Here is a 54,922-nt window from a genome sequence, read left to right on the forward strand (position 1 = left end):
CCTGGTGGACGCCGTCGACCCGGACTCCGGAGCATCCCTGCGTCTTCGCGCCAACGAACTCGAACTCCGGGACGCCGAACGCCGGCTGAGGAACCTGACCCAGCCGGACGGCAGCCCCGATGCCCTCGCCGGCACCGTGGTCGGCACTGCCCTTCGGGAGGATCAACCGCCCTCCGGTACCGCCGCAGATCAGACCGCCGGAGACCAGACCGCCGGTGGCGATACAGCGGAGATGCTCCCGCGCCGGTCGCGGCCCAGCGGGCTCATCGCCGCCGCATCCGTCGTGGGGGTTCTGCTGGCGGCCGGAGGGTTCGCCCTCGGTCGCGTGCAGCCGCTGGAAAGTCCTCCCGCGCCGGTCGAGACGAACGCCAGGGCGGTCCCCGGCCCCGCGCCCGGCCTCGCGGCGCTCGACAGCGTCCAAACCCCCGACGCTGTGCCGCCCGTCTTGCTCGGCTCCGGTATCGCACCATCCTCGATCCGATCGTTCGGCAACTTCGGGTCCACGTCCCAGGACGCCCTCACCTACATCGCCCGCAGCGTGTCCGGCTTGGTGTGCCTCGCGGTGGTTCTGCCCGATCACACCAACAGCCTGACCTGCGTCTCCGAGTCGCGCTTCTCCGCCGAGGGTCTCCGCCTGCGGCTGAGTACTGCCGAGACGGTGCCGGCCCCCGGCGACGAGGGCGTCGCCGAGCCGGTGTACTACGAGTACTACTGGGCGAAAGACGGATCGCTGAGCATGTCGTCCAACAGCCGCACCTTCGCCGTCGGCGACGGCACCTGAGCGCGCGTCGCTACCGGGGAATTCATTGCCCGGTGCTGCGTTGACACCATCATGGAACCGAGCGATTCGACAGCCCCGACCTACGACTGGCTCTCACTGCAGAAACAGGCCCACCGCGAATTCGGGGTGCGTCTCGGCAAGGTCACGGACTGGGACGCTCCCACTCCCGACACGGAGTGGAGCGTGCGCGACCTGGTCAGCCACGTGGTGGAGGAGCAACAGTGGGTGCCGCATCTTCTCACCGGCAGTTCCGTCGCGGACGCACAGCGTCGCATCCAGCCGCTCGGTGACGACCTGCGTGCGGAGTGGAGGCTGTACTCCCTCGCAGCCACCACGGCCTGGGACGCCGCGGCACCGGATGCACCGGTGAGCCTCTCCTTCGACACCGTCGCTGCCCACGAGTACCTGCGAGAGCAGGTGAGCGATGTCACGATCCATTCCTGGGACCTGGCGCGGGCGGTCGGCGCCGACGAGTCTCTCGACGACGATCTCGTCGCCGCGGTCTGGACGGTCTTCGAACCGCAACGCGACACCCTCTCGGCGAGCGGCCTGTTCGCCGCACCGGTGCCACTGCCCGCCGATGCCTCCCTGCAGGTTCGCCTGCTCGCCCTCACCGGACGCGACGCCCGCTGAGCGGCTAGAACCCGGCGGCGGAGTGCGGGACGTAGTGCTCGGTCAGCACCGCGAGCTCCGCATCCGTGAGGTCGAGCTCGACCGCGGCGACCGCGTCATCGAGATGCGAGAGCTTGGTCGCTCCCACGATCGGCGAGGAGACCGCCGGCTGCTGGGCAACCCACGCGAGCGCCACCTGAGCGCGCGGCACCCCGCGGGCCTCAGCGACGGATGCGACGGCATCGGCGACCAGGCGGTCGGAGTCCTCGGACTGGATATACAGCGTCTTTCCGAACTCATCGGTCTCCGAGCGAGAGGATGAGGCGTCCCAGTCCCGGGTGAGCTTGCCGCGGGCGAGCGGGCTCCACGGCAGCACTCCGACGCCCTGGTCGAGGCAGTAGGGATGCATCTCCCGCTCCTCTTCGCGATTGATGAGGTTGTAGTGGTCCTGCATCGATACGAAGCGGGTCCAGCCGTTCAGATCCGCGGCGTGCTGGGCGGTGGCGAACTGCCAGGCGAACATCGAAGACGCCCCGATGTAGCGGGCCTTGCCCGATTTGACGACGTCGTGCAGTGCCTCCATCGTCTCTTCGATCGGAACCCGGGGGTCCCAGCGATGAATCTGATAGAGGTCGACGTAGTCCGTGCCGAGGCGACGGAGGCTCGCGTCGATCTGCTCCATGATGTGCCCGCGGGACAGCCCTCCCCCGTTGGGACCGGGTCGCATCACCCCGTGCACCTTGGTGGCGATCACGATCTCTTCTCGAGTCGCGAAGTCCTGGAGGGCGCGCCCCACGATCTCCTCGCTCGACCCGTTCGAATACACATTGGCCGTGTCGAAGGTGGTGATGCCCAGTTCGAGAGCACGGCGGATGAACGGTCGGCTCTGTTCCTCCGGCAGGCTCCACGCATGGTTGCCGCGATCCGGCTCGCCGTAGCTCATGCAGCCGAGTGTGACGGCCGAGATCTCGAGGCCGCTGTTTCCGAGAGAGGTGTATTCCATGGTCCCAGTCTGCTCCTCGGATCTCTCCCTCGCGAAACGGCTGCACCCGGCAATAGCATGGGCGCATGGTGGCCCATGAGTCGAAGCCGATCATGCATTTCGCGACTCCCGCGAACTGGGAGGCCTGGCTGCAGGCAGAGGGATCGGATTTGCCGGGCGTGCGCCTCAAACTGCGCAAGAAAGGGTCCACGATGCCGGGGATCGTGTACGCCGAGGCCTTGGACGTGGCCCTCTGCCACGGCTGGATCGACGGGCAGAGCAATGCCTTCGACACCGACTTCTATCTGGTCTCCTTCACCCATCGTCGCGCCAAGAGCATGTGGTCGCAGGTCAATCGCGATCACGTCGCCCGCCTGGTGGCCGAGGGTCGGATGCGGCCCGCCGGCCTCGCCGAGGTGGAGCGCGCCCGCGCAGACGGCCGCTGGGATGCCGCCTATCGCCAGAAGGATGCCGAAGTCCCCGAAGACCTGCGGTCGGCTCTCGCGGCGAATCCCGCCGCGGCCGCAGCCTTCGCCGCGCTCTCCGCACAGAACCGCTTCGCGATCCTCTTCCGCATCGGCGCGGTGAAGCGCGCGGCCACGAGAGCGGCGAAGATCGAGAACTTCGTCTCGATGCTGGCCCGCGGCGAGACACCCTGATCGCACCGTCCTCGGAAAGCGGAGGCGGGGCGGGTCAGGTGGTGACGGGGGTGCGTGTTCTGCCGGGCATTCGCAGGGCATAGGCAGAGGCTCCGGCGAAGAAGACGGCGCCGACCGCGAAGGCCACCGGGTAGGAGACGGTGTCGGCGAGAAAACCGGCGACGAGCGGGCCGATGATCGCTCCGAAATCGGAGAACATCGAGAACACGGCGACCGGTCGCCCCCCAGCAGCACCGGCGGCATCCCCGACCGCCGCGGCCGGGGCCGTGCCCATGAAGGCCGCCGCCACGCCATAGAGGCACAGAAGGGCCGTGAGGGCGATGAAGCTGGTGACGAACGGAACGGCGGCAATAGTCACGGCAGCCACCGCGAAGGACCCGACGATCGCGGGCTTGCGGCCGACCACATCGATGAACCGCGCAGCCGGCGCGAGGGCGAGGGTCTGCGCGACCGCGGAGAAGGCGAAGGCGATGCCCGTCCAGGCGCTCGGCCCCCGAAGCACCTCGACGATCAGCACGGGCACCAGCGAATTGCGCACACCGAAAGAGGTCCAGCCCTGGGCGAAGTTCGCGACACAGGCAGCGCGGAACCCGCGGTCGCGCAACACCTCCCGGAAGGGGATGCTGACCGCCGACCCGGAGTCTGTGGTGACGGCCACCGTGCGGGGCTTCAGCAACAGCACGCCGACGATTCCCGCCACGGCCAGGGTGCCGGCATAGAAGAAGAACGGGGCGGTGAGAGAGATCGTCGCGAGCAGTCCGCCGAGGGCCGGGCCGGTCATCCCCCCGATGAGGAATCCGCCCTGATAGAACCCGATCGAGCGCGCCCGCATGGCCGTGGAGGTCGATCCGATCAACAGGGTCATCGCCGACACGGTGAACATCGCAGAACCGATGCCGCCGATGCCCCGAAGGATCAGCAGCTGTGGATAGTTCTGGGCGATGCCGACGAGCCCGCTGGAGAGCGCGACGATCCCGATCCCGATCGAGAGGATCGCCCTCTCCCCCGCCCAGTCGATCAACCGGCCGCAGAAGGGGCTGGAGACGAATCGCATCAGCGCGAAGGCGGAGACGACGGCGCCCACCTCCGCATTGCCCACGCCGAAGCTGCGCACGTAGACGGGCAACACGGGCACTACGACGCCGAAGCCCACCATCACGAAGAAGGCGATGACCCCGAGCACGATCACGTCGCGCGAGAGTCGGGGCTTCCGAACCGGATCGACGCTCACGAGGCGAGGATGTAGGCGAGCGGATGCATTACCCCAGCGTATTGCGACGGACAACGGGTTGAACCCACGGCCACCGCGTGTACCGTCGTGGCCATGAAGGCAAACAAGCAACTCTCCGACAACATGCAGGCCGTTCTCGTCGACCTCATCGAGCTCCACATCCAGGGCAAGCAGGCCCACTGGAACGTCGTGGGCACCAACTTCCGCGACACCCACCTCATCCTCGACGAGATCATCGAGGCGGCCCGTGGCCTCTCCGACGAAGTCGCCGAGCGGATGCGCGCACTTCACGCCCTTCCCGACGGCCGCTCCGAGACCGTGAGCGCCACGACGACGCTGCCGAAGTTCCCGGAAGACCAGGTCGACACTTCAGAGGTCGTCAGCCTCATCACCGAGCGCCTCGACGCCGCGGCCGAGACCTGCCGCCGGGTGCACGACGAGGTGGACGAGGCGGATCCCACCACCGCAGACATCCTGCACAAGGTCATCGAGACTCTGGAGCAGTACGCCTGGATGGTGAGCGCCGAGAGCCTCAAGCCGCGCAAACGCGACGCGAAGACCGGCCTCTAACCCTGCTCAGAGTTCGGCGGCGAGCAGGGCCACGGTGACGGAACCGCCCTTGGTCTCCTGCTCGCCGACGCGCTCGAAGCCGAGGCGGGCGTGGAACGCGAGAGACTCCGGATTCGGCGGGTCGAGGTTCACCTCGCAGGTCACCTCACGCATGCCTTCGTCTCGTGCGAGTGCGAAGACGGCCGCGTAGAGCGCTCGGCCGATGCCCGAGCCGCGCCGCGATCCGTCGATCACGATGCGGTCGACATAGAGGTAGTCCGAGCTCCGTGAGTCGAAGAAGCGGTAGTTCTCGCTGGAGTAGTCCGCGCGAGGACGCATGCCGATCACGAATCCGATGAGGGTGTCGCCATCGCGGGCCGCGAGGGTGAATCCGGCGGCATCGAGCAGGGCTGCCATCTCTGTCTCGGAGGTGATGGGCACTGCCGGCGATGCCGCGTCGTTCAACTCCACCAGTCGGGGGATGTCGGCGGCGGAGAGGGAGTCGAAGCTCGTGTCGTCTGGGGTCACTCCCCCAGTCTGCCGTGCCGCTTCTCGGTGCGTCGATTTCCGCCCGTGGTCTACTTCTCTGCTGGCACGAAGATCCACAGCGCGATGTAGATCAGAAACTGGGGGCCGGGAAGCAGGCAGGACAGGAGGAACACCAGCCGCACCACCGTCGCGCTCCAGCCGTAGCGGTTGGCGATCGCCGCACACACTCCCGCGATGACGCGGCCCGATCTCGGTCTCTTCAATTCAGCCATGACCCCAGCTTGCCCGTTACGGCAGCGTGGCGCGATGGGGTTATCCCCCGCAATCGGCCGAGCTGGTGATGTAATCGGCAGATGCATCGCTATCACACCACCATTCGACTCGTCATCATGCTCGTCGCCGGGGTCGTCGCGACCATCGTGACGGCTGCTTTCGGCGAATGGGCCTACGCGCCGACGCTGGGGTGGTGCGTCGCAGCGCTGGTGTATTCGTCCATGGTCTGGGTGGGCGTAGCGCGACTCGATCCCACTGAGACCCGCGAGCGGGCGAGTCGGGAGGAGCCGGCACGGGGGATCGCCGACCTGCTCGTGATCCTGCTCAGCGTCGCGAGCCTGTTCTCGGTCGCCTTCGTGCTCGTCCAGGCAGCTCAGGCGAGCGGTGTCGCCAAGGGGCTGCTCGCCTCTCTCGCGCTGGTGAGCGTCGCGTTGTCGTGGATCCTCCTCCACACCCTGTACACGCTTCGCTACGCCAGCCAGTACTACACGGCCGACAAGGGCATCGACTTCAACCAGGACCGACCGCCGCAGTACACCGACTTCGCCTACGTCTCCTTCACCCTCGGCATGACCTACCAGGTCTCGGACACCGACATCACGAACCACACGGTTCGCTCGACCGTGCTGCGCCACACCCTGCTGTCTTTCGTGTTCGGGTCGGTGATCCTCGCCACGACCATCAACCTGGTGGCGGGACTGTCCCACTGAGTTCCCGGAGCGGCCCGGCGTCGGGCCTCCGGCGGTCGCCGCGGCCTCAGGTGGTAACGAAGTCGATCAGCTGTTCCACCCGGCCGAGCACCACCGGTTCCAGGTCCGCGTAGTTGCGCACCTGCCCGAGGATTCGTTGCCAGGCGCGGGCGATGTCCGCCTGGTCCTCGTGCGGCCATCCGAGGGCCGCGCAGATGCCGTGCTTCCACTCCAGCGAACGAGGGATCTCCGGCCAGGCCGTCAGACCGAGCCGAGCCGGCTTCACCGCCTGCCAGACGTCGACGAAGGGATGCCCCACGACGAGCACATGCGCACCGAAGGGACCACGAGCCACGGCCTCCGCGATTCGACTCTCCTTCGACCCGGCCACGAGATGGTCGACGAGTACACCGATGCGGCGGTCCGGGCCTGGCGCGAAATCCCGCACGATGGCGTCGAGGTCGTCTATTCCCTCGAGGTATTCCACGACCACTCCCTCCACCCGCAGGTCAGCGCCCCAGACCTTCTCGACGAGTTCCGCGTCGTGCCGACCCTCCACGAAGATGCGGCTCGGGAGAGCGACCCGCGCCTTCTGGTCCGCGACGGCGAACGAGCCGGAGGCCGTCCGCGCTGTGCCCTTCGCTGCGGCGACCGGCGCGGTGAGCACCACCGGCTCCCCCTCGAGAAGAAACCCGCCCCCGAGGGGGAAGAGCCGCACGCCACCGCGATAGTCCTCGAGATGCACCAGCTTGTTCTCGACCCGAAGGACCGCGCCACAGAAGCCGGTGTCCGCCCACTCGATCACGAGATCACGCTCGGCGGGGATCTCCCTGATCACTCGTCGTTTTGATCCGCGCCAATCGCCGGCAAGGGCATCCTCGCCGTATTCGCCGAAGCTCATTCCTGGTCGCTCACGGGAGGTGCGAGCTCGAGGAACTTCTCGTGCACCTGGGCGGAGGGAAACGGCCCGTCACCATCCGAATTGGTCTGCGGCTCGTCGAATTCCACCCACCACATGCGTCCCCCGCCGCTGCGACCCCAGACGCCTGCAAGGGCGGATCCGCCGGAGCGCACGATGACGCCGCTCGGCTCGTCGGGCCAGGGCGCGAGTTCACCGCTGCCGGCGGCGCGAACGACCACCTGTGCCCCGATGCCGAAGTCGTCAGACATCGAGGGTGCCGATCTCGACGATTTCGCCGACCTAGCCGTCAACGCGCTTGAGCACGTGGAATGGGATGGCGAGGGAGACCGCGACGCTCGCGATGCCGGCGAAGAAGAGGATGCCGTGGGGAGCATCCGGCTCGAAGGCGTAGCCCATGAGCAGCATGCCGAGCAGGAAGAGCGCCAGCGCGATGACGAAAGCGATGATTTTCACGAAGGGTCCTCCTGGTGGATCGACAGCGGTGGATCCAGTCTACGGATCCACCGCTGGGGAGACGGCGCGTGCCGCCGGCGAATGACTACTTCGCCGGGCCCTGGGCCTCGATCGACACGTCATTCCACTCGTCCCAGAGCGCGATCCGACCGGCGTAGTCCGCCTTGGCGGTGCCGAGCGGCGACTCACCGAAGAAGATCCGCAGCGGCGGACGGTCGGCATCCACGACCTTGAGGATGGCGCCGCGAGTGGCGACCGGATCCCCGGGGCTCGCGAATCGCTGCTTGCGCGCGGCGTCCACCGCTTCGTGGAGGTCGGCATAATCCGCGAGCGGTTCGGAACGCGTGGAAGAGGATCCGCTCCAGTCCGTGGAGAAACCGCCCGGCTCCACCAGGGTCACGAAGACACCGAATCCGGCGACCTCCTGGGCGAGTGCCTGGGAGAAGCCCTCGAGCGCCCACTTGGAGGCGTGATAGATACCGACGAGCGGGAATGCGGTGATGCCGCCGATCGACGAGACCTGGATGATGTGGCCGCTGCCCTGCGCCCGGAGGAAGGGGAGCGCGGCCTGAGTCACCCATAGGGCACCGAAGAGGTTGGTCTCCATCTGGGCCCGAGCCTCGTCTTCGGTGATCTCCTCGATGAATCCGAAATGACCGAAGCCGGCATTGTTGATCACGACATCGAGGCGCCCGAACTTCTCGTGAGCCAGGGCGACCGCGGAAGTCGCGGCATCCTTGTCGGTGACGTCGAGGGCGATCGGCAGGATGGCATCGCCATACTTTTCGACGAGGTCGTCCAGGCTGTCGGTGTTGCGGGCCGTGGCGGCGACGCGGTCGCCGCGGTCGAGGGCCGCGATCGCCCATTCGCGGCCGAAACCGCGCGAGGTACCGGTGATGAACCACACTTTTTCAGACATGTTCTCTCCTGTTTCTGGAGTGGGGGGTGCCACAGACAACAGCACCCTGCCGGTTCGATATTCCCTGGGACTGCGAGATTCGCTAGGGCTGTGAACTGCCCGCGCCCACGGTGGAGAGCGGCTCCGCGACATCCTCGAGGGACTGCCGTTCGGCGTTTGTGCCGAAGATGAGCGCGACGATCCCCCCGAAGATCATGATGCCGGCACCGAGCAGATAGCCGCCGGTGAGCGGACCGCGATCCTTGCCGTCTCCAATCAGGGCACCGTAGACGACCGGTCCGAGAGCCCCGGCGAGCTGGCCGAGGGAGAAGAAATAGGAGATCGCCCGGCTGCGCAGCTCGAGCGGGAAGGTCTCGCTCACGGTCAGGTAGGCCGAAGACGCCCCCGCAGACGCGAAGAAGAACGACACGCACCAGAAGATCGTCTGCGTAGTGGCGTTGAGCACCCCCGCGCTGAACAGGAAGGCGGATACCGCGAGCACCGCACCGGCGAGGGCGTAGGTGAGGAAGATCATCTTGCGCCTGCCCCACGTGTCGAAGAGATGTCCGAGCAGGAGCGGTCCGGCCAGGTTGCCGATGGCGAAGGGGAAGAAGTACAGCGCCGTCGAGCCGACCGGCACCTGATAGAAGTTCTGCAGCACGAGCGAGTAGGTGAAGAAGATCGCGTTGTACAGGAACGACTGGGTGACCATCATCACCGCTCCGGTGAAGGTGCGCTTGGGGTACTTGACGAACAGCACCTTCATCATCGCGACGAATCCGACGCGACCGTGCGACTTCACGGTGATCGCCTTGCTCTCGTCGACCTCCGTGAGGTCGCCACCCTCGTGGCGCACCCGTTCCTCGATGTCGTCCACGGTCTTCTCCGCCTCGTCCTCGCGTCCGTGACTCATCAGCCACCGCGGACTCTCCGGGATGTGCCGGCGAAGGTAGATGATCACCAGTCCGAGCACGGGACCGATGAAGAAGCCGATGCGCCAGCCCCAGTTCTCGCTGACCAGGGCCGGATTGAGAAGGAACAGGTTGGCTGCTGCCCCGAGTGCCGCTCCGCCCCAGTAGGTGCCGTTGATGGCGATATCCACCCGTCCGCGGTAGTGGGAGGGAATGAGCTCGTCGATGGCGGAGTTGATGGCCGCATACTCCCCGCCGATGCCGAGTCCGGCGACGAAGCGGAAGGCGAACAGGAACCACATGTTGGGTGAGAAGCCGGCGATCCCGCTGCCGATCAGGTAGATCAGCAGGGTGAGGATGAACATCCGTCGACGGCCGATGCGGTCCGATAGCCAGCCGAAGAACAGGGCCCCCACGACCTGGCCGACGAGATAGACGGATCCGGCCGCGCCCACCTCCACGGCACTCATGTGGAGGTCTTTGGCGAATCCCGCGGAGGCCACGATCTGGATCTCGAGCCCGTCGAGGATCCAGGCGACCCCGAGGCCCACGACCACCGACCAGTGGAACCGGGTCCAGGGAAGCCGGTCGAGGCGAGCCGGAACGAGGCTGCTGACTTCTTTTGACGTGTCTTCCGGTCGCGTGCGCGCCACGATTATCTCCCTCTGCCGCGTTCGTCGGCGAGCGCGCCCTGTCAACCTATGCCCGGGGGGCAATTTGGTCAGCGGGCTTGAAATCGGAGCCCGATAGGAGGAGGGCTAGCGCGAGCTGAGCACCGAGAGCACGTTTCCGGCCGGGTCGAGAAACCAGGCGATGTCGGGTCCGTTGCCCCGCATGATGCCCTTGCTGTCGCTCGGCATCTGCTCGTCCGGGTAGATCTTCGTGGTGACTCCCCTGGCATTGAGGTCATCGACGGCGGCCTCGACGTCGTCGGCGGGAAAGTTGAGGATGGTGTAGCTCGCGGGCGTATGGTCGGGCTTCGAATAGATGAGAACCATCGCCCCGCTTCCGAGGGTGAGCTCGAGAAAGCCCATGTCGTTGGTCGTGACGTCGAGACCGAGCGTCTCCCCGTAGAAGGTGCGTGCCGCATCGATGTCATCGACCGAGAAGCCGCTGAATGCGCCGGTGGTGCTGAACATGGTGCCCTCCTGTTGGCTCTGTTGACCAGCCTGATTGCCGGTCCTGCCCTGCCAACACTGGCACGGTGGGCACCGAAGCTGCCAGTCTTTCCACGCCGGAGATCACGGTCTCCACCATCACCTCGAAACTGCGGTCCGGGTCGTCGGGCAGGCCGAAGCCACCGCCGAGCTCGAGCACCACGAAACCGTGCAGCGCGGAATGCAGCATGCTGATGGCGTCGATCATCCGCTGCGGGGCAGATCGAACGCCCGAAGCACCGACGGCATCCCGCCCCGAACTCTCGGTCGTGGCCCGCGTCAGCGTCAGGGTGAGGGACTCGACCGAGTCGACGGCGATAGCGCGGCGACGGTCGGCGAGCGAACCGACGTGCCTGTAGAGGCTCGGAACGGCGACCCCGACCTCAACTGCGACAGAGGCAAGCGTGAGGTCGGCGAACCCCGCGAGACCCTGACGGTCGACCAGCTCGATGCCGGCGGCGATCACTCTCGCCCGGGTGAGCCCGACCCGAGGTATGAGCCCAGGCCCGGTCGCCGGTGCGGAGGCCAGCGTGGAATTCGAGCGTCGCGGGAACCGTGACATCCGGGCGCTGCGCGTGCGGATAGTGTCCGGCACGCAAACCCCTTTTCGACGTGCTCGGCTACTGCCCCTCGTCGCTTGTGCTCGCTGAGCTGTCCCCCGCCGTCAGGTCGCCCGTGCTCTGGGCCGTCGACCCATCGACTATCGCCAACTGGCGGTCGATATCGGAAAGCGGATCGGCCGAGGGGCTGGCCGCGGGCGACGGATGCCCCGACGACGTCATCGGGCTCGGGACCGGAGTCTGCTGCACCGCGGCGCCGGGGCGAGCGCCGCAGGCGGTGAGGCCGAGCACGAGAGCGAGACCGGCGGCGGGGATGGACCATCGGGAGAGCATCACGTGAGTGCGGCCTTCACCGATGCGACATCCGCCCGCGCCTTCTTCGCGGCGGCGGTCGCGGTCTTGACCGAGACTCTTGTGGCGGCGAGGATCTCGTGATCGCCGTTGAACTGCGCGGGGGTCACCGAGAGCGCGAACGCGGAGACGCCGGAGACGGACTGCTGGGCGGTGCGGATCTGGGCGGCGAGATCCGCCATCGTGGCGTCGATCGCGGGGGTGTCCTTTGAGGCGAGCGGGCCGGCGATGGCGGCGGCGAGAGTCGCCTGGGCTGACTGGAGGGCCGGGATCGCGGCGTCCTCGAGGCCGGACGCGGCGGCGGCATACAGGGATTGCGGAATCGCGACGGCGAAGACCCGGTACCCGGTGAAGATCGAGTGATAGTCGGCAGTGGCCACCGAGAGGTCGGTGTCCGCCGCGATCTTCGCCGCGAGGGTGACCATCGCTGCGCGATCGCCATTGAGAGTCCCGAGCACCTGGTCTTTGTCGGTCGCGCTCAGGTAGGTATTCGCGGTGACGCGGGGAACGGCCCTGTCCAGGGCGCTGATCCGCGCGGCGGTCGCGGCGGCACCGAGGGCCTGAACCGCCGACAGGGTGCGTGGCGCCCCCGTCGACCGGGCAGCGGGGACGGAGCCGGTGGGCGCTGAACCGGTGGGCGCTGAACCGATGGGCGCTGAGGCGAGGGCTGCACTGCACGACCCGAGGAGGAGGGCTGCAGTGACGGTGGTTCCGAGGATGGATGCTGCGAGTGATGGTTTCATGATGGTGACTCTGCACGCCGATTGTTCGGCGCAGATGCCGCCAATGTTCGGAGCAGGTAAGGCGAACCGGTCACGCCAGCGGACGGAGGAATCCCGTCGTCACCAGTTCGCGGACGCTCGGCAACACCTCCGCTGACAGTGCGGCCTCGTCCACCTCGAGCAGTTGCGCGATGGCCGCGATGATCGCCCGAAGGCTGAGCTCGCCGTCGCAGGCCCCGACCAGGGCCGCGAGCCCCGTATCGAGGGGCACCGAACGCCCGAATCCCCCGCCCTGACGAAGGGTCATGACGGTGGGATCGGCGTCGCCCGGCCAGTAGTGGCGATCCTCCGTGACATCCGGAGCCAGCTCCAGATGCTCGCGGCCGAGCTGTTCGTCGCTGAGGGCGGACTGCCAGTCCGAGGCGGCGAGGGTCTCGGCGATATGCACTCCGAGGCCACCCTCGATGGGGCTGTCGAGTCGCTCCAGACGACGCAGCCCGCGCGTGCTCGCCCTCAGGGTGACGTAGCCGAAGCCCACGGCGGTCACGCCCCGCCGCTCGAAGTCGTCGAGCCATGCCCCGTACAACCGGTCGAACTCGGCACCGGGGCGGGTGCCGCCATCCCGGATCCAGGTCTCGGAGTAGAGCGCCGAATCCTGAACCTCCCGCTCGACCACCCAGGCGTCTAGGCCGGTGGCGGAGACCCATTCGCCGGCACAATCGAGGCCGTCGACACCGTCGCGATACTCCCAATTGCCGAGGAGCTGGGCGATGCCTCCCGGCTCGAGATGGGCGCTCAGTCCGGCGATGACCGAGGCGACGAGCGCGTCACCGACCATGCCCCCGTCGCGGTATTCATAAGAGGGGACGCCGTCCGTGCGAGGGGTGATCACGAACGGCGGATTCGACACGATCTGGCCGAACCGCTCCCCCGCCACCGGCTCGAACAGGCTGCCGAGCCGGAACTCGATGTTGTGGATGCCGTTCAGCTCGGCGTTGAGAGCCGCGATCTCGAGCGCGCGGGGCGAGATGTCCGTCGCGACCACGCGGGTGGCGTGACGTGCCGCGTGCATGGCCTGGATGCCGCAGCCGGTGCCGAGGTCGAGGGCGGTGTCCACGGGCCCACCGACCATGAGTCCGCTGAGGGTGAGAGACGCCCCGCCGACCCCGAGCACGTGATCCTCCCGCAGCGCCCCACCGACGGTCAGCTCACCGAGATCGCTGGCGATCCACCAGCTGCCGACGCCGTGGGCGTCGACGAAGCTGTAGGGGCGCAGGTCGAGCACCGCGCGAACCCCGTCGCCATCGACCGACACGAGGCCGAGGGCGAGAGCCCCGTCGAGGCCGAGCGAGGGCAGTGCCACAGCGAGCTGCCCGGCGGTCACCGGCATCCCGAGAACGAAGATGCGGGCGAGCACGCCGGCGGCCGTCTCTCCGGCGGGTCCGGCGAGAGCCCGGGATGCGGGAACGCGCTGGCCGCGGTGCAGGGCGGCATCCGCCCGGGTGCCCCACAGCCGGGTGAGGGAGTCGACGCTGAAGCGGGCGGCGAGAAGATCGGATCGGAGTCGTTCCATCGGTTCGGAGTGCACTCCGCAAGTCAACTGCATGCGGGTTGATTTCGCGCGACGGCGGAGTATCACTGAAAGCATGACGAATTTCGGATACACCCTCATGACCGAACAGAGCGGGCCGAAGCAGCTCGTGAACTACGCGGTGCAGGCCGAACGCGTCGGCTTCGACTTCGAGGTGTCGAGTGATCACTACTCGCCCTGGCTCACCTCGCAGGGCCACGCGCCCTACGCCTGGTCCGTGCTCGGTGCCGTGGCTCAGGCCACCGAGAGGGTCGAGCTCGCCACCTACGTGACCTGCCCCACGCTGCGGTACCACCCGGCGGTCATCGCCCAGAAGGCCGCGACGATGCAGCTTCTGGCCGACGGCCGGTTCATCCTGGGTCTCGGCGCCGGCGAGAACCTCAACGAGCACGTGATCGGCGAGGGCTGGCCGCCGGTCGCCCAGCGCCAGGACATGCTTGCCGAGGCCATCACGATCATCCGCGAGCTGCACACCGGCGAGCTGGTCACCTGGCAAGGGGAGTACTTCCGCATCGATTCTGCCCGCATCTGGGACCTGCCCGATGGGGGCGTGCCGATCGGTGTCGCGGTCTCCGGGGAGAAGTCGATCGCCCGCTTCGCTCCGCTCGGTGACCACCTGATCACCACCGAGCCCGAAGCGGAACTGCTCACTTCGTGGGCGAAGGTGCATGAGGGCCCGTCCCGGTCGATCGGCCAGATCCCGATCTGCTGGGGTCCGGACAAGGATGCCGCCATCGAGATGGCCCACGACCAGTTTCGCTGGTTCGGGGGCGGCTGGTCCGTCAACGCCGACCTGCCGACACCGGCCGGTTTCGAGGGGGCGAGCCAGTTCGTGCGACCGGAGGACGTGGCCGACAGCATCCCGTGCGGTCCCGACCTCGACGAGATCGCGGACGCCATTCGTGAGTACGCCGCAGCCGGCTTCACCAATGTGGCGCTCGTGCAGGTCGGCGACGAGAACCAGCAGCGCTTTCTCGACGAGGCCGCCGGCCCGCTGTTGGAGAAGCTGCGGCGCTGACGACCCTGCAGCAGGCGATACGGTGGACTGAGCGGTGTCCAGACCCGCACAACGAGGAGTTTCCATGGCCCAGACAACCGCGATCCTGTACACGATCCTCGGCGCGATCACGTTCTTCGGCGGCGCCGGCTTTCTCATCGCTCTGATCGCGATGTCGAAGTCCTCGTCGCGCGACTGACCCGCTACCCGCGTGCGGGGCGTCGATAGTAGACGCGCGCACCGTAGGCGGCCGGTACGGCCAGGGCGGCGACACCGACCATGAGCACCGCCGTCGTCGACGGTGGTGCGGCGAAGGACGCCAGCAGCACCAGGGCAACGCCGATCCCCGCCTTCAGCAGGGGGCTCAGGCGCGCTCCGGTCGGCTCATCCGGAGCTCGATCCAGGGTGAGTTCGAGCAGTGCGATCGCAACGAGGGTGATGCCGAGGGACCGGAGCACCAGTGCGGACGCGGACTCCTCCCCCGAGAGCACTGCTTCGCTGATCCCGACTCCCACGATCACCATGCCGATGAGCATCGCAATGTGCAGGTACACCCACACGAGGGCGATCACGAAATCCGGTCTGGTCGGCCGCCGGGCCACGAAGTCGAAGTAGACCCACCAGAGTCCGAAGCCGATGGCCAGTCCGAGGATCGCGTCGGCGATGGTGGGCACAGAGACATCCGTCGCCTCGTTCGCGGTGGCGACCCCCTGGATCACGCTCGCCACCACCTCTCCGAGCACGATGAGGGTGAGCAGGCCGAATCGCTCCGGGAACTTGTCGCGGCTGATGCCGGGCAGTCCGAACTGGAACCGGGCGGTGACGGCGGGCGCGGCGATGTCGACGAGCACGGCGAGACCCCACAGGGCCAGGCGCCAGGCCTCGTCCACCGCGAGGCTCACCCCGATCAGGGCGAACGACGCGACATATCCCGCCGTGAATCCGGCGGCCGCGCGGCGGAATCGCGGCTCGTGCCGACCCGCGCGCAGCCACATGAGGATATTGAGGCCGCGGGCGAGCAGGAAGGATGCCGCGAAGCCGAGATAGTTGTGCCCGAGCCCGTCCTCTCCCCAGACGGCGAGGCCCGCGACGGTGAGGATGCCGAGGAAGGTGAACAGCCGGTTCTCGAGGCCGTGGGACTCGAACCTCTCCGTGTAGTAGGTGAACCCGTTCCAGACCCAGAAGACGGCGACGAACTGCAGGATGAACCGCAGCAATCCCTCGGAGTGCGCGCTGCCCTCGAGGTCGTGGGCCAGCACGGAGATGATGACCACGAACACGAGGTCGAAGAAGAGTTCGACCCAGCCGACCGGGCGATGGGCATCCGCGTCGTCACGAAGGATCGCACGCTGCCAGGCCCCACGCTGGTTCGACTCGGGTGACTGCACGATGTGTCCGTGTGCTCGTGCCGGTGATCAGCCGTCGACCGTGGGGGCGAGCCGTCCCACCACGCGCAGCGGGCCGCACCGCGGGGGCGCGCCGGTCTGGCCCCCGAAGACACCGTCGGCATTACGGCGGACCGGCCTCGAGGGGGTGGCGGCCATTCTCGCTTTGGGTGATCCCTGCCGAGCCGAAGCGGCGGGTACAGTGAGCGCGACCGGGGCGAGCATGGCTTCATCGTAAACGACCCGCGTCACGCTCCGGTAGGCGCGAACCGAATGGCACCGTCGGCGGATTACGCTGGAATCAACCATCGGCACCGCTGAGGAGCCGCTGCCCGGAGGAGGCCATGAAACCGCTCAACGAAACCGACATCCGTCGCAGCATCGTCAACGCCTCCAAGGGTGATATCGAGCGGATGCCCCTCCCGGGCCTGCACGAAGTGCTCTGGGGTGAGCGGGAGTATCTGGGCTGGCGCGACCACGGTGCCCCGCTGCGCGGCTATCTCGTGCACTGGGCGGACGACCGCCCCGTGGGCATCGTGCTCCGGGCCTCCGGGGCGAGCATGCGACCCGGCATCTCCGCCATGTGCTCGCTCTGCCGCACCCCGCAACCCTCAGACCAGGTGACGTTGTTCTCCGCCGCCCGAGCGGGACAGTCCGGACGCGACGGCAACACGGTGGGAACCTACATCTGCGCCGACCTGGCCTGTTCGCTCATCATCCGGATCATGCCGCCGGCCTCCCCGATGCAGCCGGATCCCGCCGAGGTCGTCGCCAGACGCGCGGAGGGCCTCCTCACGCGGGTGCAGAACTTCACCGCCGACATCATGAAGACGGTCTGACGCCCACCGGCTTTCTGCCCCACCCGGTGGCACCGTCCGCGCCGAACGAGCCGGAGCGAACCCACGCGGGCATCGAGTCGTGAAGCGCACGAGGACGACGAAGGCCCGGGACGCGCTCGGTCTCGAGCGACATCCCGGGCCTCCGGTCGAACTCAGCCGTTCGGCTTGTTCGCAGCCTTGGTCTTCTTGTCGGCGCGCTTCTCTTTGAGGGACTTCGACGCCGCCGTCTTCGAGGTTGACTTTTTCGGTGACTTGTCGGCCATGGTGAGCTCCCTCGGATCGGGAGCCCGAATGGCTCCCCGTGTGCCTTGAGAATACGCCGTCTTTCGGGACGTCGCACGTGCATTGCCGAGGTAGAGGTAGAGGGCATTGTGCTCGCCGCCCCTGTGCACGACCATGGAGGGCACCGCGGCTGCAGCGCCGTTCACCGAATAAAGAGACATCGAAGGACTGCCGTGCCAACACCCACCGACATCGCGAACGGCGCCCCCGTCTGGCTCGACCTGCAGAGCTCGGACACCGCTCGGTCGATCGAGTTCTACGCCGGCCTTCTCGGCTGGACCCAGGAGACCGCCGGCCCGGAGTTCAACGACTATGTCACTTTTTCCAAGAACGGCCACCGGGTCGCCGGCATGGTCGCGAACGGGGGCGGCACGCCCGACCTGTGGACCGTGTACCTCAAGACGGCGGATGCCGATGCGACGGGCGCTGCGATCGTCGAGCACGGCGGGCAGGTGTTCTTCAGTCACGCGGTGCCCGGGCTGGGGACGATGGTCGGTCTCGCCGATCCCTCCGGTGCACAACTCGGGGCCTGGCAACCCGGCGGTCACTCCGGCTTCGACCTCGTGAACGAGGCCGGGGCCCCGGTTTGGCAGGAGCTGCACGCCACCGACTACGACGGCGCCCTCGAGTTCTACCGGCACGCCTTCGGCTGGACCACCACGGTGATGAGCGACACCGCAGACTTCCGCATGTCGACCTTCAGCGCCGGAGGCGATCCCCTCGCCGGCATCTTCGACGCCAGCGGCTATCTCGCGGCAGGGCAGACGGCCCGCTGGATGCCTTACTTCGGAGTGGAGGACGCGGATGCCGCGGCATCCCTCGTCGCCGGCCTCGGAGGCACCCAGCTCGACCCGGTCACCGACTCGCCCTTCGGACGGATGACCCACCTCGAGGATTCGACCGGGGCCCCGCTCACGATCATCCAGGTGCAGTGAAGCTGCCCGCGCTCCGCTTCAGGCGCGGCGCGCGCCCAGACGGAGCAGAAGCTGGCCGATGGCGCGCCAGCCGAGCAGGAAGATCGCCAACACCACCGTCGTGACGATCACGAATCCGATCTGCACACCCTGTCCGGCCACCGCGCGCAAGAGCATTCCGACGATCACCGTCGCGGCCCAGATCGTGAGCCCGGACCAGCGGAGGGCGAGCGGCGTTCGCCAGGCGCGGGCGCCGATCCATCCGATCACCAGCCCCGCGAGGAACGGCCACAGCGTCACCAGCGTGCCCAGTGGGCCTTCGTTGTGGCTCGTGCGACCGATCAGCACGAACGCGCCGACGAGCACGACATCGAGGAGGAAGGCGAGTGGCGCGATGAATTTCACCTCGCCACCCTACGCGACGCCTACCGAGGATCGTCGTCGGGCGGCACCGGGATCGAGCTGGTCACCGGATCCCCGGTCGTCGCGTCGATGACCTTCTGACCGGGCGGCAGGTTGGAGCGGTCCGGCGCGATGACCTCGGCCATGCGACCGGAGTCAGGCAGACCGAAAGTGGGGATGCGGCCCTCACCGGGTGCGAGCACCAGGTCGTCGGAGCGACGCGGAAGGGTCTTGCCCTGGAAGAATTCGGGCTGGCGCAGGAACCAGAGGAACATCAGCACGGCACCGAGCAAGAGCCCGATGACTCCGACGACCGCCGTCGCACCGATGCCGAAGATGGTGACGTTGTTGCCCTTCGCGTCCTGGATCCAGTCCGGCAGGGCGAACTGCTGCAGGCCGTAGACGAAGACGAGAAGCAGGATCGCCCCACCAACGAAGGGGAACAGCCCCCGCATGATGAAGTGCCGGAACGACGAGGTGAGCGTCTTGCGATAGAACCAGACGCACGCGAATCCGGTGAGGCCGTAGTAGAACGCGATCATCAATCCGATGGATCCGACCAGGGCCTGCAGCAGGGTGTCGGCGCCGATCAGTGTGAAAATCAGATAGAACGCGGCCGAGACGATGCCCATCCCGATCGTGGACCAGGTTGGCGTGAGGTACTTCGGGTGGATGCGCGAGAACTTCGACGGGATCGCCTTGTAGACGGCCATCGAGAGCGCCGTGCGGGCCGTCGGCAGGATCGTGGTCTGCGTGGAGGCCGAGGCCGAGGTGAGGATCGACGCGGCGAGCAGCAGGAGCAGGATGTGCCCGATGAGGCTGTCGCCGAACAGGTCCGGACCGACGGCCGAGAACACGTCGCTGGCGTTGTCCGGGTTGCCGAGGCCGACCCCCTTCGTTCCGACTCCGGCGAAGGCCACGACGGCGACCGCGACGAGCGCGTAGGTGACGAGCAGGAGGAGGGTGCTGATGATGGCGGCACGACCGGGCGTCTTGGCCGGGTCGGCGGTCTCCTCGTTGACCGAGACGGCGGTGTCCCAGCCCCAGTAGATGAAGATCGCGGTCAGCATGGCGGGAGCGATCACCTTCGTGAAGTCGAGGGTGAAGGGATTGAACCAGTCGAGGCTTGGCACGAGGGAGTAGGTCTCCGCGTTGCCGGAATACACCCGCACGAGCGCGAAGACGGCGAAGGCGATGAGGATGATGACCTCGATGGTGAGCAGGAAGTACTGCAATCGCGCCGAGATCTCGATGCCGCGATAGCAGATCCAGGTCATCAGGGTGATCCAGAGCAGGCCCGCGACTGTCGACCAGATCGTGCTGCTCGACAGGTCGCTCATGCCGGGAACCCCGAATTCGCCGAGCAGCGTGAAGGTGTACGAACCCGCGATCTGCGCGAGGTTCGCCATGACGATCACGTCGGCGACGATGATGCCCCAGCCGCCCATCCAGCCGGTGATCGGCCCGAAGGCCCGTGTCGCCCAGGTGAAGGTGGTGCCGCAATCGGGCTCAGCTCTGTTGAGCTCCTGGTAGGCGACGGCGATGAGATACATGGGGATGAAGGCGAGAAGCACGATGCCGGGAGCCTTCACCCCGGCGAGGAGTGCGCCACCGCTCGCGACGATGAAACCGAGACTCGCGGCGAGGCTGTAGGCCGGGGCGGTGGATGCCACGCCCATCACGATGCTGGAGATCAGTCCGAGGGAGCCACCCTTCAGACCCTTGCTGTCCACCTCGGTCGTGGACGGAACGGTTGCGGTCATGCGCACACTCCTTGCGTGAAGGCCGCAGACAGAACGGCACAGCCGGGTAGCCAGGTTCGCTCGTCGTCGAACGGCCTGTGCGGCTCACACTAGTACTTCAGCGCACTGATTCCGAAGAGTTTCTGCTACGGATTTGATTGCGCCAGGGTGGCGAATACGACGAGATTCTCTGTGTAGTGTCCCGTCGAGCGATCAAATGGCCCGTCACAGGTGATCAGTCGAAGCTGCGGGGTCGGCACGGAGCCATAGACGGCGTCAGTAGGGAAGGCCGCTTTCGGCACGACGGAACTCGATGCGACGACGAAGCTCACGGAGGTGCCATCCGAGAGGCGCACACCGATGGAGTCCCCGGGCACCAGCTCGGGAAGATGCTCGAACACGGCTGGCTTGACCACCGAGTCGAGGTGGCCGGCGATCACCGCCGGTCCGATGCGGCCGGGTAGCACTCCCCCGGAGAACCAACCGGCGCGATCGAAATCGGTCGGAGGATGAAGAACGCCGCTCGAATCGACCGCGAGGGATTCGAGATCGGTCGACACCCCGATCGCCGGAATGTCGAGGTGCGTCGCCACGATGCCGGCCCGGGGCGGAGCATCCGTCGTTGCGATGGGATCCTGGAGGGGCGCGGACCCGGTCGAGTCGGCGAGCGGCTTCTGGATCTCGCCCGCACCGCTGATGTGGGCGGCGGCGACCGGCCCGACACCCTGGACTCCGGCAATGACCAGCGCGGCCGAGAGCCCGAGAGCGGTTCCCCCCGCGAGGATGCCCGCGACCCAGGGTGCGCGCCTGACCCGTGCGTGGCGGCCGCTCATCGGCGCATCTCCGGCGCCGTGCTGCCCAGGATCCTACCCATCGTCGCGCTGGCTGGCGAGGTATCGCGAGCGAGGAATCCACCACCCGTCTGCACGGCGCCGACCGGAATCTGCTGCGCTGCAGCGCTGTCGACGATCGGGCGGGCGGTGAGAGCGCCCCGCGCGGTATCGAGCACAACCAGGGTGGTGACCGAGCCGGGAACCAAGGACACCGTGGTGCTGAAGTCCCGTGACTTCGCCTGGAGCAAGAGCGTCCAGGTGCCCGCGGGCACGTCGATGTAGCCCGTCGCCGTGCCGCCGCGAGCCTGAGTGGCGATCGTCGTGCCCGTGGAAGTGACGACCGAGACGGTGGGCACCGTAGCGGAGGCCTGGAGCAGACGGATGCGGGCGATGCCCGCTGCCGGGGTCGCGAGCTCGTCGGGGAAAGCCTTGAGGCGCAGGCGCGCGTTTCGTCCGTAGGCGGCGACGGTGGTGCTCTTCCCCTCCACAACGGTCACGGAGGAGCGGGCGACGGGAGTGCTCGAGGCTCGCGAGCCGGCGCGAGTCATGGTGACGAGGTAGGTGCCGGGTGAGAGCGGCTGGTAGGCGGAGATTGCGCCGTATGCGACGGAATCGAGCCGCACTACGGCGGAGTCCCGACCCAGCTGGGTGAGGCGCACATCCACGGACCGGGTGTCGGGCGAAAGGTGCGCGACGCGCACCCATCCCGTCTGCGGCGCGGGGGCCGCGAGGGCCGGACTCGCTCCGGCGATGCTGGTGAGCGCGATGATCGCGAAAGCAACCATCGCAGGCACGAGGCGCCGGTTTTTCGGGCGGGTATTCGACTGTGGCATGGGTAAGTCCTCCACGTCGCCGCATGTCGGGTCGAGATTTCGGGTCACGATGTCGGGTCAAAGCGGTTCGGGTGCTACGACGACGTATTCCGGTTATTCGGAGCGGCTTCGAAGATCGGATTGGTGGGGCTCTCGAGATCTGTTCGCCGGGTGACCAGCCTCCCCCTTTCTGCGTAGGGTGGACACATGCAACCAGGCAACCAGTTCGGCGAATTCTTGCGCGCCCGGCGCGAACTACTCACCCCTGAAGACGTGGGGTTGCCCGCCACCGGCCGAAGACGCATTCAGGGCCTCCGTCGGGAAGAAGCGGCCCTCGTATCCGGGATCTCGCCCGAGGATTACCTCCGCCTGGAACAGGGAGTCGAGCAGAATCCGACCGACGACGTTCTCGACGCCCTGACCAGGGCGCTCAAGCTCGACGATGACGCGGCCGCCAGCCTGCGCGACCTCGCTCGTCCCGCCCTTATCGAGCGGGATTCCCGGCCGATCGCCCCGGACGAAGCGCCGGAGGGGCTCGCCGGTCTCATCGACGCCTGGCCCCACCAGGTCGCCTGGATCGAGGGAAGGCTCACCGAGGTACTCTCGGCCAACCCGCTCGCCCGCGCCCTCTCCCCGCGCTTCACCCCCGGCACCAACCTCATGCGCTCGGTGTTCCTCGATCCGGCCTCCCGCGAGCTCTATCCCCAGTGGGACCGGATGCTCGTAGCCACCGTCGCACGCCTGCGCACTCTCATCGGCCCGGATATCGACGATCCGGCCCTCACCCAGCTCGTGGGCGAACTCTCCGTTCGCAGCGGCGAATTCCGCGCCCTCTGGGGAGCGGCGGAGCTGCCAGCAGAGGTCGATTCGATCACCCGGATCACCCACCCGCAGGTGGGAGCGCTCGAACTGGAGACGGAACGACTGGCCATCGGCTCTCCCGGGGGGTCCGACACGCGATCGTTGGTCATCCTGCACGCCCGGCCCGGTTCGGAGTCGGAGACGGCCCTGCGCCGGCTCGCTGCGATTGCCTCCGGAACCTCGCCGGCGGAAGCTCAGCGCATCCTGCCCGCGCCCGTGCCGATCGAATCGAAGCGCCGCCTCCCGTGAGCCGGAACTCCGCCGCGGGAGCGCCGGGCGGCACTCCCGTCGGCCGCCGCATCGCCCAGATCCTCATCGCCATTCTGCTGGTCTTCGTGCTCGCGATCGTCGCCCTTCTCACCTGGGCGAACATCGTGATGCAGGGAGAACGCGCGCCGGCGCTCGCTGCGTGGCGCGACAGCCGGATCTCGATCACCTCGACCGATCATTCGGTGATCCTCACGCCGAAGGGCGGAGCCACTGGCACCGGGCTGGTCTTCATCCCCGGTGCGAAAGTCGATCCCTACGCCTACCTGTACAAGCTCTCCGGCATCGTGGAGCAGGGCGTGACCGTCGTGATCACCAAGCCGACCCTCAACCTCGCGTTCTTCGACCAGCGACCTCTTGCCACCTTCACGGCAGACACCAGCGGGGTGACCCGGTGGTTCGTCGGCGGACACTCTCTCGGCGGCGTTCGGGCCTGCATGCTGGCCGATTCGAACGAGGCACCCGCCGTCGCGGGCCTCGTGCTCTTCGGCAGCTACTGCGCGAACGACCTCTCGCGCACCGATCTCAGCGTGCTCAGCATCGGCGGGGAGCGGGACGGCTTGAGCACTCCGGCGAAGATCGCCGCGGGCAAGAGCCTGCTACCGGCATCCGCGGTGTTCGTGGAGATCCCGGGCAGCAATCACGCGCGCTTCGGCGACTACGGCGTGCAGCCGGGTGACGGCACCGCGACGATCTCCAGTGAAGAGGCCCGCTCTGAGATCACCGCGGCCCTCGCCGGGGTTCTCACCGACGGGTAGCCCGTCGCCGGACGCCGCGTCGAACGCCGCGGCAGAACAAGGGGAAAAACGGCGAGTGCGGCCTGTCCGTGCCGTGATGCCGACCCGGAAAGACCGCACTCGCCCGATCATGGCGCTACTTGTCGTCGGTCAGCGCCTCCTTCACGTTCTCGCCAGCCTTCTTCACCGAGGCCTTCGCCTGGTCGGCCTTGCCTTCGGCTACGAGGCTGTCGTTGTCGGTGACCTTTCCGAGCGCTTCCTTCCCCTTGCCGAGAAGGTCCTGCGCGGTGTTCTTGATGTCGTTGTCTGCACTCATGTGAGAACTCCATTTCTGGTTCGGTTTGCACTGGTTTTCATGACTGGGACGGGTACTGTGAGCAATTCGTCACGCTCTGGGGCGAAATTTTTCTGAGAGAGAACGGATGGCGGGTGATCGATCTCTCCTCGGCCTCGGACGGCATCCTCGCCGAGCGGTCGGCCGACGGCGACACGAACGCCTTCTCGGTGCTGGTGAGGCGTCACGCTCCGTACCTTCGCGCCTTCGCCCAGCGCCTCACCGGCTCTGCGGCGGATGCCGACGACGCGGTGCAGGAAGCCCTGATCTCGGCGTGGAAACAGCTTCCCGCGCTGCAGGACCCGAGCAAGGTGCGCTCCTGGCTGACCAGCATCGTCAGCCGGAAGGCCACCGACCGGATCCGCAGCAGGCGGCCGACGGGCGAGCTGGACGACGAGCTCGTGGCCGAGCACGGTTCCGGTCCAGAGCAGCGCGCCATCGCGACCTCGCGCATGGAGGCGCTCACCCGCGTGCTCGACGAGCTGCCCGAAGGCCAGCGCCAGTGTTGGGTGCTGAAAGAGGTGGGCGGATACTCCTATGACGAGATCGCCGAACGGCTCGACCTCAGCGTGACCACCGTGCGGGGAAAGCTCGCGCGCGCCCGACAGACTGTAGTGAGAGAGATGGAGGTGTGGCGATGACCGAAGCCTCTGCCAGCGACGACGTCGGTGGTTCCGGATTCTCGCTCGACGATCTCAGCGACTATCTGGACCGCGGGCGCGAGCCCGCCATCGCCGCCATCGACGGCAATGCCGAATGCCAGGCGATGCTCGCGAGCCTCGAACGCGTCGGAGCGCTCTCGCGGGACCTCGTGGTGCGGGATGCCCGGGACAACCCCGGGATCGAGGAGGGCTGGTTGCGGGGAGTGCTCACCGCGATCTCACGCGAAGTGCGGGCGGGGCGGGACATCCCGCTCAGCAGCTCCGAACCGAACACTCGCCTCACCATCACCGAAGGGGCCGTGCACGAGCTCGTGAGAGCGGCTGGCGACTCCGTGGAGGGAGTGCTCGTGGGGCGCTGCACCCTCGACGGCGAGCTCGACGATCCCGATGCTCCCGTGCGCGTCGCTGTGACGATCAGCGTCGTGCTCAGCGCGCCCATCGTCGATCTGGCCGACGCCGTTCGCGAGCGCGTCTATTCCGAGCTGCTGAAACACACCGAACTCACCATCGAGAGCGTGGATGTCACCGTGACAGATGCCCACACCCTGGAACGCCCCGTCGAGGAGGACGAAGCATGACCGACGAACTCACCTCCCTCGCCGCTCAGCTCGACGCCGTCGTGCGTTCGGTGCCCTCGGTTGCCGCGCTATACGCCGCGGAACCGAGCCTGTTGCGGTCGGTACGAGAATTGACGACCGGGCCCGACACTCCGATCGCGTTGGTCTCGGTGCGTCGTGTGGACGAGGGGCTGGCGATCGTGGCGAGCGTGGCTGCCTCCGGCCGGCAGCAGGCCCCCGTGACCGCGCTCGCCGTGTCGACGGCGATCCGCTCCGTGCTCGCTCCGGGCGTCGAGGCGGAGATCCTGGTGCGAGTGAGCCGCATCGAGGGCTGACGGAGCCGTCAGCCGTCGTTGCGATTGTTGTGGCGGATGAACCGCACGGCGATCTCCTCCGCATCGATCGACGCGAGGATGGCACGCACCGCCGGCTCCTGATAGCGCCCCTCACGCCGGGCCTCGAGCACCGCGGCGCGCTCTGCCTCGATCATCGCGAGCCGGAGTCGGCCGAAGACCGCCTGCGCGGGCTCCACCCCGTCCTCGACCGGATTGAGGAGGGATTCGCCGAGCAGGGTGGCATCGTTGCGGAGACGTTCGACCACGGCCGCGTCATCCGCCTCCATCCTCTCCGCGTCGAGTCTGACGACCCCGGCTGCCCGGGCCTCCGCCATCAGCATCTGCGCCTCCACGAGCTCCTGGTCCGCATTCGGCGGGGGAAGCTTCAAGCGGCGGATGATCCACGGCAGCGCGAGTCCCTGCACCAGCGTGCCCACGACCACCGCGAAGGCGAGGAACTGGAGAAACGATTTCTGCGGGGTGGCATCGGGCAGGAGGAAGACCGCCGCGAGTGTGACAACCCCGCGCATGCCGGAGAACCCGATCGCCACGGTGGCTTTGCCGCTCCAGCTGCGCTCGCGGAAGCGCTTCGGACCGACCCGGTAGAACCCGCTCACCGCCAGGATCCACGCGAACCGCGCCGCGATGAGGAACACCAGCATCCCGACACAGATGAGAACGACCTGGGCGATGCCGAACCCGGAGTCGGCGACACCGCGCAAGATGCCCTTGAGGTTGAGGCCGATGAACAGGAACACGGAATTCTCGAGGAGGAACCGGATGGTGCGCCAATTCACGGAATCCGCGATGCGCGCCTGTGCGGACTGCACCACCGGCGCCTGGGTCCCGATGATGAGACCGGCGATCACCACGGCGAGCACCCCCGACCCGTGAAGCAGTTGGGTGGGGATGAACGCCACGAAGGGTGTCGCGAGCGACAGACTCGTGTCGAGCACCGGCGCCTTGAGCCTCTTACGAATGGCGGAGAGTCCGAATCCGGCGGCAAGGCCGAAACCCACCCCCACCACCACGGCGAGCACGAAATCCGCGGCGACGGCCCACGGGTTGAGGGTGCCGACGATGGCCGCCATGGCGGCGGAGAGGGCGACAAGAGCCGCAGCGTCGTTGAACAGGCTCTCCCCCTCGAGCACGGTCACGACCCGGCGGGGCAGCCTGAGGCGACCGGAGATGGAGGTGATGGCCACCGCATCCGTCGGAGCGACGACCGCGGCGAACGCAAAACCCGTCGCGAGGGTGATCGCCGGCACGATCAGCCAGGTGAAGAAGCCCACGACCACGACAGTGAAGAGCACGAGGCCGACCGAGAGGGTGAGGATGCTGTCCCGCCTGGCCCGCACGTCTACCAGGGAAGTGCGGATGGCCGCGGCGAAGAGCAACGGCGGCAACAGGCCGTAGAGCACCAACTCCGGCTGCACCTCGATCTTCGGCAGCCAGGGCAGGAACGACGCGACCGCACCGACAGCCACGAGCGTGACGGGCGCCGACCAGCCCACACGTCGCGACAACCCCGTGACCGCGACGGTCACGAGCACGAACGACACGATCCAGATGATCGTCAAGACCGAGCCGTCCATGCCGCATTCCTTCCCGCGTTGTTATCCGAGGGTAGAGGACTCGCGCAGACGACGAGTGCCTAGGGTGCCGACAACTGCTCGCGCACGACCCGTCGCAGCACCTTCCCCACGATATTGCGGGGCAATTCGTCGACGACCTCGATGCGTCTCGGCACCTTGTAGGCCGCCATCCGCTGTTTCAGGTGCTCGCGAATCGCGGGCACATCCAGGCTGGCCCCCGCGCTGAGCACGACGGCGGCGACGACATCCTCTCCGCCCTGCGGAGTGCGGATGCCCACGACGGCAGCGTCCGCGATGTCCGGATGCGAGATCAACGCCTCCTCTACCTCGGTCGGCGCCACGTTGAATCCCCCCGTGATGATGAGCTCCTTGATGCGGTCGACGACGGTCACGAAGCCGTCGGCGGAGACGGTCACGATGTCGCCGGTGCGCAGCCATCCCCCGGGGAGCAGCGTCTCCGCCGTCTCGGTCGGGCGGTTCCAGTAGCCGCTGAAGACCTGTGGTCCGCGCACGAGCAATTCGCCCTCTTCGTTCACCCCGCGGTCGATCGAGGGATCGTCGGGATCCACCACCCGGATGTCCGTGCTGGGGAAAGGCACGCCGACCGTGCCGGGGCGCCGCGAGGGTCCCATCGGGTTGCCGACCACGATCGGGGATGACTCGGTCATTCCGTAGCCCTCGACGAGCAGGCCGCCGGTGGCCTGTTCCCAGAGCTCGACGATGCGGGTGGGCAGGTTCATCGCTCCCGAGATCGCAAACCGGATGCCGCGAAGGCTCACTCCCCGGTCCGCGGCCGCGCCGACCAGGCGTTCGTAGATCGGCGGCACGGCGGGCAGGAAGGTGGCGGGCGTCTTGCGGAACGCGTCGAGCACGAGTTGTTCATCGAATTTGGGGAACAGCACGAGTCGGGCCCCGATACTGAGCGCGAAGCTGAGGCAGAGGGTGAGACCGTAGGCGTGGAACAGGGGCAGTACGCCGTAGACGACCTCGCGGCCGGCGCGGAGTCCGGGGATCCAGGCCTCTCCCTGCATGGCGTTTGCGCGCAGATTGCGGTGCGACAGGATGGCACCCTTCGGAGTGCCTGTCGTGCCGCTGGTGTACTGCAGAACCGCGGTGTCATCGAGAGCCGGACCGGGGAATCGGCGGGGAAGCGGTCGGGACGACTCGAGGTCGCGCCATTCGATCGAGCCTCGCACACGACGTCCGCTGGTCAGCGCGGCTCGCGAAAGACGGGCCTTCTTCACCGGGAGCCGCAGGGCGACCCGGGTGCGCAGCGGCATCGCCCGGGTCACGTCGACCGAGACCACGGTCTGCAGACCCAGGTCTTCGGGCATGTTGAGAAGAGTCGGCACCGTCTTGTCCCACGCGATCGCCACCTTCGCCCCGTGATCCTCGAACTGGTGGCGGAGTTCCCGCTCGGTGTAAAGCGGGTTGTGTTCCACCACGATAGCTCCGAGCCGCAGCACCGCGTAGAAGGCGATCACGTGCTGCGGACTGTTCGGCAGCACGAGCGCGACACGATCCCCCTTCCCCACTCCCCGGGCGCGAAGCCCGTTCGCGAAGTGCGAGATCCGGTCGCCGAGTTCGCCGTAGGTCATGGTCGCGCCGAAGAACTGCAGGGCGATGTTCCGCCGGTATTTCCGGGCCGAGCTCGACAGCATCTGGCTGAGAGTCTCGGTGGGCTCCGCGATATCGCGAGGCACGCGCAGCGCATAGGAGTCGAGCCAGGGTCGGTCGGAGAATGGGGTCATGTTTGCCTCGGTGGTCGAACGGTGTTCATCGGGAGCTGCGTGCTGTCGTACTAGTTCGGAGCCACCGGCCGGGAGGAATGGTCGGGGGACTTCCAAGCTAAGGGGAGCAAGATCTCCCCATGCGCAATGATGTCACTCCCCTCACCCCCGGCCCTGGACAGGAGTCGGTGTGGGACTATCCCCGGCCGCCCAGAGTCGAAGCCACCACCGACCGCATCCGCATCCGTCTCGGCGGCGAGACGATAGTCGACACGACGGATGCCGTGAGAGTGCTCGAGACGAGCCATCCGCCGGTCTACTACCTGCCCCGCTCCGCGTTTCCCGAGGGTGCCCTCGAGAAGGCGCCGGGGGCGAGTTTCTGTGAGTTCAAGGGCGCGGCGAAGTACGTGACCGTGCGTGGGGGTTCGGCGCGCGCCGAATCCGCCGGCTGGTATTACCCCACTCCGAGCCCGGGCTACGAGCTGCTCATCGACCGGGTGGCGGTGTATCCCTCGGCGATGGACTCGTGCGAAGTCGCCGGAGAGACCGTGACGGCGCAGGCCGGAGACTTCTACGGTGGCTGGATCACCTCGCGCGTGGTCGGCCCGTTCAAGGGCGAACCGGGCACGATGGGCTGGTAGGCATCGATGCGCTCCCTACTCGACCCGCGGAGTTCGAGTAGAGCGCTCAGCGCCCGTATCGAGACCGGAAGGTCAGACCGAGACGGTCGCGAGCACCTCGTCGAGCACGGCGGAGGCCTCTTCGTCGGTGGAGTTCTGGGCGAGGGCGAGCTCTGAGATCAGAATCTGGCGGGCCTTGAGCAGCATCCGCTTCTCTCCGGCCGAGACACCGTGGTCCTGGTCGCGACGCCACAGGTCACGAACGACCTCGCTGACGCGGTAGACGCTTCCGCTGCCCATCTTCTCGGTGTTGGCCTTGAACCGGCGAGACCAGTTGCCCGGCTCCTCGACCATGTCACTGCGAAGCACATCGAAGACGGCCTCGACACCGGCGCTGTCGATGACGTCGCGCACTCCGATGAGCTCGACGTTCTCGATCGGCAATTCGATGGTCAGGTCCGTGGCGTGCACGTTGAGAGTGATGTACTCCTTCGGCTCACCCTTGATCGTGCGGGTCTTCACCGCGGTGATCGTGGCAGCGCCGTGGTGGGGGTAGACGACAGTCTCTCCGACTTGGAAAATCATGCGGTAATGCCTTCAATCGTTGATTCTGTATCGCAGGGGCCTATCGCTCGCGACGAGAGCGCGATGGGAGCGGGTGGCTGCCTGGAGGGACATCGAGCGGTTCCACGTCCGAGACCGTATACAGGATAACGCGTACGGGCACCATTAAATTGCCAAACGGCCGGTCGGAGGCTGATCTGGCCGGGCGTAGCCTTCGATCATGACTCGAAACCTGCCCGATATCGACGTGCCCGACCTCTCCGGACGACTTGCGATCGTCACCGGCGCGAACAGCGGCCTCGGCTTCGCGCTCACCTCTCGACTGGCGGCCGCCGGTGCCGAAGTGGTGCTCGCGGTGCGCAACCGGGCCAAGGGAGAGGAGGCGATCGCCCGCATTCGCGCGGACGTGCCGACGGCGCGACTGAGGATGCTGCCCCTCGACCTGTCCTCGCTCAGCAACATCTCCACTTTCGCGGCCATGTTCACGGCGGAGGGCCGCGCCCTCGACCTCTTGATCAACAACGCGGGGGTGATGATGCCGCCGAAGCGCGGGACGACCGAAGACGGCTTCGAGCTGCAGTTCGGAAGCAACTATCTCGGGCACTTCGCTCTCACCGCGCACCTGCTTCCCCAGCTGCGCGCCGCCGGGAGTGCCCGCGTCGTCTCCCTCAGCAGCATCCTCGCCCGCGCCGGTCGCTTCGACTGGGACGACCTCCAGGCCGAGAAGCACTACAGCCCGCAGGGCTCCTACGGCCTCTCAAAGCTGTCGATGCTGGTCTTCGCCCGCGAACTCCAGCGTCGAAGCGATGCCGCCGGGTGGGGCATCCGCAGCCTCGCCGCTCACCCCGGATCGACCCTCACCAACCTCCAGGTCACCGGTCCGCAGTCGGGCGGCACGGGTGGCGGGGCGATGACCGCGTACCTGAAACTGACTTCGGGCGTCCCGTGGCTGTGGCAGCAAGCACCCCAGGGCATCCTTCCCGCTCTGTATGCCGCTACGAGCATGGATGCGGTGGGCGGTGCGTACTACGGTCCGGGAGGATTCGCCGAACTCACCGGCGCCCCGAAGCTCGCCGCCATTCCGAAACGGGCTCTCTCGACCGCGGATCCCACCCACCTGTGGACGGTGTCGGAGGAGCTCACCGGGGTGCCATTCCCCGGCTGATCCCGCGGTGAAACGTCACAGGGTGTCGTCTCGGGCCCAATAAGACGCATCTTCTGACGGCCCGCGCGGGAAAGCGGCGGGTCGCGCGGGAAAGCGGGTCAGCCGCGGGCGGGATCCTTCCGCGCCGCTGCCCCGCCGGTCTTGGCGCTGCCCTTCTGCGGCAGCAGTGTGTTCGCCTCTTCGAGCGACATTCCATTCGTCTCGGGGATGAAGCGGGAGACGAACAGGAACGAGAGCAGCGCCATCGCGGCATAGAGCCCGTAGGTGAGCACGAGGGAGACCGCCGCCAGGGGCGGGAACGACACCGTCACGAGGAAGTTGGCGATCCACTGGGCCGCCGCGGCGACCCCTAGCGCCCGAGCCCGGATGCGGGTGGGGAAGATCTCGCCGAGCAGCACCCACACCACCGGACCCCAGGACGCGCCGAAGCTCACGACGAACACGTTGGCGGCCACGAGCGCGATCGGGCCCCAGGCGCCCGGGAGCGAGGGAGCACCCTTCACGATATCGGCCTGGCTGAAGGCGATAGCCATGGTGGCGAGAGACACGGTCATGCCGGCCGATCCAAACAGCAGGATCGGGCGGCGGCCCACCCGGTCGACGAGCGCGATCGCCACAAAGGTGACCGCGATGTTGGTGACGGCCGTGATCACCGAGATCGTGAACGAGTCCTTCTCCTGGAATCCGACCGACTTCCACAGGGTGGTCGAATAGTAGAAGATCACATTGATGCCCACGAATTGCTGGAAGATCGACAGGACGATGCCGATCCAGACGATCGGTTTGAGTCCGAAGCGATCGCCTCTGAGAGCCCCCTTCTTCGACCCCTCCTCATCGGTGTGGATCGCATCTCTCATATCACGGATGGCCCGCTCCACATCGTCATCCGGCCAGATCCGGGCGAAGATCGCGCGAACATCGTCGTCCCGCTTCTTGAGCACGAGGAATCTCGGGGACTCGGGGAGGAAGAACGCGATCGCGCCGTAGACGACGGCCGGCACGACGCCCGCGAGGAACATCCACCGCCAGGCCTCCAGTCCGAGCCAGAACGTGGCGTCGGCCGCCCCGGCGGCGTTCGCGAACAGCGTGTCGGAGAGCAGCGCAGCGAAGATTCCGACGGTGATGGCGAGCTGTTGAAGGGAGCCGAGCCGCCCGCGCAACTGGCGAGGTGAGATCTCCGCGATGTAGGCCGGTGCGATCACCGATGCGATGCCGATGCCGAGCCCTCCGACGAGGCGCCAGACCACGAGGTCCCAGACTCCGATCGACAGCCCACAGCCGATCGCGCTGGCGAGGAAGAGGACGGCCCCGACGATCATCGCCGGGATGCGTCCGAAGCGGTCGGCGAGCCGACCGGCGAGGTAGGCGCCGACCGCGCATCCGATCAGGGCACTCGCCACCGCGAAACCGGTGAGGGATGCGCCGAGCGAGAACTGCTTCTGCACGGCGTCGACGGCCCCGTTGACGACGGAGGAATCGAAGCCGAAGAGGAAGCCGCCGACCGCGCCGGCGACCGCGAGGGCGATGACTTTGACGTTGGTGCGGGGGCTCGAGGTGTCTGACATGGCTGGCCTTCGAAGTGAGAGTGGAGGGGTTCATTCACCCTACGCTCGGGTTGTGCGACTACTTCAGGGAGTGAACGACGTGCGCGTCGGCATCCATCCCTCGACCGGCGACCGGATGCGCGACCGCGACATCCTGGCTGCCGCCGTCTCTGCTGCGGTGCCCGGACTCGGTGCCGCGACCCTCAGCCGGCGCTGCGCCGATTGCTGCGGCGATCACGGACAGCCCCGGGTCGCCGGGGACCTGGCGTGGGCGAGCCTTGCGCGGGCCGGCGGATTCCTCGCTGTAGCCGTCAGCACCGTCGGTCCGGTCGGAATCGACCTTGAGGACCCCGCGGCGGTGGCTAGGGCGCCACTCGATGCGTTCACTGCAGAGGAGCTGCGGTTCATCCGCGGCGGGGCGGATGCGGCACGCACCGCGACAGAGTTCTGGACGGCCAAGGAGGCGATCCTGAAGGCCGATGGACGCGGGTTGCGGTGTGATCCCCGCGACCTGCAACTGGGGGGCGACCCTCTTCGCCTGGTGGCCTGGCCCGAGTGCCCGATCGCGCTCACCGCCGTGAGGCTCGATGGTTTCGATGGGCCGAACGGGCTCGTCGGCGCGGTCGCGACCTTCAGGCGAGGCGGGGAAGGGCCTTCGAATACACCCAGCGGTTGATGATGCCCTCGATCGCCGTCGAATGGCTCAACTCCGCGAAAGTGTCGATGACGTCGGAGGGCATGATGTGCCCGAATCGCAAGCGTGACCCGAGGTCGCGCAAGGAGTCGAAAAAGGCCTCGTCCCCGATCGCTCGGCGCACCACATGGAGGGCGAGCGCCCCGCGCTTGTAGACCCGATCGTCGAAGAGGAGCTTCGTGCCCGGATCTCCGACGACGATGTCCTTGGACTGGTCGTTCACCAGGTCCCAGTGCGAACGGGCGCACTCGGAGGCGGTGGGGCCGCCGCTGGCCTCCGACCACAGCCACTCCGCGTAGCAGGCGAATCCCTCGTGAAGCCAGATGTCTTTCCAGCGGTTCACGGTGAGGGAGTTGCCGAACCACTGGTGGGCGAGTTCGTGGGCGATGAGCCGGTCGCAGCCATGGGTGCCGTCGATGTGATTGCGGCCGAAGATGGCGAGTCCGTGAGCTTCGAGCGGGATCTCCAGCTCATCCGCTGTCACGATCACGCCGTAGGCGGGGAAGGGGTATGGCCCGAATCTGTCTGAGAACAGCGCGATCATCTCCCCGAGTCGGCTGAAGTCCTCGGTGACCTCTGTGCTCAGGGCGCTCGGATAGGAGATGGTGGTCGGCACCCCGGCATCCACCGCAAGAGCGCGGTAGCGCCCGATCTGCACGGTCGCGAGGTAGGTGGCCATCGGCTCCGCCACCTCGAACTCCCAGCGCGCGCGACCGGCGCGACTGGTGCGGGAGACCTGCTCGCCGTTGGAGATCACCTGGTACACCGACTCGCACGACACCACGATGCGGAATCTCGCCTTATTGCTCGGGTGGTCGTTGCAGGGAAACCACGATGATGCCCCGTTCGGCTGGCTCGCCACGAGTGCGCCGTCGGCGAGCTCCTCCCAGCCGACCTCACCCCACTCCGAACGGATCGGATGCGGTGCGCCCCGGTAGCGCACCGTCACGGTGAACTCCTCCCCCGCGGTGATCGCCGCAAGCGGGGTGATCACGAGTTTGCGTGCGGTCTGCGTGACCTTGCGGGGGCGTTCGCCCCCGATGGTGACCTTCTCCACGACCAGCCCGGCGAGGTCGAGGCTGAAACGATCGAGGTCTTCCGTGGCCCGGGCGGAGATGACGGTGCTGGCGATCAGCCGGTTCGTCTCGACGCGATAGTCGAGATCGATGTCGTAGCGATCGACGAGGTAGCCGCCGTTTCCGCTCGCGGGCAGGTAGTCGTCGCCCGCGGAGGGGGAACCGAGGGACGGGCGCGAAGTCTGGGGCATCAGTGCGCTCCAGTATTCCACGGCGCAGAAAGCGATGACTCCCAGGGCGCAATCGGGTTGCCAGACCACAGGGTGCCCTCCGGCACCCGTTCCCCTCTCATGACCAGGGATGCAGGCCCGACTGTCGCCCTCCGGTCGATGGATGCTGCGGGCAGGATCACGCTGTGCGGTCCGAGAGTCGATCCTTCGGCGAGGTTCACGGAGTCGAGTTGCATGATGCGGTCGTGGAAGAGGTGGGTCTGCACGACGCATCCGCGATTCACGGTGGAGCCGTCGCCGAGGGCGACGAGGTCGGCCTCTGGCAGCCAATAGGACTCGCACCAGACCCCCCTGCCGATCGAGGCTCCCAACGTGCGCAGCCACACGGCGAGCGCCGGCGTGCCGGCGGCGCTCGCGGCGAACCACGGCCGAGCCACCATCTCGACGAAGGTGTCGGAGACCTCGTTGCGCCACACGAACGTCGACCAGAGCGGATGCTCCCGGGCGGCGATCCTGCCGGCGAAGGCCCACTTCGCCGCGGTCGTGATGCCGGCGGCCACCGCCCCGGCGAGCAGCAGCACCACGCCGGAGAGCAGGATCGCGGCACCGACACCGACGGCGAGCCACAGCCCCTCGAGCGCCCCGAGCACGGCGAGCGCGATCCAGGCGGTCACGAAGACGGGGACGATGCGCAGCACCTCCCAGGCGGCACGCGCGATCCGCAGACGCAGCGGCGGCTCGAAGGTGCGCGCCTCGTCGATGTCGCTGACGGTGCGACGGAGGCGGGAGGGCGGGTTGCCCAGCCAGGACGATCCGCGTTTGGCCTTGCGCGGGGTCGCCGAGAGCACGGCCACCAGCGCGTTGCGTGGCACGGAGCGACCGGGGCCCGTGATCCCACTGTTGCCGAGAAAGGCGCGGCGACCGATCTTCGCCCGGCCGATGCGCATCCAGCCGCCGCCCAGTTCGTAGGTGGCCACCATGGTGTCGTCGGCGAGGAATGCACCGGGGGCGATGGTGGTGAGCCGCGGGATCAGCAGCACCGTGGATGCCTCGACGCCCGCGCCGACGGTGGCACCGAGCATGCGCAGCCAGACCGGGGTGAAGAGGCTCGCGTAGAGCGGGAAGAGCAGCGTCCGTGCGCTGTCCAGAAGTCGCTCCGTGCTCCACGCCTGCCAGCCGACACGGCTGCGCACGGGATGGTGCCCTCCGTCAGTCCGAGCCCCAAGAGCCGCACCGCCACGACGACGAGTGCGGCGTAAGCCAGTCCCGCCACGATCACCGCCAGCGGAACGGCGAGCGCCCCGCGGCCGAGCGCCTCTCCGATGCTGACCGCCGCACCGATGGCCGCGCCGACGACGAGCGCCCCGAGAGCGACCGCGACCGCGGGGATGGCCGAGAGGGCGAGCGAGCCGAGTGCGTAGACGACCAGCCACCGCGTGCCTCTCGGAGGGCGCGACGGCGGCCAGGCGTGCCGGGCGGAGCCGACCCGTTCTGCCGGGGATCCCGCCCATCTCTCCCCCGCGGGAACACGGCTCGAGACCGCGGCCCCCGCCTCGATCTCGGCGCCGCCCCCCACGCTGGCACCGCCGAGCATCGTGCTTCGCGTGCCGATGACGGCTCCCGCCCCGATGTGGACGGCACCGAGACGCAGGATGTCGCCGTCGACCCAGTACCCCGAGAGATCCACCTCGGGTTCGATGGCCGCCCGCGGCCCGATCGACAGCATGCCGGTGACGGGCGGAAGCGTGTGAAGATCGACACCCTCCCCGATCTTCGCGCCGAGCGCGCGGGCGTAATAACTGATCCAGGGCGCACCGGCGAGACTTGCTCCGCCCACGAGGTGCGCCACCTGCTCGGCCAGCCAGAGGCGCAGGTGCACCGACCCGCCGCGCGGGTAGTCGCCCGGTCGCACACCGGCGAGCAGGAGGCGGGCAGCCACCACGGTGACCGTCATCTTGCCGAGAGGTGAGACAAAGAGAACGAGCCCGGCGGCGATCCACCACCAGGAGAGAGTGGGCGCGAAACTCGCGCCGGTCAGGGCGTGGAGCAGATTGTTGGCCGCGGCGAGGTAGACCAGGTAGCGCATTCCCACCAGCGCGTGCAGAGGCACCCCGAGGATCGTCTGGACTACCTGGCTGCGCAGGGGGGTCGGCCCGACCGTTCGCAGCGTCTGCTTCTCAGACGGCGCTCGCGCGTCGAGTTCATCCGCGAGCGAGCCGATGCGCGGATGGTCGTAGATGTCCGACACCCGCGTCTGCGGATACCGCACCCGGATGGCCGAGACCAGTTGCGCGGCAGTGAGGGACCCGCCGCCCTGAGCGAAGAAGTCGTCGTCTGAGCCCTGCACCGGCGTGCCGAGGATGGCCGACCATTGCCCCGCGATCCAGGCCGTGGTCTCCGAAAGAGTGCCGGCACGATCTCCGCTGACCGCGGGAAGGGGCCAGGGCAGCGCCGCCCGGTCCACCTTGCCGGAGGTGCGGGTGGGCAGGGAATCCACCACGGCGAGCAACGGCACGAGTGCCGCCGGAAGCTCGGCGCGCAGCAGTTCTGTCGCACCGGTCCGATCGAACTCCGTCGTACTGTCGGCGACGGCGAGGTAGCCCACCAACACGTGGTTGCCCGCGGGGGTCGTCTGCACGACGGCGGCGGCACCGGCCACTCCAGGGAGGCCCTGGAGCGCGGCATCGACCTCGCCGAGTTCGATGCGGCGACCCCCCAGCTTCACCTGGTCGTCCGCGCGCCCCACGAAGATCAGGCCGGCCGGGTCGTAGCGCACGAGATCGCCGCTCCGATAGGCCCGATCCCACCCGAGTTCGGTGAAGGGCGCATACTTCTCGGCGTCTTTGGCCGCATCGAGGTAGCGGGCGAGCCCGACCCCACCGATGATCAGTTCGCCGACCTCTCCGGCCGCGACCCGTGCGCCGGCCGAGTCGACGACCGCGAGATTCCAGCCGTCGAGCGGCAGGCCGATGCGAACCGGGCCGGCACCGTCGAGCAGTGAAGCGCAGGCGACCACCGTCGCTTCGGTGGGGCCGTAGGTGTTCCACACCTCGCGTCCGCGGGAGACGATCCGGGAGACCAGCTCCGGCGGGCAGGCCTCACCCCCGAAGATGACCAGGCGCACGAGTTCGAGGGACTCCTCCGGCCAGAGGGCCGCGAGCGTGGGCACCGTGGAGACGATCGTGATGCCGTGCGCGATCAGCCAGGGGCCGAGGTCGACCCCCGAGCGCACCAGCGATCGCGGTGCCGGCACCAGGCAGGCTCCGTTGCGCCAGGCCAGCCACATCTCCTCGCACGAAGCGTCGAACGCCACGGAGAGGCCGGCGAGCACCCTGTCGCCGACCCCGATCGGCTCGGCGGCGAGGAAGAGCCGGGCCTCCGCATCCACGAAGGCCGCCGCAGAGCGATGGGTGACCGCCACGCCCTTTGGTAGTCCGGTGGACCCCGACGTGAAGATGACCCAGGCGTCGTCATCCGGTGTCGGCGGGTCGACCACGGTGAGCGTGCCGGTCTCGGGAGCGGGCGGCGGGCTCGCACTGAGCCCGCCCCTCGCTTCGCCGGCGGCGGCGAAGACACCGCCGGCGCCGATCACCCCCACCACCGCGGCCTCGGAGAACACGAGTTGCACCCGCCCCTCCGGATCGTCGGCGTCCACCGGCACATAAGACGCCCCCGCCGCCAGAGTCGCGAGAATCGAGACATACAGCTCGCGCGTGCCCGAGGGGATGCGGATGCCCACTCGGTCGCCCCGCGTCACGCCGAGCGCGATCAGCTGCGCCGCCTGCGCGTTCACCAGTCGCACGAGCCGCCGGTAGCTGATCGCGCCGAAAGGATCCTCCAGCGCGAGAGCGTCCGGTGTCGCTGCCGCCGTCGCCACCAGAATGTCGATCAGTGTGCGTGGCGGAGTCCTCCGATCGCCCGCGAGAAGAGGGGACTGCCGAGGACTGGGTTCGGGACGATTGGGCGTGTCGTCCGATTGGGGCGTCACTCGTCCTCCAAGGCTCTGGTCGGTAGGCGGGGCCAGCCGAGGTTGCCCCATCGTCGCAGACGGTATTGCGTCGTGGTGACCAGCAGGTGAACATCCCGATCACCAGAGGCGTGCCCGGAGAGCTGGCGCAACCGCGGTCACGGCGGTTTTTTGGCTGATCGTCGACCGCCGTTAAGCTGTGCGCCACCCGCAGCGGCGAGGCTGGGACCATGATCGCGATCCCGCTGATGCCCGGCCTCGGCTTGACGAGGGGCCGTGATGCGCTCGGCTGAGTCCGCGCAGTCCCCCGCCGTCGCCTGGGTCGAGTCTCCGCTGCAGTTGGTCGCCGCCGCAGAGTGGGCCGAGACCCAACCGCACCGCATCGTCGTGGCCCTGCGCGTGACGAGCCCGCAGATGCCGGCGACGGCCGCAGAGCTCCTTTCGCGGGGTGCCCGGTTCGGCGAGTGCGTGCCGTTCTTCGGCATCCCGTGGCAGTTGCTCTCCCGCCACCGCTCCTGGGCAGTGGGTGACGCCTTCTCCGGCCAGTTCCGACTCGCCTCCGCTGTGCGCCCGCCGCTCTCCCTCACTCTTCTCGACGACGGATCCCAGGCCAGCGCGATCGTCGACGCCCTCGTCGGTCGCACCAGCTTCGCGCGCCCGCACCAGCGCGAGTCGACCGCACTCACCACTCTCGGCATCCTGGCTCGCGACCGGATGCTCGCGCTCGCAGCGCGCGACCGCCTCGAGATCGCCACCGCCTTCGAGTTCGGCGCGGTGCGCACCGTGCTGCTGAGCGACCAGCGCATCCCCGTCACCTCGCATCGTTTCGACTGGGTGCGTCGCACCGCGCGGCCGATCGCCGTTCCCGGCAACCGCGTGCTGCTCGGCAGCGCCCTGCCCACGGACGGACGGATGCCGGTGGACCGCTACCTGCGCTGGGTGCGGTCTGAGGCGGCCGACTCCCCCCTCATCTATCTGCCTCATCGTCGGGAGACCGCTGCGGTCCGTGACGCGGTGGCCGCCATCGCTGGCGTGCGCGTCTTCGACTCCGGCTTGCCGGTCGAGCTGGTACTCGCCGGCGCGCAGGAGCCGCTAGAGGTCATCACCCTTCCGACGAGCGCGCGCACCACGCTCACCCACGTTCTCGAGGGCACCGGCAGCAGCATCCGCACGCGCTCCCTGCACCGCGAATCGATCCGATGAGTGTGGCGACGGTGAGTCACGCAGAGTGGTTTCTCGTGGAGTCGGGCGGACTGTGCCGGTGGACCATCCGGCACCAGGTCACGGGTGAGCTGGCCGGCACGGTCCTCCGCACCCCTGCCGGCTATGTGCTCACCGACGACCAGTCGCAGCGGATCGGTAGCTTCCCCTCGCTCGAGCGGGCACTCGACGGGCTCTACGACTTCGTCTGAGCCTCGCCCGCGAGAGCATGCGGGGTCAGGAGGCCTCTCGGCGGAGCGTTCGATCGAGGGTGGACGTCAACAGGAACCGCAGCGCGTCTTCGACGGACGCGAAGTGGCCGATGGGCCGATCCAGCCAATCCAGCAGCTCGAAACCGTCGGTCGTGCGCCAGACCTGTCCCGCGATCAGGAGGGTGCCGTGATGCTGCACGTCCCAGCGTCCCTGACCCGCCTCGACGAGGTCGAATGCCTCCGCATAATTCATGTCCTGAGCTCCTTCCGACGGTAGAGCGCACCTTCGATCACGCCACGGTAGGCGACCTGCGTGAACGCCGGTCGACCGGCGGGTTAAGACATCGCGCGGGTTCGCCGAGGGTGCGCATTGACGCGCCGTGCTGCACGGCGCACACTTGCGATATGCCCCCACTGTCTACGGATGCCGCTGTCGGAAAAATCGTCGACCGCCTTGTGCTCCGATTTCCGAGCACCCAGCGGGATCACATCGCGTCCACCGTCGCCGAGGAATACGCTGCCCTCTCCGGCAGCCGCATCACCACCTACATCCCGAACCTCGTGGAACACGGCGCACGATCGCGCTTGCAGCACGAGGTTCACCCCCTCCGCCCGGACCTCCGTCCGCTCGCGCCGGCCGCCTGACGCGCTCGCCTGACACCGCTCGCCTGACACCGCTCGCCTGACACAGCAGCCTGACACCGCCGCCTACTCCCGACAGCTCGAAGCTCCAGAGTCCCCATCGCCGGTCATCCGGAGGCCAGGCACCGGGATGCCGGCACCTGGTCCGCCAGCGCCAGCGAGGGTGAACAGCGAGCGAATGTCAGCTGAACGCTGCAGGTTGACGGCCCGGCTCTCCGGGCGCAACAATCGACCCATGGATCAGGTGCAGGAGGATCAGGGCATCGCCAAGGTCATCGACCGGTTGGTGGAACGTTTTCCGGCCCTCGGCCGCGCACGGGTCGAGCAGGTGGTCGCGAACACCCGCGCCATGCTCGACGGCAACCCGATCCGGGACTACGTTCCGGTGCTCGTCGAACGCTCCGCGAGAGACCAGCTCCGCCGCATCGAGGCCGGCGATCCGGCCCTGGCACTGATCCGCTGATCCCTTCTCAGACCTTTCCTCTTGTCGGGGGAATACTGCAGACTGTCAGAATGCTCTCCTAAAGTTCGCTCGGCTCGCTCTACCGGGTTTCGCAGCGTCCAGCATCCCCCTCCACTCAGCATCTCCCCTCAACTCCGGGCACCGCGGCCCTCTCGCTCCCCTCTGCGCCGCGACCCCACCCACGTCCACCCTCTTCCGACGGGAATCCCGATGACCAGCACCGTCTCCACCGAATCCGCCGCAGTCCACGACGAGCCTGCTTCCGCTCTCGGAGCCCGCAATCGCCTCGTGATCTTCCTGCTGTTGATCTCCGTGTTCGTCATGATCCTCAACGAGACGATCATGGGGGTCGCGCTTCCCACGCTCACCAAGGACCTCGGCATCACCCCGAGCGCTGCACAGTGGCTCACGGCGGCGTTCCTGCTCACGATGGCCGTCATCATCCCGATCACGGGCTTCCTGCTTCAGCGCTTTCACACCAGACCGCTCTTCATCGCGGCCATGGGGCTCTTCACACTCGGCACGCTGATCGCGGCGGTCGCTCCCGGTTTCGAAATCCTGCTCGTCGCCCGCATCGTGCAGGCGAGCGGAACCGCGATCATGTTCCCGCTGCTGATGACCACCGTGATGAGCCTGGTCCCCGCTGCCACCCGTGGCCAGATGATGGGCAACATCTCGATCGTCATCTCTGTCGCGCCGGCCATCGGACCCACGATCTCGGGCCTCATCCTCAGCGTGCTCGACTGGCGGTTCATGTTCATCCTGGTGCTGCCGATCGCGATCGCGGCCCTCATCGTCGGCGCGAGCCTCATCACCAATGTGACCGAACCGGCTGCCACCCGCATCGACCTTCTCTCGGTATTGCTCTCCGCCCTCGGTTTCGGCGGGCTGGTCTTCGGCCTCAGCAATCTCGGCACCGCGACCACCCCGCTCGAGACCTGGCTGCCGCTGGCCATCGGCGCTGCCGCGCTCGCCAGCTTCATCCTGCGCCAAGTGCGCCTTCAGCGGAGCAACCGTGCGCTGCTCGACCTTCGCACGTTCAAGACCCGCGACTTCACGTTCTCGATCGTGATGTTCGCGATCAGCATGATGGCCATGTTCGGCGCCATCGTGCTGTTGCCGTTCTATCTCGTCGGGGTGCTGCACGTGCCGGTGATCACCGTCGGCCTGCTCTTGCTTCCGGGAGGCCTCATCATGGGCCTCCTCGCCCCCATCGTCGGCCGCATCTACGATCGCGTCGGCCCGACCGTGCTGCTCATCGTTGGTTCCAGCATCGTGAGTGGCGACCTCTGGGCGATGAGGATGCTCGACGAGAACAGCTCTTTCCTCTGGGTGCTCGCGGCCCATGTCGCGCTGAGCATCGGCCTTGCGCTGCTCTTCACTCCCCTGTTCACCGCGAGTCTCGGCTCTCTCAAGCCGGAGTTGTACTCGCACGGCAGCGCCATCGTCGGCACCGTGCAACAGCTCGCCGGGGCGGCCGGAACCGCTCTCTTCGTGACGGTGATGTCCGCGCAGGCGGCCACGCTGATGGCAGCCGGCGCGTCCTCGGAGTCGGCGACCGCGTCCGGCATCCGCATCGCCTTCACCTATGGCGCCGTCATCTCGCTGTTCGCGATTCCCGCCGCTTTCTTCGTGCGCAAGCAGCGCACCGATGAAAGCTCCGGCGCCCCCGCGCAGCTCGCCTCGCACTGATCACCTGCGGCGCGAATGCGCCGAGATCCTCCGATACAGTACTCACAGAACCTCGAGGAGAATACGCGCAGCATGGGCAGTCTGGTGTACGGAAATTCCACCATCGAGGTGGCTTTCGACGATCGAGCGCTCATGCACCTGCAGATCGTGATCACCAACAAGCTCCGGCGCAACGAGAGCTTCATCTTCACCTGGGTGAATGCTCCCGAACTCGGCAGCGGCCGCAGCACCATCTGGCTCGATCCGAGCAGCACCATCTTCTACCGCTACTCCGGGAGCCGCATCCCGAGCATCAACCGCGAGTGGATCGAGGTGCTCATGCTCTCGGCCAATAGCGCGAGCGGCCTGTTCTTCACTCCCGAACCTCCGAGCGGAATGAGCTCATGACCCCGAGCGCGCCAACCGCCTCTCACTTTTCCCGCCCGATCGCAAGGCCCTCCCGAAGCGTCCTGACCGCGGCGCACACTGGAGAGTGATGATCCACGCAAGCACCGCGCCCTGGAACGCGACCCTCACCCAGCCGGAGTACCTGCTGTCGCTGTATTTCCTGGTGATCGCCGGCCTGGCACTGTTCGCGGGCTTCCTTCGCACCTGGACGACCCGCAACGAGGTGGGCTCGCGATATCGGGGTGCTGTCGTCGCACGCCTGAGCATCACCATCGTCGCCAGCCTCAGCTACGTGCTCATCGTCGTGGAGTTCTTGCGGGGGTACGACGTCACGGGCAACGGCTATCGCCCCAACGCCCAGGCGATCCTGGCGTTCGCGCCGCGCTTCATGGACTGGTCGATCACGGTGCCTCTCCTCACTGTCGAACTGCTCGCCGTCAGCACCCTCGTAGGCGCCACTGCACGCCGCACGCAGTGGCTTGCGGGGGGCGGCGCCTTCCTCATGATCTTCACCGGATTCCTCGGGACATTCATCATCGGAGGGGGTGAGGATACCGCTCAACTCCTGCTGTGGGGCGGGATCAGCGGGGTCTTCTGGATCTTCACCTCGGTCGTTCTCATCCGGTCGGTGCGGGTATCCGCCAGAGACCTCACCACCGAGGCGGCGCAGCTGCTTCGCCAGGCCACCGCCCTTCTGCTCGGCGGGTGGGCGATCTATCCGCTGGTCTTCCTCATCCACATCTTCGCCTTCGGTGGCGGCTGGACCACGACCATGCAGGTCGCGCTGTGCGCCACCGACGTCGTGGTGAAGATCGGATTCGGCGGTCTGGTTCATCGAATCGCGAAACTGCGGACCGCAGAAGATGTGCGGGCGGGCGATGACGTTCACCCCGAATCCATCTGGATCTCCTCCGTCAAACAGTCCGATGCCGGCGCGGCTCGCGAGGTCTATCTCTCCGAGGGGGCCATCATCCACCCCCGCCGAAGCCGCCCCCCGTCGAACTCCGCCGTTGCCGCGGTGCCGGATCCGGAAGTTCTCGATCTCGACGACTGAACCGGCGGTTCGGGGCCCACACTGCTCCGGGGAGGCGAAAAATCGCCTGTGACCTCACAGGCGCATTGGTCAGAGGTGCTGGCGGCGCCCACCCTCCACACGAGGGTCGCATTTCGATAAAGAAACGTGCGAGGTGCTGGCCAGATGAGCATGATAAGCCGCGTCCGTTCGCCCCGGCAACCGGTCGAGAAAGCGCCAGTTATTTCTTAAACTCACGGGCGCGGCGGCTTTTTCCATTGCGGATGATGGCTATTTTTTTGCGCCTCCATGCGGAATGAGGAGCGGCGAAACTAGCCGAGGAACGCCGCGATGTCCGCGGCGACACGTCTGCCCTGTTCTCTGCCCGCGAGCGCCGAGCCAGATGCCGTGGCGGGGTCGAGGGGGTTCGTGCCGAAGGCCACGAGCGAAGCCTCATCCGCGCCGATCACGTGCACCCTCGCGGGTGCGAGCGCGGCGAGTTCGTGAGCCGGAATAGCGAGGGGCACGTTCGCCTCGGCGAGAGGAGCGAGAATGAGCACCGGGTCCGAGCCCGCGGCGAGATCGGAGTTCGCGATAGTGCGTACTCCGCCGTCGGTGTAGCGCTGACCATCGATCTCGACCGTCGGCCAGATCCCGGGCACCGCACAACTCGCGGAGACGGCGTCGATCAGGTCGACACCGGAGTCCCGGTCGAAGACACGCAACTCGCCGGTCTCGGCATTCACCGCGGTCACCAGCAGGCGCCGCTCTGGCCAGTCTTGCGCGATCAGCCGGGCGCTGATGATGGCGCGTCGGTCACCGGACGGCACTGTAGCGGCATCCAGGGCGAACCGGCCGACCCGCCGACGCCCCTCCTCGGCGGAGGTGACCCCGTCGAGAAGGCGCGCGAGGGTCTCCTGGAATTCCTGCACATCGAAAGTCGCGCCCACCTCTGCGCTGTGCTGCTCCAACTGCTGATCGAACAGCGTGCGCAGAGAAACTCCCCCGGCGACCTGGGATGCCACGACGGAGCCAGCAGAGGTGCCTACGAAGGTGGAATCGGCGGCGAAGAGTCGTGCGGCTGCGGTGGGCTGCTGCTCCTCGATGCCGAAGAGCACGCCCACCTCCCACGCGATTCCCGCGATTCCGCCGCCCGCGAGAACGAGTGCTCCCACGATCAGGCCTTCGGCACGTAGTCGAAGGTGTCGGGGTCGGGACCGGTGCGCTCGTTGCGGTCCAGCTCGGTGATCGACTGGATGTCGTCATCCGACAGCTCGAAGTCGAAGAGCGCGAAGTTCTCCTCGACGCGGGAGCGGGTCACCGACTTGGGGAAGACGATGTCGCCGCGCTGGATGTGCCAGCGGAGGGTGACCTGCGCCGGAGTCTTGCCGACCTTTTCGGCGATCGAGACGATGACCTCGTCATCGAGCACCTTGCCCTGGGCGATGGGTGACCATGCCTCGGTCGCGATGCCGTGTGCCTCGTCGAAGGCGCGCAGGCTGTCCTGCACGAGGTAGGGGTGAACCTCGATCTGGTTCACGGCGGGCACGATGCTCGTCTCGTCGAAGAGTCGCTGCAGGTGTGCCTGCTGGAAATTGGAGACGCCGATCGCCTTCACGCGCCCCGACTCGTACATCTCCTGCATCGCCTTCCACGTCTCGACGAAGTCGCCGATCGTCGGCAGCGGCCAGTGGATGAGGAACAGGTCGAGGTAGTCGAACCCGAGGGCGTCGAGGGTGCCGTCGAAAGCGCTGAGTGCGGCATCCCGTGCGTGGAATCCGTTATTGAGCTTGCTGGTCACGAAGATCTCGGAGCGGTCGATGCCGGATGCCGCCACCGCTTCGCCGACCTGCTTCTCGCTGCCGTACATCTCCGCGGTGTCGATGTGACGGTAGCCTACCTCGAGGGCGTCGAGGGTTGCCTGCTTCGCGTCGTCCGGAGTTATCTGATAGGTGCCGAATCCGAGCTGCGGGATGACGACCCCGTTGTTCAGGGTGATGGTGGGAACGTGAGTCATTGTGCGTATCTCCTAGCGTTTCGTTGCATGTCCATTGGAGGCCAACATCGAGCGTGGCCCGAGTATGCCCAGCGATTACCCAGAAATCGAGCTTCCCGAGATCGGTGCGGGATCAGCTGCCGCTCGTGACATCGATGAGTACCTTGCCCACGGTGTCGGCCTCCACCGCAGCGTGGGCGAGGGCGGTGTCGGCGAGCGAGAAGCGGTGCAGCGGAAGCCCGGCATCGTCGCCGATGGGGAGCGCACCGTCGACGATGGCCGCGTTGATGTCCTCGGCGGCAGCATCGCGCACATCCTGCCCCTGCGTGTAGAGCAGCTGAAACTGGTAGCGCACGTTGAGCGTCATGAGCACCCGGATGTCGAGCACCAGCGGTTCGCCGGTGCTCGCGTAGACGGCGATCGAGCCGCGATTGCGGATCACCTTGCCGCCGAGCCCGGCATTCGCGTCGGGCGCGACCTCGACGATCAGGTCGACGCCGTCCGGCGCGAGTCGGCGGATCTCGAGGGCGGCGTCCGATTCGCGGTAGTTCACCACGTGGTGGGCGCCAGCCGCGCCGGCGAGCTCCGCTTTCGCCGGCGAGCTGATGGTCGTGACGACGGTGGCTCCGGCCCAGCGGGCGAGTTGGATGGCGGCGTGCCCGACGGCTCCGGCCCCGCCCGCGACCAGAACGGTCTTGCCCGAGAGTGCACCGGGCGACAGCCGGGATGGCCCGTCCTCGGCGACGGTGAGAGCACGATGCGCGGTCATGGCGGGCACGCCGAGGGCGGCACCGAGATCGAAGCTGGCGACATCCGGAAGCGGATAGACGCGGTCTTCCGGCAGCACGCAGAACTCCTGCGCTGTTCCACCACTGGCGCTCTGGAAGGCCGCGATCGCCGTCCAGACCCGGTCTCCCACGGCGAAACGGTGCACGCCGGCGCCGACAGCGTCGATGACCCCGGCACCGTCCTGGTTCGGCACGACCTCAGCGAAGTCAAGTGCCTCCCCCGGCTTCGATCCCCGTCGCGACTTCCAGTCCGTGGGGTTGACCCCGGAGACGACGATCCGGATCCGCACCTCCCCGGCTTCGGGATGAGGGAGCGCTCGCTCCACGAGCCGAAGGACAGAAGGGGCGCCGGTTTCGCTGTAGACGATCGCTTTCATGGTGTCTCCCACGCTACGCGCCCCAGGGTCCTCCCGGTATCACCCGGCCGTCCCTGTTCCACCGGCGCTACCGGGCGTCACCCCAGCACCTGGCGCAGCCGAGCCTTTGCGACGGCTAAGAGCTGAAGAACCTAAGAGCTGAAGAACTCGGAGAGGATCGGTGCGAGCACCGTCTGGTCGACCGCGTGGTTCTCGCCTTCGACGGTGAGCCGAGTGCCGCTGCCGACCGCGGACGCGATGCCCATCGCTGCTCGAGCGGCCCACTCCGGGCTGTTGCCACCATCCATCGCCAGCACGGGAACCCCGACGGCGGCGAGCCGACCCTCGGGAATCCGTCCGTCGCCCGTGAGCGCCATGTCGTGAGGGAGGGTGAGGGCCGTCGTGATCATGCCGCCCCACCAGGGCGCAGCGCTCATTCCGGCAACGGCGCCCGAGGGCATCCCGGTGATCTGGAGGAAGGCCCGAGCCGCCGCATCGTGATCCCCGGCGGCGATCGCCGCCGGGAATCCGAAGTCGTCTCCGGGTTCCGGGTGTTGCGGATCGAAGCTGTACGGCGGCTCGTAGACCGCGATGCTCGTCATCGGTACGCCAGCCATCGCCGCCTCGAGGGTGAGGATCGCCCCAGAGGAGTGCCCGTAGACCCCCGCGGCACCCCCCGCTGCCGCGACCACAGCGGCGAGATCCTCCACCTCCCGCGCCACGCTGTCGGTATCCTCGGCCGCCGAGCCGCTGTCTCCCCGTCCGCGCCGGTCGTAGCTGTAGACGGTGAACCGTTCCGAGAGCAGGGTCACGAGCGGATAGGGCGAGAGCCGAGTGTTGAATGCTCCGCCTACGACCACGAGGGCCGGCCCCCGGCCCACCCGGTCGAACGCGATGGTCGTGCCATCGGCGGATTCCGCGAACTCAGGCATTGGCGCTCCCTCGGCTGTTCTCCGGTGCAACACTCGCAGCAGCGACGGCGTCGAGTCAACCCTCTACGGGAGGGCGGGAGCGGGTCTGCCCAGCCAGGCAGTTCCCCTCACCCGCAGCCCGAGCGCCAGCGCCCGTGCCCCGATGTAACCGAGCCCGAATACGCACCACACCGCAAGCACACTGTGCTGCTGGCCGGCAAGCACGAGCAGCGGAAGGTAGACGGCCAGGGTGAGGATGCCGCTGAGCGCGAGGTACCGCCCGTCGCCCGCCCCGATCAAGACCCCGTCGAGCACGAAGACGAAACCCGCGAGTGGCACTCCCACGGCCATGACCAGAAGCACCGGCCACAGCGCCACAAGCACGCCGTCATCGCTCGTGAAGACCCGCCCGAGCACCGGTGACACGGCGGCGATCAGGGCTCCGATGAGCAGGCCGCAGAGCACCCCGAATCGCATCAGGCGGATTGCCACGATTTTCACCCGCTCGCGCTGGGCGGCTCCGAGGCCATGCCCGATCATCGCCTGCCCCGCGATCGCGAGCGAATCGAGCACGAAGGCGAGCACGGAGAACACGGCGAGCGCCACCTGAAGGGTCGCGAGCGCGGTGACTCCGACCAGGCTCGCCGCGAAGACGGTCGCGAGCATCGCCGCCCGCAGCGAGACGGTGCGCAGCAACAACCAGCCACCGGATGCCGCGGCGACGGACAGACCGGCCAATCCGGGCCTGAGCGGCGCCCCGGTCGCCCGGGCGGCTCGCACCACCGAGACGGCGAAGAGCACCGCCATTCCCCACTGGGCGACAACGGTGCCGGTGGCCGAACCGGCGATGCCCCAGCCGAGTCCGTAGATGAAGCAGGCGTTGAGAATGGCATTTGCCGCGAAGCCGAGGGTCACGATCACCAGCGGGGTGCGGGTGTCTTGAAGGCCGCGGAGCAGGCCGGTGGCAGCCAGCACGAACAGCATCGCGGGAAGCCCCCAGACCGAGATCCCGAGGTAGCGCAGAGCTTCGGCGGAGACCTGCGGGGAAACGCCGAAAGCCGAGACGACCGCCGGAGCGAAGAGCAGCCCCGCAACGAGAAGCACTGAGCCCACGGCGAGGGCGAGCCACGCACCATCCACTCCCGCTCGCACTGCAGCCCGGCGGTCCCCGGCTCCGAGCAGTCGTGCGACGGCGGGGGTCGTCGCGTAGGCGAGGAAGACGAGCAGGCCCACAGCGGTCTGCAGCACCACGCTCGCGATGCCGAGGGCGGCGAGGGGCACGCTGCCGAGATGCCCGACGAGCGCGGTGTCGACGAGAAGGAACAGTGGCTCCGCGACGAGCGCAGCGAGGGTGGGGAGAGCAAGACGCAGGATCTCGCGGTCGAGCGGGAGGACTCTCACCCCGCCAGCCTAGGGCCGGCGTGCGGAGCGGCTATCGGCGCGAGCGTTCGATCTCGGCGACGATACCCGGGAGCACGCGCGCCATGTACGGGCCCCAGAGGAACTTGATGATCGCCGCGAGCGGGATGCCGTATCCCGCCTTCGAATGGAAGGTGTAGCGCCACCGGATGAGAGTCCCGTTGGGAGCCTGGGTGAAGGTCCATTCCGCTCGGGCACTCTCCACCATCCCACCGAAGACCTTTTGGAAGTCGGTGAGGTTGTAGGCGAAGAATTCCAGCCGATCCACATTCGTCGTGTGCTCGATCACACTTCCACCGTCGGAGAGCATGAGCTGCCGGGTCTGGCCGACGCCATCCCAGTCACCGGTCTGGTCGCGCACCTCGACCACGGCGGGCAGCAGGCCGGCCCGCGGATAGAGGCCGACCGGCGTGTGCATCGTCGCGACGTCCCAGGTGTGATCGAGGGTGGCAGTAGCCAGAAGTTCAGTGACGGCGGTGGCGCTGCGTCCGGACATCGAATGCCTCTTTCTTGATCGTGTCAGATTGTTCGGAGCGAACAGCCTGTCGGTTTGTCTGGTGCGGGCTGACGCTGTTGCCACGCTACGGGACGAAGGCACGATCGCCCCGGCTGTTTAACGAGGAGGCGATAGCGCCCAGTCGCCCTTGGCTGCAAAGATATGGCAACCCGTACGCACTATCGCCCTCCGATGGAGCATTCCCATGACCGACCCGAAGTCTCGCCTGCCGTCACAGCCCGCAAAGCCCCCGCGGCGAGTGCCGGTCGGCGCGATACTCGGAGCGATTGCGAGCGTCGTCACCATCGCCGGCTTCGCCTTCTTCATCGTCGATCGGCTCGATGCCGCCACGCCGAACTCGGCGACGCCGCGACCGGCGGAGAGCAGCTCGTCACCGAGCCCCGCCCGGACGACGCCGATCCAGGAGCCGCTGCTGTCAGTGCACACGGGATACCCGGTGCAGAAGGCGATCGAGGCAGCCGGGAGCCCGATGTCCACCCGAGCGATCCCGGGAGCGCCCGAATGGAGTGAGCAACTCTTCGTTCGCGGAAGCTATGCCGCCACTGTCCTCGTGAGCCCGGACGACACCATCGCGCTGTACTCGGTGCTGGTGTGCGATCCCTCCCTCGCCCCGAGCTTCACCACTCCATCGCAAACGCGGGTCACGCTGATGGCCACGCCGATCTCCCGTGCCGAGCAGTCGACCTCCGGGGACGCGGCTCGGAACGATCGGCCGCTCTTCTACCTCGACGGAGGCACCGGCAGCAGCCTCGGCCAACTCATCGAGGTCTCCAGAGATCAGCCGCGCAGCGGCAACGGCAACCGCGGGTACCTCATCGGCATCAATCGCGCGTGCGGAGACACAGTTTTCCGCACCCCGGCCACTCCCGACAATCGCGAATATCGGGGAAGCGTCGGTGACGCGCCGGCAGACCTTCTCACGTTCCGGGAGCGGACTCCCGCAAATTTCTATGCCGAAGTCGCTGGAGACTTCTCCATCAATGAAGACGGAACAGTGGACATCCGCCCATCGGACAGCGGTGAAACGGTCGTGGGCGTGCTGGCGAGTCCGTTCATCCAGGATCTTCCCGAAGACTTCCTGGCCGGCGCCCGCATCCCGTGACCTCTCATCGACGACAGGCTAGGGGATGAGGGCGAGCTTGCCGCCCGGATGCCCGGCCGAGAGCAGCGTGAGGGCGTCGACCGCCTCGGAGAGCGGGAATGTCCTCGCCAGCGGCACCTCGAGCTTGCCCTCCCCGGCGAGTGCGATCAGCTCGGCGCGCACCGCGTCGCGATAGGCCGCGCTCGCCGGAATCGCCCCCATGATCACGCGGATGCCGGCCCCCTCCGCGCGCTGCATGGCGGCTATCGTGACGATCCGGCTGCGGTCCTCGACCAGCGCGAGGGAGACATCCACCGCCTCATCGGTGCCGACGTTGTCGAGAGCGGCGGCGATACCTTCGGGCGCTAGGTCGCGCACTCGCTGCTCGAGGCCCTCACCGTAGGCCACCGGGATCGCGCCGAATCGCTCGAGCACCGGGAAGCTGCTCTCACTCGCCGTGCCGATCACGCGAATCCCCTTCAGCACTGCCTGCTGGATGACGCTCACGCCCACCGCCCCGGACGCGCCGTGCACGAGCACGGTCTCCCCGGACACGACGCCGGTGACGTGAAGCATCTCCGACGCGGTGGTCGCCGCGAGAAGCAGGTTCGCCGCTTCCGGGAAGCCGAGCGACGGCGGTTTGGCGAACACGTCCTTCGCTGCGACGGTGATCGCCGAGGCATAGCCCCCCTGCACCCGGAAGGCGATCACCTCGTCACCGATCGCTCCGCCTCCGGAGGCGATCATCGTGTCCGCGCCCATCGCGGTGATGACTCCCGCGACCTCATAGCCGACCGCGATGGGAAGCAGACTGCGGTCGGTCCCCCTCGCGATGTGTTTGAAATCGGCCGGGTTCATCCCCGCGGCGCGAACCTGGATGGTGACCTCCCCCACCCGCGGCCGTGGCACGGCGACGGCCTCCTCGTGGAAGACCTCGAGTCCACCGAAGTCGGTGGCGATCCAGTGCATGTCCATGTGACTCCCTGCTCGTGAGATACCCCATTCACCGTACGCCCATCCGGCGAGCACGCGGCTGGACGAGCGCGCGGCCGGACGAGCACGCGGCTGGACGAGCACGGTGCTCTCGGATCGCCACCCTGGCCCCCAGTCTCCGGACCCGTCAGCCCTGCCCCGGTGTGTCGGCCGCGATTCGGCGACGGCGGGTCGCTCGCAGGTCGAGCAGGCCGAGGGCGAGGGCCGCGAGGGAGAACACGATGGCGGCCATGACCCCGGCCACGAAAGCGGTCGAGAAGTCCTGCGGATGCGCGGCAGGTGTGCCCGTCGCCGTGGAAGCCGCGCTGCCTGCGACGACCGCGAAGAACACCGCCCCGATGGCTGCCTGCCCGATCGCCGCACCGACGCGCTGGGAGGTCTGGAGAACGCCGCCGGCCGATCCTCCGATGCGCCTGTCGACATCGGCGAGGGAGAGGGTCTGGTTCGGCGTGATCACAGCGCCTCCTCCGACCCCGATGAGGAAGAGCGGAAAAGCCAGTCGCAGGATGATCGCGCCGGGATCCGTGAGCGCGGGAGCGGCCGCCACCACGATCGCGATCCAGACCGCCCCGATGATGAACAGGGTGACTCCGAGCACCACGAGCGGGCGCCCGATACGCGGCACCAGTCGGCCGGCGATGGGCGCGGATACCGCGGAACCCACGGCGAGCGAGGTCACGGCGAGCGCCGCCTGCAGCGGCTCGAAACCGATCCCCTGCTGCAGGTAGAGCGTCAGCACGAGGGGAAGGCCGGTGGAACCGCAGAAATACAACAGGATGAAGGTGACCCCGATCGTGAACGACGGCTGTCGGAAGAGTCGCAGATCGAGCAGCGGCGACGCCTCTGCCGAGGTGAGCCGAGCCTCTCGGCGGAGGAACAGCGCGGCGAAGGCGGCCCCCGGCAGGAGTAGCAAGAAGATCCACCCGGAGCGGAAGGTGCTGAATTCCACGATGGGGAAGAGCACGCAGAGGATGGCGATCCCGAGCAGGATGGCGCCGGGCACGTCGAGGCTCTGGCGCCGCGTCGACGAGGGCTTTCGTGCCTCCGTCACCCAGGCGAGGGCGAGCACGATGGCCGTGATCCCGATCGGCAGGTTGATGAAGAAGACGAGCCGCCAGCCGAACTCCGGTCCGCCGAGCGCGATGAGCAGACCTCCGACGACGGGGCCGAGGGCGGTGGCCACCGCGAGGGCCAGCCCGAGCCGCCCGAATGCACGGCCGCGCTCCGCCCGGGGGAAGGCGTTCTGGATGTATCCCGACACCTGGGGTCCGAGCACGCCCCCGAAGAGCCCCTGGATGACACGGGCCACGATGATGAACACGGGATCGGGGGACAGACCCACCGCAGCGCTCGAGACGACGAATCCGACCAGACCGACGATGAAGATTCGGCGACGGCCCCCGATGTCACCGAGTCGTCCACCGATGATCGGCATGAGGCCGAAGGCCAACACGTAGCCGGTGACGATCCACTGCAGCTCCGACGGGGTGGACCCGGTGGAGCGCCCGATCGACGGAAGGGCGACATTGGTGACGCTCACATCGAGCAGAGCGGCGAACTGGCCGAGCAGCAGCACCCAGAGCCCGCGCCAGCGACGGGGATCGGGGGACGTCTCGCTTTCCCCTACCCGTGCATCCGTCATCCCGTGCTCCCTCTCTCCCCCAGTAGATCAGAACACAGGGCGCGCGCGGACCGGCCGCGGGGCGGATGCTCACGTGACCTGTGGCCTGAGAGACTGGTGCGCACCGAACCGAGAGGCGCCGCATGCCTGAACCGACCGACACCCGAGTTGCCGTCTATATCGATTTCGACAACATCGTCGTCTCGAGATACAACCAGCTTCACGGAGCGCGCCGGTTCAGCACCGACGGCGCTCGCAACTTCGGACCAGACAGCGCCGCCGTCGCCGGCGCTGCCGGGGTCATCGGCACCAGGCTCCGGGAGGCCACCGTCGACTTCGGCGCGGTGCTCGACTACGCCTCGTCCTTCGGGCCGATCGTCATCAGCCGCGCCTATGCAGACTGGTCGGCGAAGGCGAACGCCAGCTACCAGAAGCAGCTCATCGACCGGGCCGTCGACCTCACCCAGCTCTTTCCCACCACGCAGGCGATGAAGAACGGCGCCGACATCCGCCTCGCCGTCGACGTGGTCGAAGACCTCTTTCGTCTCGACGATCTCACCCACGTGGTGATCGTCGCCGGGGACTCCGACTACATCGCCCTCGCGCAGCGGTGCAAGCGGCTCGGGCGCTACGTGGTGGGCATCGGCGTCGCCGGTGCGACCAGCCGGTCCCTCGTCGCCGCCTGCGATGAGTTCCAGGACTACGACGACCTGCCCGG

Annotated in this window: 60 protein-coding genes and 1 pseudogene (2 of these 61 cut by a window edge); 25 read left to right on the plus strand and 36 right to left on the minus strand. The window is 67.7% G+C overall.

The features are described 5' to 3' along the window. Positions 1-781, plus strand: partial view of a hypothetical protein gene (locus F1C58_RS10480; RefSeq protein WP_185201058.1) — the 3' portion only. 89 nt of this gene lie to the left of the window's left edge; the window shows 781 of its 870 coding nt (coding positions 90-870); its start codon lies off the left edge, out of view; its stop codon occupies positions 779-781. 51 nt (positions 782-832) lie between these two features. After that, positions 833-1,414 (plus strand): TIGR03086 family metal-binding protein, encoded by a 582-nt coding sequence (locus F1C58_RS10485; RefSeq protein WP_185201059.1) that lies wholly within the window; start codon positions 833-835, stop codon positions 1,412-1,414. 4 nt (positions 1,415-1,418) lie between these two features. On the opposite strand, the gene F1C58_RS10490 is transcribed toward F1C58_RS10485, so the two are convergent. Continuing rightward, positions 1,419-2,396: an aldo/keto reductase gene (locus tag F1C58_RS10490; RefSeq protein WP_185201060.1), complete on the minus strand. Its 978-nt coding sequence runs from the start codon at positions 2,394-2,396 to the stop codon at positions 1,419-1,421. A gap of 65 nt (positions 2,397-2,461) precedes the next feature. On the opposite strand from F1C58_RS10490, the gene F1C58_RS10495 reads away from it, so the two are divergent. After that, positions 2,462-3,034 carry a YdeI family protein gene (locus F1C58_RS10495; protein ID WP_185201061.1) on the plus strand — a complete coding sequence of 191 codons (573 nt, stop codon included), beginning with the start codon at positions 2,462-2,464 and terminating at the stop codon, positions 3,032-3,034. Positions 3,035-3,068: 34 nt separating this feature from the next. Here F1C58_RS10495 and F1C58_RS10500 read toward each other — a convergent pair whose 3' ends face one another. Continuing rightward, complete coding sequence (locus tag F1C58_RS10500) at positions 3,069-4,265, minus strand: MFS transporter (RefSeq protein WP_255461069.1); 1,197 nt, start codon at positions 4,263-4,265, stop codon at positions 3,069-3,071. Positions 4,266-4,358: 93 nt separating this feature from the next. On the opposite strand from F1C58_RS10500, the gene F1C58_RS10505 reads away from it, so the two are divergent. Then, positions 4,359-4,835 carry a Dps family protein gene (locus F1C58_RS10505; RefSeq protein ID WP_185201062.1) on the plus strand — a complete coding sequence of 159 codons (477 nt, stop codon included), beginning with the start codon at positions 4,359-4,361 and terminating at the stop codon, positions 4,833-4,835. A 6-nt stretch (positions 4,836-4,841) separates the two neighbouring features. Here the strand turns inward: F1C58_RS10505 and F1C58_RS10510 are convergent, their stop codons facing one another. Then, a complete protein-coding gene (locus F1C58_RS10510; protein WP_185201063.1) occupies positions 4,842-5,342 on the minus strand; it encodes a GNAT family N-acetyltransferase in 501 nt (166 codons plus the stop codon). A 50-nt stretch (positions 5,343-5,392) separates the two neighbouring features. After that, the gene (locus F1C58_RS10515; RefSeq protein ID WP_185201064.1) at positions 5,393-5,575 is read right to left on the minus strand and encodes a PspC domain-containing protein; all 183 of its coding nucleotides are present in this window, start codon (positions 5,573-5,575) and stop codon (positions 5,393-5,395) included. An 81-nt stretch (positions 5,576-5,656) separates the two neighbouring features. Here F1C58_RS10515 and F1C58_RS10520 point away from each other — a divergent pair, with 81 nt between their 5' ends. Then, complete coding sequence (locus F1C58_RS10520; protein ID WP_255461070.1) at positions 5,657-6,286, plus strand: DUF1345 domain-containing protein; 630 nt, start codon at positions 5,657-5,659, stop codon at positions 6,284-6,286. 46 nt (positions 6,287-6,332) lie between these two features. Here F1C58_RS10520 and F1C58_RS10525 read toward each other — a convergent pair whose 3' ends face one another. From F1C58_RS10525 to F1C58_RS10570, 10 genes are all read right to left on the minus strand, one after another. After that, a complete protein-coding gene (locus F1C58_RS10525) occupies positions 6,333-7,166 on the minus strand; it encodes a DUF3097 domain-containing protein (RefSeq protein WP_185201065.1) in 834 nt (277 codons plus the stop codon). Next, positions 7,163-7,435 (minus strand): hypothetical protein, encoded by a 273-nt coding sequence (locus F1C58_RS10530; protein WP_185201066.1) that lies wholly within the window; start codon positions 7,433-7,435, stop codon positions 7,163-7,165. Before F1C58_RS10530 ends, F1C58_RS10525 begins: the two co-directional genes overlap by 4 nt. A gap of 31 nt (positions 7,436-7,466) precedes the next feature. After that, positions 7,467-7,640, minus strand: a complete 174-nt coding sequence (locus F1C58_RS10535; protein WP_185201067.1) for a hypothetical protein — start codon at positions 7,638-7,640, stop codon at positions 7,467-7,469. A gap of 85 nt (positions 7,641-7,725) precedes the next feature. Continuing rightward, positions 7,726-8,559, minus strand: a complete 834-nt coding sequence (locus F1C58_RS10540) for an SDR family oxidoreductase (protein ID WP_185201068.1) — start codon at positions 8,557-8,559, stop codon at positions 7,726-7,728. An 82-nt stretch (positions 8,560-8,641) separates the two neighbouring features. Next, entirely contained in the window at positions 8,642-10,102 is a 1,461-nt protein-coding gene (locus tag F1C58_RS10545; RefSeq protein WP_219731963.1) for an MFS transporter, read from the minus strand. A gap of 105 nt (positions 10,103-10,207) precedes the next feature. Continuing rightward, the gene (locus F1C58_RS10550; protein WP_185201070.1) at positions 10,208-10,588 is read right to left on the minus strand and encodes a VOC family protein; all 381 of its coding nucleotides are present in this window, start codon (positions 10,586-10,588) and stop codon (positions 10,208-10,210) included. Continuing rightward, positions 10,545-11,201: a TetR/AcrR family transcriptional regulator gene (locus F1C58_RS10555; protein ID WP_255461071.1), complete on the minus strand. Its 657-nt coding sequence runs from the start codon at positions 11,199-11,201 to the stop codon at positions 10,545-10,547. The genes F1C58_RS10550 and F1C58_RS10555 overlap by 44 nt, the downstream gene beginning before the upstream one ends. Positions 11,202-11,226: 25 nt before the next feature. Continuing rightward, entirely contained in the window at positions 11,227-11,502 is a 276-nt protein-coding gene (locus tag F1C58_RS10560) for a hypothetical protein (RefSeq protein WP_185201071.1), read from the minus strand. Beyond that, positions 11,499-12,260, minus strand: coding sequence for a hypothetical protein (locus tag F1C58_RS10565; protein WP_185201072.1), 762 nt, complete (start codon positions 12,258-12,260; stop codon positions 11,499-11,501). Before F1C58_RS10565 ends, F1C58_RS10560 begins: the two co-directional genes overlap by 4 nt. A gap of 70 nt (positions 12,261-12,330) precedes the next feature. Further along, the gene (locus F1C58_RS10570; RefSeq protein WP_255461072.1) at positions 12,331-13,812 is read right to left on the minus strand and encodes a methyltransferase; all 1,482 of its coding nucleotides are present in this window, start codon (positions 13,810-13,812) and stop codon (positions 12,331-12,333) included. Between the two features lie 73 nt (positions 13,813-13,885). Between F1C58_RS10570 and F1C58_RS10575 the strand changes: the two genes are divergently transcribed. Next, a complete protein-coding gene (locus F1C58_RS10575) occupies positions 13,886-14,848 on the plus strand; it encodes an LLM class F420-dependent oxidoreductase (protein ID WP_185201074.1) in 963 nt (320 codons plus the stop codon). A 182-nt stretch (positions 14,849-15,030) separates the two neighbouring features. On the opposite strand, the gene F1C58_RS10580 is transcribed toward F1C58_RS10575, so the two are convergent. Then, positions 15,031-16,215, minus strand: a complete 1,185-nt coding sequence (locus tag F1C58_RS10580; protein ID WP_185201075.1) for a low temperature requirement protein A — start codon at positions 16,213-16,215, stop codon at positions 15,031-15,033. A gap of 341 nt (positions 16,216-16,556) precedes the next feature. Between F1C58_RS10580 and F1C58_RS10585 the strand changes: the two genes are divergently transcribed. Continuing rightward, positions 16,557-17,051 carry an FBP domain-containing protein gene (locus F1C58_RS10585; protein ID WP_185201076.1) on the plus strand — a complete coding sequence of 165 codons (495 nt, stop codon included), beginning with the start codon at positions 16,557-16,559 and terminating at the stop codon, positions 17,049-17,051. 152 nt (positions 17,052-17,203) lie between these two features. Here the strand turns inward: F1C58_RS10585 and F1C58_RS10590 are convergent, their stop codons facing one another. After that, positions 17,204-17,494 carry a hypothetical protein gene (locus F1C58_RS10590; protein ID WP_185204214.1) on the minus strand — a complete coding sequence of 97 codons (291 nt, stop codon included), beginning with the start codon at positions 17,492-17,494 and terminating at the stop codon, positions 17,204-17,206. 12 nt (positions 17,495-17,506) lie between these two features. Here F1C58_RS10590 and F1C58_RS10595 point away from each other — a divergent pair, with 12 nt between their 5' ends. Then, entirely contained in the window at positions 17,507-18,268 is a 762-nt protein-coding gene (locus F1C58_RS10595; protein WP_185201077.1) for a VOC family protein, read from the plus strand. An 18-nt stretch (positions 18,269-18,286) separates the two neighbouring features. Here the strand turns inward: F1C58_RS10595 and F1C58_RS10600 are convergent, their stop codons facing one another. The 4 genes from F1C58_RS10600 to F1C58_RS10615 all read right to left on the minus strand — a co-directional run bounded on the left by F1C58_RS10600 (position 18,287) and on the right by F1C58_RS10615 (position 22,057). Further along, a complete protein-coding gene (locus tag F1C58_RS10600) occupies positions 18,287-18,652 on the minus strand; it encodes a DUF3054 domain-containing protein (protein ID WP_185201078.1) in 366 nt (121 codons plus the stop codon). A 20-nt stretch (positions 18,653-18,672) separates the two neighbouring features. After that, the gene (locus F1C58_RS10605; protein WP_185201079.1) at positions 18,673-20,412 is read right to left on the minus strand and encodes an APC family permease; all 1,740 of its coding nucleotides are present in this window, start codon (positions 20,410-20,412) and stop codon (positions 18,673-18,675) included. A 125-nt stretch (positions 20,413-20,537) separates the two neighbouring features. Continuing rightward, positions 20,538-21,224: a sortase domain-bontaining protein gene (locus tag F1C58_RS10610; protein WP_185201080.1), complete on the minus strand. Its 687-nt coding sequence runs from the start codon at positions 21,222-21,224 to the stop codon at positions 20,538-20,540. Further along, entirely contained in the window at positions 21,221-22,057 is an 837-nt protein-coding gene (locus F1C58_RS10615) for a DUF4397 domain-containing protein (protein ID WP_185201081.1), read from the minus strand. Before F1C58_RS10615 ends, F1C58_RS10610 begins: the two co-directional genes overlap by 4 nt. Positions 22,058-22,243: 186 nt before the next feature. Here F1C58_RS10615 and F1C58_RS10620 point away from each other — a divergent pair, with 186 nt between their 5' ends. Both F1C58_RS10620 and F1C58_RS10625 read left to right on the plus strand, forming a co-directional pair. Further along, on the plus strand, positions 22,244-23,146 hold the full coding sequence (locus F1C58_RS10620; protein WP_185201082.1) for a helix-turn-helix transcriptional regulator: 903 nt from the start codon (positions 22,244-22,246) through the stop codon (positions 23,144-23,146). After that, a complete protein-coding gene (locus tag F1C58_RS10625; protein WP_255461073.1) occupies positions 23,143-23,922 on the plus strand; it encodes an alpha/beta hydrolase in 780 nt (259 codons plus the stop codon). Before F1C58_RS10620 ends, F1C58_RS10625 begins: the two co-directional genes overlap by 4 nt. 115 nt (positions 23,923-24,037) lie before the next feature. On the opposite strand, the gene F1C58_RS10630 is transcribed toward F1C58_RS10625, so the two are convergent. Then, the gene (locus F1C58_RS10630) at positions 24,038-24,217 is read right to left on the minus strand and encodes a CsbD family protein (RefSeq protein WP_185201083.1); all 180 of its coding nucleotides are present in this window, start codon (positions 24,215-24,217) and stop codon (positions 24,038-24,040) included. 113 nt (positions 24,218-24,330) lie between these two features. On the opposite strand from F1C58_RS10630, the gene F1C58_RS10635 reads away from it, so the two are divergent. Genes F1C58_RS10635 through F1C58_RS10645 form a run of 3 tightly spaced genes read left to right on the plus strand, consistent with a single transcriptional unit; the run spans position 24,331 to position 25,789 of the window. Further along, positions 24,331-24,876: an RNA polymerase sigma factor gene (locus tag F1C58_RS10635; RefSeq protein WP_185201084.1), complete on the plus strand. Its 546-nt coding sequence runs from the start codon at positions 24,331-24,333 to the stop codon at positions 24,874-24,876. Next, complete coding sequence (locus tag F1C58_RS10640) at positions 24,873-25,475, plus strand: Asp23/Gls24 family envelope stress response protein (RefSeq protein WP_185201085.1); 603 nt, start codon at positions 24,873-24,875, stop codon at positions 25,473-25,475. Before F1C58_RS10635 ends, F1C58_RS10640 begins: the two co-directional genes overlap by 4 nt. Next, a complete protein-coding gene (locus F1C58_RS10645; protein ID WP_185201086.1) occupies positions 25,472-25,789 on the plus strand; it encodes a hypothetical protein in 318 nt (105 codons plus the stop codon). The genes F1C58_RS10640 and F1C58_RS10645 overlap by 4 nt, the downstream gene beginning before the upstream one ends. 8 nt (positions 25,790-25,797) lie before the next feature. Here the strand turns inward: F1C58_RS10645 and F1C58_RS10650 are convergent, their stop codons facing one another. Continuing rightward, positions 25,798-27,384: a sodium:proton antiporter gene (locus F1C58_RS10650; protein ID WP_185201087.1), complete on the minus strand. Its 1,587-nt coding sequence runs from the start codon at positions 27,382-27,384 to the stop codon at positions 25,798-25,800. A 59-nt stretch (positions 27,385-27,443) separates the two neighbouring features. Beyond that, complete coding sequence (locus F1C58_RS10655) at positions 27,444-29,135, minus strand: long-chain-fatty-acid--CoA ligase (RefSeq protein WP_185201088.1); 1,692 nt, start codon at positions 29,133-29,135, stop codon at positions 27,444-27,446. Positions 29,136-29,254: 119 nt separating this feature from the next. Here F1C58_RS10655 and F1C58_RS10660 point away from each other — a divergent pair, with 119 nt between their 5' ends. Then, positions 29,255-29,755, plus strand: a complete 501-nt coding sequence (locus tag F1C58_RS10660; protein ID WP_185201089.1) for a DUF427 domain-containing protein — start codon at positions 29,255-29,257, stop codon at positions 29,753-29,755. Between the two features lie 72 nt (positions 29,756-29,827). Here F1C58_RS10660 and F1C58_RS10665 read toward each other — a convergent pair whose 3' ends face one another. Next, positions 29,828-30,319 (minus strand): CarD family transcriptional regulator, encoded by a 492-nt coding sequence (locus tag F1C58_RS10665; protein WP_185201090.1) that lies wholly within the window; start codon positions 30,317-30,319, stop codon positions 29,828-29,830. A 199-nt stretch (positions 30,320-30,518) separates the two neighbouring features. Between F1C58_RS10665 and F1C58_RS10670 the strand changes: the two genes are divergently transcribed. Continuing rightward, the gene (locus F1C58_RS10670; protein ID WP_185201091.1) at positions 30,519-31,463 is read left to right on the plus strand and encodes an SDR family oxidoreductase; all 945 of its coding nucleotides are present in this window, start codon (positions 30,519-30,521) and stop codon (positions 31,461-31,463) included. A 98-nt stretch (positions 31,464-31,561) separates the two neighbouring features. On the opposite strand, the gene F1C58_RS10675 is transcribed toward F1C58_RS10670, so the two are convergent. Next, positions 31,562-33,028, minus strand: a complete 1,467-nt coding sequence (locus F1C58_RS10675; RefSeq protein ID WP_185201092.1) for a sugar porter family MFS transporter — start codon at positions 33,026-33,028, stop codon at positions 31,562-31,564. 52 nt (positions 33,029-33,080) lie between these two features. Between F1C58_RS10675 and F1C58_RS10680 the strand changes: the two genes are divergently transcribed. Next, positions 33,081-33,683: a 4'-phosphopantetheinyl transferase superfamily protein gene (locus F1C58_RS10680; RefSeq protein ID WP_185201093.1), complete on the plus strand. Its 603-nt coding sequence runs from the start codon at positions 33,081-33,083 to the stop codon at positions 33,681-33,683. Here the strand turns inward: F1C58_RS10680 and F1C58_RS10685 are convergent. Beyond that, entirely contained in the window at positions 33,640-34,968 is a 1,329-nt protein-coding gene (locus F1C58_RS10685) for a M1 family metallopeptidase (protein ID WP_185201094.1), read from the minus strand. The two genes, F1C58_RS10680 and F1C58_RS10685, sit on opposite strands and share 44 nt — an antisense overlap. Continuing rightward, a pseudogene (locus F1C58_RS10690) lies at positions 34,968-38,986 on the minus strand (Pls/PosA family non-ribosomal peptide synthetase). Before F1C58_RS10690 ends, F1C58_RS10685 begins: the two are co-directional and overlap by 1 nt. 207 nt (positions 38,987-39,193) lie before the next feature. Here F1C58_RS10690 and F1C58_RS10695 point away from each other — a divergent pair. Together F1C58_RS10695 and F1C58_RS10700 are read left to right on the plus strand one after the other, a co-directional pair. Beyond that, complete coding sequence (locus F1C58_RS10695) at positions 39,194-40,117, plus strand: hypothetical protein (protein WP_185201095.1); 924 nt, start codon at positions 39,194-39,196, stop codon at positions 40,115-40,117. 11 nt (positions 40,118-40,128) lie between these two features. After that, entirely contained in the window at positions 40,129-40,326 is a 198-nt protein-coding gene (locus F1C58_RS10700; RefSeq protein WP_185201096.1) for a hypothetical protein, read from the plus strand. Between the two features lie 25 nt (positions 40,327-40,351). On the opposite strand, the gene F1C58_RS10705 is transcribed toward F1C58_RS10700, so the two are convergent. Continuing rightward, positions 40,352-40,579: a hypothetical protein gene (locus tag F1C58_RS10705; protein WP_185201097.1), complete on the minus strand. Its 228-nt coding sequence runs from the start codon at positions 40,577-40,579 to the stop codon at positions 40,352-40,354. Between the two features lie 152 nt (positions 40,580-40,731). On the opposite strand from F1C58_RS10705, the gene F1C58_RS10710 reads away from it, so the two are divergent. The 5 genes from F1C58_RS10710 to F1C58_RS10730 all read left to right on the plus strand — a co-directional run bounded on the left by F1C58_RS10710 (position 40,732) and on the right by F1C58_RS10730 (position 44,564). After that, positions 40,732-40,971 carry a three-helix bundle dimerization domain-containing protein gene (locus tag F1C58_RS10710; protein ID WP_185201098.1) on the plus strand — a complete coding sequence of 80 codons (240 nt, stop codon included), beginning with the start codon at positions 40,732-40,734 and terminating at the stop codon, positions 40,969-40,971. 232 nt (positions 40,972-41,203) lie between these two features. Next, positions 41,204-41,431 carry a three-helix bundle dimerization domain-containing protein gene (locus F1C58_RS10715; protein ID WP_185201099.1) on the plus strand — a complete coding sequence of 76 codons (228 nt, stop codon included), beginning with the start codon at positions 41,204-41,206 and terminating at the stop codon, positions 41,429-41,431. A gap of 210 nt (positions 41,432-41,641) precedes the next feature. Beyond that, entirely contained in the window at positions 41,642-43,123 is a 1,482-nt protein-coding gene (locus tag F1C58_RS10720; RefSeq protein ID WP_185201100.1) for a DHA2 family efflux MFS transporter permease subunit, read from the plus strand. A 72-nt stretch (positions 43,124-43,195) separates the two neighbouring features. Next, the gene (locus tag F1C58_RS10725) at positions 43,196-43,510 is read left to right on the plus strand and encodes an ATP-dependent DNA ligase (protein ID WP_185201101.1); all 315 of its coding nucleotides are present in this window, start codon (positions 43,196-43,198) and stop codon (positions 43,508-43,510) included. A gap of 88 nt (positions 43,511-43,598) precedes the next feature. Further along, the gene (locus tag F1C58_RS10730) at positions 43,599-44,564 is read left to right on the plus strand and encodes a bacteriorhodopsin (protein ID WP_185201102.1); all 966 of its coding nucleotides are present in this window, start codon (positions 43,599-43,601) and stop codon (positions 44,562-44,564) included. Positions 44,565-44,854: 290 nt separating this feature from the next. On the opposite strand, the gene F1C58_RS10735 is transcribed toward F1C58_RS10730, so the two are convergent. From F1C58_RS10735 to F1C58_RS10760, 6 genes are all read right to left on the minus strand, one after another. Beyond that, positions 44,855-45,697 carry a patatin-like phospholipase family protein gene (locus tag F1C58_RS10735; protein WP_219731964.1) on the minus strand — a complete coding sequence of 281 codons (843 nt, stop codon included), beginning with the start codon at positions 45,695-45,697 and terminating at the stop codon, positions 44,855-44,857. A gap of 2 nt (positions 45,698-45,699) precedes the next feature. Next, positions 45,700-46,539, minus strand: a complete 840-nt coding sequence (locus F1C58_RS10740; protein ID WP_185201103.1) for an aldo/keto reductase — start codon at positions 46,537-46,539, stop codon at positions 45,700-45,702. A gap of 112 nt (positions 46,540-46,651) precedes the next feature. After that, positions 46,652-47,683 carry an NADPH:quinone reductase gene (locus F1C58_RS10745; protein WP_185201104.1) on the minus strand — a complete coding sequence of 344 codons (1,032 nt, stop codon included), beginning with the start codon at positions 47,681-47,683 and terminating at the stop codon, positions 46,652-46,654. A 131-nt stretch (positions 47,684-47,814) separates the two neighbouring features. Then, on the minus strand, positions 47,815-48,594 hold the full coding sequence (locus F1C58_RS10750; RefSeq protein WP_185201105.1) for an alpha/beta fold hydrolase: 780 nt from the start codon (positions 48,592-48,594) through the stop codon (positions 47,815-47,817). Between the two features lie 63 nt (positions 48,595-48,657). Next, entirely contained in the window at positions 48,658-49,974 is a 1,317-nt protein-coding gene (locus F1C58_RS10755; RefSeq protein WP_185201106.1) for an MATE family efflux transporter, read from the minus strand. A 31-nt stretch (positions 49,975-50,005) separates the two neighbouring features. Continuing rightward, complete coding sequence (locus F1C58_RS10760; protein WP_185201107.1) at positions 50,006-50,488, minus strand: SRPBCC family protein; 483 nt, start codon at positions 50,486-50,488, stop codon at positions 50,006-50,008. 205 nt (positions 50,489-50,693) lie between these two features. On the opposite strand from F1C58_RS10760, the gene F1C58_RS10765 reads away from it, so the two are divergent. Continuing rightward, positions 50,694-51,611, plus strand: a complete 918-nt coding sequence (locus F1C58_RS10765; RefSeq protein ID WP_185201108.1) for a hypothetical protein — start codon at positions 50,694-50,696, stop codon at positions 51,609-51,611. Between the two features lie 18 nt (positions 51,612-51,629). Here the strand turns inward: F1C58_RS10765 and F1C58_RS10770 are convergent, their stop codons facing one another. Continuing rightward, positions 51,630-52,565, minus strand: a complete 936-nt coding sequence (locus F1C58_RS10770; protein ID WP_185201109.1) for an NADP-dependent oxidoreductase — start codon at positions 52,563-52,565, stop codon at positions 51,630-51,632. 145 nt (positions 52,566-52,710) lie between these two features. Next, the gene (locus F1C58_RS10775) at positions 52,711-54,225 is read right to left on the minus strand and encodes an MFS transporter (RefSeq protein WP_185201110.1); all 1,515 of its coding nucleotides are present in this window, start codon (positions 54,223-54,225) and stop codon (positions 52,711-52,713) included. Positions 54,226-54,347: 122 nt separating this feature from the next. Between F1C58_RS10775 and F1C58_RS10780 the strand changes: the two genes are divergently transcribed. After that, positions 54,348-54,922: the 5' portion of an NYN domain-containing protein gene (locus F1C58_RS10780; RefSeq protein ID WP_185201111.1), read on the plus strand. The gene runs 418 nt beyond the window's last position; 575 of the gene's 993 nt are visible here — the first part of the coding sequence; it begins with the start codon at positions 54,348-54,350; its stop codon lies off the right edge, out of view.

Source organism: Glaciihabitans sp. INWT7, from assembly GCF_014217685.1.
In the GTDB taxonomy this organism is placed as follows: Bacteria; Actinomycetota; Actinomycetes; order Actinomycetales; family Microbacteriaceae; genus Lacisediminihabitans.

Excerpts from the sequence above, each read along its gene's own strand:
- F1C58_RS10640 (WP_185201085.1), top strand. The coding sequence starts at position 24,873 with ATGACCGAAGCCTCTGCCAGCGACGACGTCGGTGGTTCCGGATTCTCG.
- F1C58_RS10565 (WP_185201072.1), bottom strand. The coding sequence starts at position 12,260 with ATGAAACCATCACTCGCAGCATCCATCCTCGGAACCACCGTCACTGCA.
- F1C58_RS10485 (WP_185201059.1), top strand. The coding sequence starts at position 833 with ATGGAACCGAGCGATTCGACAGCCCCGACCTACGACTGGCTCTCACTG.
- F1C58_RS10585 (WP_185201076.1), top strand. The coding sequence starts at position 16,557 with ATGAAACCGCTCAACGAAACCGACATCCGTCGCAGCATCGTCAACGCC.
- F1C58_RS10715 (WP_185201099.1), top strand. The coding sequence starts at position 41,204 with ATGGATCAGGTGCAGGAGGATCAGGGCATCGCCAAGGTCATCGACCGG.
- F1C58_RS10740 (WP_185201103.1), bottom strand. The coding sequence starts at position 46,539 with ATGACTCACGTTCCCACCATCACCCTGAACAACGGGGTCGTCATCCCG.
- F1C58_RS10720 (WP_185201100.1), top strand. The coding sequence starts at position 41,642 with ATGACCAGCACCGTCTCCACCGAATCCGCCGCAGTCCACGACGAGCCT.
- F1C58_RS10630 (WP_185201083.1), bottom strand. The coding sequence starts at position 24,217 with ATGAGTGCAGACAACGACATCAAGAACACCGCGCAGGACCTTCTCGGC.
- F1C58_RS10765 (WP_185201108.1), top strand. The coding sequence starts at position 50,694 with ATGACCGACCCGAAGTCTCGCCTGCCGTCACAGCCCGCAAAGCCCCCG.
- F1C58_RS10685 (WP_185201094.1), bottom strand. The coding sequence starts at position 34,968 with ATGCCCCAGACTTCGCGCCCGTCCCTCGGTTCCCCCTCCGCGGGCGAC.
- F1C58_RS10520 (WP_255461070.1), top strand. The coding sequence starts at position 5,657 with ATGCATCGCTATCACACCACCATTCGACTCGTCATCATGCTCGTCGCC.
- F1C58_RS10775 (WP_185201110.1), bottom strand. The coding sequence starts at position 54,225 with ATGACGGATGCACGGGTAGGGGAAAGCGAGACGTCCCCCGATCCCCGT.
- F1C58_RS10730 (WP_185201102.1), top strand. The coding sequence starts at position 43,599 with ATGATCCACGCAAGCACCGCGCCCTGGAACGCGACCCTCACCCAGCCG.
- F1C58_RS10660 (WP_185201089.1), top strand. The coding sequence starts at position 29,255 with ATGCGCAATGATGTCACTCCCCTCACCCCCGGCCCTGGACAGGAGTCG.
- F1C58_RS10490 (WP_185201060.1), bottom strand. The coding sequence starts at position 2,396 with ATGGAATACACCTCTCTCGGAAACAGCGGCCTCGAGATCTCGGCCGTC.
- F1C58_RS10655 (WP_185201088.1), bottom strand. The coding sequence starts at position 29,135 with ATGACCCCATTCTCCGACCGACCCTGGCTCGACTCCTATGCGCTGCGC.
- F1C58_RS10745 (WP_185201104.1), bottom strand. The coding sequence starts at position 47,683 with ATGAAAGCGATCGTCTACAGCGAAACCGGCGCCCCTTCTGTCCTTCGG.
- F1C58_RS10750 (WP_185201105.1), bottom strand. The coding sequence starts at position 48,594 with ATGCCTGAGTTCGCGGAATCCGCCGATGGCACGACCATCGCGTTCGAC.
- F1C58_RS10670 (WP_185201091.1), top strand. The coding sequence starts at position 30,519 with ATGACTCGAAACCTGCCCGATATCGACGTGCCCGACCTCTCCGGACGA.
- F1C58_RS10615 (WP_185201081.1), bottom strand. The coding sequence starts at position 22,057 with ATGCCACAGTCGAATACCCGCCCGAAAAACCGGCGCCTCGTGCCTGCG.
- F1C58_RS10515 (WP_185201064.1), bottom strand. The coding sequence starts at position 5,575 with ATGGCTGAATTGAAGAGACCGAGATCGGGCCGCGTCATCGCGGGAGTG.
- F1C58_RS10665 (WP_185201090.1), bottom strand. The coding sequence starts at position 30,319 with ATGATTTTCCAAGTCGGAGAGACTGTCGTCTACCCCCACCACGGCGCT.
- F1C58_RS10605 (WP_185201079.1), bottom strand. The coding sequence starts at position 20,412 with ATGACCGCAACCGTTCCGTCCACGACCGAGGTGGACAGCAAGGGTCTG.
- F1C58_RS10620 (WP_185201082.1), top strand. The coding sequence starts at position 22,244 with ATGCAACCAGGCAACCAGTTCGGCGAATTCTTGCGCGCCCGGCGCGAA.
- F1C58_RS10650 (WP_185201087.1), bottom strand. The coding sequence starts at position 27,384 with ATGGACGGCTCGGTCTTGACGATCATCTGGATCGTGTCGTTCGTGCTC.
- F1C58_RS10525 (WP_185201065.1), bottom strand. The coding sequence starts at position 7,166 with ATGAGCTTCGGCGAATACGGCGAGGATGCCCTTGCCGGCGATTGGCGC.
- F1C58_RS10530 (WP_185201066.1), bottom strand. The coding sequence starts at position 7,435 with ATGTCTGACGACTTCGGCATCGGGGCACAGGTGGTCGTTCGCGCCGCC.
- F1C58_RS10550 (WP_185201070.1), bottom strand. The coding sequence starts at position 10,588 with ATGTTCAGCACCACCGGCGCATTCAGCGGCTTCTCGGTCGATGACATC.
- F1C58_RS10575 (WP_185201074.1), top strand. The coding sequence starts at position 13,886 with ATGACGAATTTCGGATACACCCTCATGACCGAACAGAGCGGGCCGAAG.
- F1C58_RS10760 (WP_185201107.1), bottom strand. The coding sequence starts at position 50,488 with ATGTCCGGACGCAGCGCCACCGCCGTCACTGAACTTCTGGCTACTGCC.
- F1C58_RS10705 (WP_185201097.1), bottom strand. The coding sequence starts at position 40,579 with ATGAATTATGCGGAGGCATTCGACCTCGTCGAGGCGGGTCAGGGACGC.
- F1C58_RS10710 (WP_185201098.1), top strand. The coding sequence starts at position 40,732 with ATGCCCCCACTGTCTACGGATGCCGCTGTCGGAAAAATCGTCGACCGC.
- F1C58_RS10695 (WP_185201095.1), top strand. The coding sequence starts at position 39,194 with ATGCGCTCGGCTGAGTCCGCGCAGTCCCCCGCCGTCGCCTGGGTCGAG.
- F1C58_RS10770 (WP_185201109.1), bottom strand. The coding sequence starts at position 52,565 with ATGGACATGCACTGGATCGCCACCGACTTCGGTGGACTCGAGGTCTTC.
- F1C58_RS10590 (WP_185204214.1), bottom strand. The coding sequence starts at position 17,494 with ATGTCTCTTTATTCGGTGAACGGCGCTGCAGCCGCGGTGCCCTCCATG.
- F1C58_RS10610 (WP_185201080.1), bottom strand. The coding sequence starts at position 21,224 with ATGAGCGGCCGCCACGCACGGGTCAGGCGCGCACCCTGGGTCGCGGGC.
- F1C58_RS10505 (WP_185201062.1), top strand. The coding sequence starts at position 4,359 with ATGAAGGCAAACAAGCAACTCTCCGACAACATGCAGGCCGTTCTCGTC.
- F1C58_RS10725 (WP_185201101.1), top strand. The coding sequence starts at position 43,196 with ATGGGCAGTCTGGTGTACGGAAATTCCACCATCGAGGTGGCTTTCGAC.
- F1C58_RS10495 (WP_185201061.1), top strand. The coding sequence starts at position 2,462 with ATGGTGGCCCATGAGTCGAAGCCGATCATGCATTTCGCGACTCCCGCG.
- F1C58_RS10675 (WP_185201092.1), bottom strand. The coding sequence starts at position 33,028 with ATGTCAGACACCTCGAGCCCCCGCACCAACGTCAAAGTCATCGCCCTC.
- F1C58_RS10540 (WP_185201068.1), bottom strand. The coding sequence starts at position 8,559 with ATGTCTGAAAAAGTGTGGTTCATCACCGGTACCTCGCGCGGTTTCGGC.
- F1C58_RS10570 (WP_255461072.1), bottom strand. The coding sequence starts at position 13,812 with ATGGAACGACTCCGATCCGATCTTCTCGCCGCCCGCTTCAGCGTCGAC.
- F1C58_RS10645 (WP_185201086.1), top strand. The coding sequence starts at position 25,472 with ATGACCGACGAACTCACCTCCCTCGCCGCTCAGCTCGACGCCGTCGTG.